The organism is Burkholderia cepacia complex sp. TUM26381, from assembly GCF_057439935.1.
In genome coordinates, this window is the sequence record NZ_CM172006.1 from 565879 (window position 1) to 623049 (window position 57171).

At 67.3% G+C, this 57171-nt stretch carries 54 protein-coding genes (2 of these 54 cut by a window edge); 35 read left to right on the forward strand and 19 right to left on the reverse strand.

Annotated features, from left to right (window positions below):
• From ACWMMN_RS02730 to ACWMMN_RS02745, 4 genes are all read left to right on the forward strand, one after another.
• Positions 1-2685 carry the 3' portion of a ribonucleoside-diphosphate reductase subunit alpha gene (locus tag ACWMMN_RS02730; RefSeq protein WP_059236265.1) on the forward strand. Its footprint begins 309 nt before the window's first position, so the window shows 2685 of its 2994 coding nt (coding positions 310-2994); the start codon falls outside the window, past its left edge; it ends in the stop codon at positions 2683-2685.
• 365 nt (positions 2686-3050) lie between these two features.
• Positions 3051-4262: a ribonucleotide-diphosphate reductase subunit beta gene (locus ACWMMN_RS02735; protein ID WP_059236263.1), complete on the forward strand. Its 1212-nt coding sequence runs from the start codon at positions 3051-3053 to the stop codon at positions 4260-4262.
• 83 nt (positions 4263-4345) lie between these two features.
• Positions 4346-4672, forward strand: coding sequence for a hypothetical protein (locus tag ACWMMN_RS02740; protein ID WP_081051883.1), 327 nt, complete (start codon positions 4346-4348; stop codon positions 4670-4672).
• A gap of 28 nt (positions 4673-4700) precedes the next feature.
• A complete protein-coding gene (locus tag ACWMMN_RS02745) occupies positions 4701-5387 on the forward strand; it encodes a histone H1-like DNA-binding protein (protein ID WP_059236261.1) in 687 nt (228 codons plus the stop codon).
• 219 nt (positions 5388-5606) lie between these two features.
• On the opposite strand, the gene ACWMMN_RS02750 is transcribed toward ACWMMN_RS02745, so the two are convergent.
• The 10 genes from ACWMMN_RS02750 to ACWMMN_RS02795 form a co-directional block, all read right to left on the reverse strand.
• A complete protein-coding gene (locus tag ACWMMN_RS02750) occupies positions 5607-6080 on the reverse strand; it encodes an outer membrane lipoprotein (RefSeq protein WP_006476977.1) in 474 nt (157 codons plus the stop codon).
• Between the two features lie 19 nt (positions 6081-6099).
• Positions 6100-7038, reverse strand: a complete 939-nt coding sequence (locus ACWMMN_RS02755) for a carbohydrate kinase family protein (protein ID WP_059236259.1) — start codon at positions 7036-7038, stop codon at positions 6100-6102.
• Between the two features lie 85 nt (positions 7039-7123).
• Complete coding sequence (gene tpx, locus ACWMMN_RS02760; protein ID WP_059236257.1) at positions 7124-7627, reverse strand: thiol peroxidase; 504 nt, start codon at positions 7625-7627, stop codon at positions 7124-7126.
• Positions 7628-7701: 74 nt separating this feature from the next.
• Complete coding sequence (locus tag ACWMMN_RS02765) at positions 7702-9066, reverse strand: zinc-ribbon and DUF3426 domain-containing protein (protein ID WP_486422959.1); 1365 nt, start codon at positions 9064-9066, stop codon at positions 7702-7704.
• A 45-nt stretch (positions 9067-9111) separates the two neighbouring features.
• Entirely contained in the window at positions 9112-10014 is a 903-nt protein-coding gene (gene prmA, locus ACWMMN_RS02770) for a 50S ribosomal protein L11 methyltransferase (protein WP_059236252.1), read from the reverse strand.
• A 2-nt stretch (positions 10015-10016) separates the two neighbouring features.
• Positions 10017-11384: an acetyl-CoA carboxylase biotin carboxylase subunit gene (accC, locus tag ACWMMN_RS02775; RefSeq protein ID WP_059236250.1), complete on the reverse strand. Its 1368-nt coding sequence runs from the start codon at positions 11382-11384 to the stop codon at positions 10017-10019.
• Positions 11385-11469: 85 nt separating this feature from the next.
• Entirely contained in the window at positions 11470-11943 is a 474-nt protein-coding gene (accB, locus tag ACWMMN_RS02780; protein WP_046544894.1) for an acetyl-CoA carboxylase biotin carboxyl carrier protein, read from the reverse strand.
• 66 nt (positions 11944-12009) lie between these two features.
• Positions 12010-12462, reverse strand: a complete 453-nt coding sequence (aroQ, locus tag ACWMMN_RS02785) for a type II 3-dehydroquinate dehydratase (RefSeq protein WP_011350880.1) — start codon at positions 12460-12462, stop codon at positions 12010-12012.
• A 194-nt stretch (positions 12463-12656) separates the two neighbouring features.
• On the reverse strand, positions 12657-13208 hold the full coding sequence (locus ACWMMN_RS02790; protein ID WP_059236246.1) for a TlpA family protein disulfide reductase: 552 nt from the start codon (positions 13206-13208) through the stop codon (positions 12657-12659).
• A 7-nt stretch (positions 13209-13215) separates the two neighbouring features.
• Positions 13216-13860 carry a hypothetical protein gene (locus ACWMMN_RS02795; RefSeq protein WP_059236917.1) on the reverse strand — a complete coding sequence of 215 codons (645 nt, stop codon included), beginning with the start codon at positions 13858-13860 and terminating at the stop codon, positions 13216-13218.
• Between the two features lie 246 nt (positions 13861-14106).
• On the opposite strand from ACWMMN_RS02795, the gene mpl reads away from it, so the two are divergent.
• The 18 genes from mpl (at position 14107) to ACWMMN_RS02885 (ending at position 33957) form a co-directional block, all read left to right on the forward strand.
• Positions 14107-15492 (forward strand): UDP-N-acetylmuramate:L-alanyl-gamma-D-glutamyl-meso-diaminopimelate ligase, encoded by a 1386-nt coding sequence (mpl, locus tag ACWMMN_RS02800; protein WP_256085546.1) that lies wholly within the window; start codon positions 14107-14109, stop codon positions 15490-15492.
• Positions 15489-16058, forward strand: coding sequence for a YqiA/YcfP family alpha/beta fold hydrolase (locus ACWMMN_RS02805; RefSeq protein WP_256085547.1), 570 nt, complete (start codon positions 15489-15491; stop codon positions 16056-16058). The genes mpl and ACWMMN_RS02805 overlap by 4 nt, the downstream gene beginning before the upstream one ends.
• Before the next feature lie 80 nt (positions 16059-16138).
• Positions 16139-18226 (forward strand): RNB domain-containing ribonuclease, encoded by a 2088-nt coding sequence (locus ACWMMN_RS02810; protein ID WP_059236240.1) that lies wholly within the window; start codon positions 16139-16141, stop codon positions 18224-18226.
• Positions 18223-19089, forward strand: a complete 867-nt coding sequence (aroE, locus tag ACWMMN_RS02815; RefSeq protein ID WP_059236238.1) for a shikimate dehydrogenase — start codon at positions 18223-18225, stop codon at positions 19087-19089. Before ACWMMN_RS02810 ends, aroE begins: the two co-directional genes overlap by 4 nt.
• A 14-nt stretch (positions 19090-19103) precedes the next feature.
• The gene (gene mtgA, locus ACWMMN_RS02820) at positions 19104-19844 is read left to right on the forward strand and encodes a monofunctional biosynthetic peptidoglycan transglycosylase (protein WP_059236236.1); all 741 of its coding nucleotides are present in this window, start codon (positions 19104-19106) and stop codon (positions 19842-19844) included.
• Between the two features lie 427 nt (positions 19845-20271).
• Positions 20272-21882, forward strand: coding sequence for a S10 family peptidase (locus ACWMMN_RS02825; RefSeq protein WP_059236234.1), 1611 nt, complete (start codon positions 20272-20274; stop codon positions 21880-21882).
• Positions 21883-21961: 79 nt separating this feature from the next.
• Positions 21962-22363, forward strand: a complete 402-nt coding sequence (locus ACWMMN_RS02830) for an EF-hand domain-containing protein (protein ID WP_059236232.1) — start codon at positions 21962-21964, stop codon at positions 22361-22363.
• Positions 22364-22712: 349 nt separating this feature from the next.
• Positions 22713-23612, forward strand: coding sequence for an IclR family transcriptional regulator (locus ACWMMN_RS02835; protein ID WP_059236230.1), 900 nt, complete (start codon positions 22713-22715; stop codon positions 23610-23612).
• Complete coding sequence (locus tag ACWMMN_RS02840) at positions 23609-24634, forward strand: 2-dehydro-3-deoxygalactonokinase (RefSeq protein ID WP_256085548.1); 1026 nt, start codon at positions 23609-23611, stop codon at positions 24632-24634. Before ACWMMN_RS02835 ends, ACWMMN_RS02840 begins: the two co-directional genes overlap by 4 nt.
• Positions 24635-24656: 22 nt before the next feature.
• Entirely contained in the window at positions 24657-25334 is a 678-nt protein-coding gene (locus tag ACWMMN_RS02845) for a 2-dehydro-3-deoxy-6-phosphogalactonate aldolase (protein ID WP_256085549.1), read from the forward strand.
• Positions 25334-26113 carry an SDR family oxidoreductase gene (locus ACWMMN_RS02850; protein ID WP_174993303.1) on the forward strand — a complete coding sequence of 260 codons (780 nt, stop codon included), beginning with the start codon at positions 25334-25336 and terminating at the stop codon, positions 26111-26113. The genes ACWMMN_RS02845 and ACWMMN_RS02850 overlap by 1 nt, the downstream gene beginning before the upstream one ends.
• 102 nt (positions 26114-26215) lie before the next feature.
• The gene (locus tag ACWMMN_RS02855) at positions 26216-27211 is read left to right on the forward strand and encodes an arabinose ABC transporter substrate-binding protein (RefSeq protein WP_059236223.1); all 996 of its coding nucleotides are present in this window, start codon (positions 26216-26218) and stop codon (positions 27209-27211) included.
• A gap of 67 nt (positions 27212-27278) precedes the next feature.
• Positions 27279-28790: an L-arabinose ABC transporter ATP-binding protein AraG gene (gene araG / locus ACWMMN_RS02860; protein ID WP_059236221.1), complete on the forward strand. Its 1512-nt coding sequence runs from the start codon at positions 27279-27281 to the stop codon at positions 28788-28790.
• A gap of 70 nt (positions 28791-28860) precedes the next feature.
• Positions 28861-29877, forward strand: coding sequence for an L-arabinose ABC transporter permease AraH (gene araH / locus ACWMMN_RS02865; RefSeq protein WP_174993284.1), 1017 nt, complete (start codon positions 28861-28863; stop codon positions 29875-29877).
• Positions 29878-29906: 29 nt separating this feature from the next.
• Positions 29907-30713, forward strand: a complete 807-nt coding sequence (locus ACWMMN_RS02870; protein WP_174993283.1) for an SDR family NAD(P)-dependent oxidoreductase — start codon at positions 29907-29909, stop codon at positions 30711-30713.
• A 50-nt stretch (positions 30714-30763) separates the two neighbouring features.
• Complete coding sequence (locus ACWMMN_RS02875) at positions 30764-31825, forward strand: aldose 1-epimerase (protein WP_256085550.1); 1062 nt, start codon at positions 30764-30766, stop codon at positions 31823-31825.
• Between the two features lie 39 nt (positions 31826-31864).
• Positions 31865-32692: an orotidine-5'-phosphate decarboxylase gene (gene pyrF, locus ACWMMN_RS02880; RefSeq protein ID WP_256085551.1), complete on the forward strand. Its 828-nt coding sequence runs from the start codon at positions 31865-31867 to the stop codon at positions 32690-32692.
• Between the two features lie 206 nt (positions 32693-32898).
• A complete protein-coding gene (locus tag ACWMMN_RS02885; RefSeq protein WP_174993282.1) occupies positions 32899-33957 on the forward strand; it encodes a haloacid dehalogenase-like hydrolase in 1059 nt (352 codons plus the stop codon).
• A gap of 36 nt (positions 33958-33993) precedes the next feature.
• Here the strand turns inward: ACWMMN_RS02885 and ACWMMN_RS02890 are convergent, their stop codons facing one another.
• From ACWMMN_RS02890 to thiL, 3 genes are read right to left on the reverse strand one after another with little or no spacing between them, the layout of a single operon-like run.
• On the reverse strand, positions 33994-34494 hold the full coding sequence (locus tag ACWMMN_RS02890) for a CinA family protein (protein WP_256085552.1): 501 nt from the start codon (positions 34492-34494) through the stop codon (positions 33994-33996).
• Positions 34495-34525: 31 nt separating this feature from the next.
• Entirely contained in the window at positions 34526-35071 is a 546-nt protein-coding gene (locus ACWMMN_RS02895; protein WP_059236208.1) for a phosphatidylglycerophosphatase A family protein, read from the reverse strand.
• Complete coding sequence (thiL, locus tag ACWMMN_RS02900) at positions 35061-36059, reverse strand: thiamine-phosphate kinase (RefSeq protein WP_174993281.1); 999 nt, start codon at positions 36057-36059, stop codon at positions 35061-35063. The genes ACWMMN_RS02895 and thiL overlap by 11 nt, the downstream gene beginning before the upstream one ends.
• 176 nt (positions 36060-36235) lie before the next feature.
• Here thiL and ACWMMN_RS02905 point away from each other — a divergent pair, with 176 nt between their 5' ends.
• The 4 genes from ACWMMN_RS02905 to ACWMMN_RS02920 all read left to right on the forward strand — a co-directional run bounded on the left by ACWMMN_RS02905 (position 36236) and on the right by ACWMMN_RS02920 (position 40845).
• Positions 36236-38536 (forward strand): NADP-dependent malic enzyme, encoded by a 2301-nt coding sequence (locus ACWMMN_RS02905; RefSeq protein WP_256085553.1) that lies wholly within the window; start codon positions 36236-36238, stop codon positions 38534-38536.
• Positions 38537-38913: 377 nt separating this feature from the next.
• Positions 38914-39345: a guanyl-specific ribonuclease gene (locus ACWMMN_RS02910; RefSeq protein ID WP_174993280.1), complete on the forward strand. Its 432-nt coding sequence runs from the start codon at positions 38914-38916 to the stop codon at positions 39343-39345.
• 16 nt (positions 39346-39361) lie between these two features.
• A complete protein-coding gene (locus ACWMMN_RS02915) occupies positions 39362-39925 on the forward strand; it encodes a barstar family protein (protein WP_059236200.1) in 564 nt (187 codons plus the stop codon).
• Between the two features lie 212 nt (positions 39926-40137).
• Positions 40138-40845, forward strand: coding sequence for a hypothetical protein (locus tag ACWMMN_RS02920; RefSeq protein ID WP_174993279.1), 708 nt, complete (start codon positions 40138-40140; stop codon positions 40843-40845).
• Between the two features lie 78 nt (positions 40846-40923).
• Here the strand turns inward: ACWMMN_RS02920 and ACWMMN_RS02925 are convergent, their stop codons facing one another.
• From ACWMMN_RS02925 to speE, 3 genes are all read right to left on the reverse strand, one after another.
• Positions 40924-41691, reverse strand: coding sequence for a 16S rRNA (uracil(1498)-N(3))-methyltransferase (locus ACWMMN_RS02925; RefSeq protein WP_174993278.1), 768 nt, complete (start codon positions 41689-41691; stop codon positions 40924-40926).
• A 17-nt stretch (positions 41692-41708) separates the two neighbouring features.
• The gene (locus ACWMMN_RS02930; RefSeq protein ID WP_059236196.1) at positions 41709-42125 is read right to left on the reverse strand and encodes a VOC family protein; all 417 of its coding nucleotides are present in this window, start codon (positions 42123-42125) and stop codon (positions 41709-41711) included.
• A gap of 118 nt (positions 42126-42243) precedes the next feature.
• Positions 42244-43101 (reverse strand): polyamine aminopropyltransferase, encoded by an 858-nt coding sequence (gene speE / locus ACWMMN_RS02935; protein WP_059236194.1) that lies wholly within the window; start codon positions 43099-43101, stop codon positions 42244-42246.
• Between the two features lie 215 nt (positions 43102-43316).
• On the opposite strand from speE, the gene tkt reads away from it, so the two are divergent.
• The gene (gene tkt / locus ACWMMN_RS02940) at positions 43317-45389 is read left to right on the forward strand and encodes a transketolase (protein ID WP_059236192.1); all 2073 of its coding nucleotides are present in this window, start codon (positions 43317-43319) and stop codon (positions 45387-45389) included.
• Positions 45390-45476: 87 nt separating this feature from the next.
• A complete protein-coding gene (gene gap, locus ACWMMN_RS02945) occupies positions 45477-46487 on the forward strand; it encodes a type I glyceraldehyde-3-phosphate dehydrogenase (RefSeq protein ID WP_014898111.1) in 1011 nt (336 codons plus the stop codon).
• Positions 46488-46565: 78 nt separating this feature from the next.
• Here the strand turns inward: gap and ACWMMN_RS02950 are convergent, their stop codons facing one another.
• Complete coding sequence (locus tag ACWMMN_RS02950) at positions 46566-47456, reverse strand: LysR family transcriptional regulator (RefSeq protein WP_059236188.1); 891 nt, start codon at positions 47454-47456, stop codon at positions 46566-46568.
• A gap of 151 nt (positions 47457-47607) precedes the next feature.
• Here ACWMMN_RS02950 and ACWMMN_RS02955 point away from each other — a divergent pair, with 151 nt between their 5' ends.
• The 4 genes from ACWMMN_RS02955 (at position 47608) to ACWMMN_RS02970 (ending at position 52064) form a co-directional block, all read left to right on the forward strand.
• Positions 47608-48381 (forward strand): SDR family NAD(P)-dependent oxidoreductase, encoded by a 774-nt coding sequence (locus ACWMMN_RS02955; protein ID WP_059236186.1) that lies wholly within the window; start codon positions 47608-47610, stop codon positions 48379-48381.
• A gap of 148 nt (positions 48382-48529) precedes the next feature.
• On the forward strand, positions 48530-49978 hold the full coding sequence (locus ACWMMN_RS02960; RefSeq protein WP_059236185.1) for an MFS transporter: 1449 nt from the start codon (positions 48530-48532) through the stop codon (positions 49976-49978).
• Between the two features lie 69 nt (positions 49979-50047).
• Positions 50048-51001, forward strand: a complete 954-nt coding sequence (locus ACWMMN_RS02965) for a 2-hydroxyacid dehydrogenase (RefSeq protein WP_059236183.1) — start codon at positions 50048-50050, stop codon at positions 50999-51001.
• Positions 51002-51011: 10 nt separating this feature from the next.
• The gene (locus tag ACWMMN_RS02970) at positions 51012-52064 is read left to right on the forward strand and encodes an L-idonate 5-dehydrogenase (RefSeq protein WP_486422960.1); all 1053 of its coding nucleotides are present in this window, start codon (positions 51012-51014) and stop codon (positions 52062-52064) included.
• Positions 52065-52168: 104 nt separating this feature from the next.
• Here ACWMMN_RS02970 and ACWMMN_RS02975 read toward each other — a convergent pair whose 3' ends face one another.
• Complete coding sequence (locus ACWMMN_RS02975; protein WP_486422961.1) at positions 52169-53368, reverse strand: MFS transporter; 1200 nt, start codon at positions 53366-53368, stop codon at positions 52169-52171.
• Positions 53369-53681: 313 nt separating this feature from the next.
• Between ACWMMN_RS02975 and cynR the strand changes: the two genes are divergently transcribed.
• Positions 53682-54572: a transcriptional regulator CynR gene (cynR, locus tag ACWMMN_RS02980; RefSeq protein ID WP_486422962.1), complete on the forward strand. Its 891-nt coding sequence runs from the start codon at positions 53682-53684 to the stop codon at positions 54570-54572.
• A gap of 36 nt (positions 54573-54608) precedes the next feature.
• Here the strand turns inward: cynR and ACWMMN_RS02985 are convergent, their stop codons facing one another.
• Complete coding sequence (locus ACWMMN_RS02985) at positions 54609-55331, reverse strand: FadR/GntR family transcriptional regulator (protein ID WP_174993275.1); 723 nt, start codon at positions 55329-55331, stop codon at positions 54609-54611.
• A gap of 213 nt (positions 55332-55544) precedes the next feature.
• On the opposite strand from ACWMMN_RS02985, the gene ACWMMN_RS02990 reads away from it, so the two are divergent.
• Positions 55545-56867 (forward strand): C4-dicarboxylate transporter DctA, encoded by a 1323-nt coding sequence (locus ACWMMN_RS02990; RefSeq protein ID WP_486422963.1) that lies wholly within the window; start codon positions 55545-55547, stop codon positions 56865-56867.
• A gap of 103 nt (positions 56868-56970) precedes the next feature.
• Positions 56971-57171, forward strand: the 5' end (the start) of a protein-coding gene (gene alc, locus ACWMMN_RS02995; RefSeq protein ID WP_059236172.1) for an allantoicase. Its footprint extends 807 nt past the window's final position; only the first 201 of its 1008 coding nucleotides appear in the window; its start codon is at positions 56971-56973; the stop codon falls past the right edge of the window.

Below are 57171 nucleotides of genomic sequence, written 5' to 3' on the forward strand. Positions count from 1 at the left end.
ATCGAAGACATCCAGGACCAGGTCGAACTCGCGCTGATGCGCGGCGGCGAGCACAACGTCGCGCGTGCGTACGTGCTGTATCGCGAGAAGCGTCACCTCGAGCGCCAGAATGCGGGCGAGGACGCAGCGGCAGCGGGCGCCGAGTCGAGCACCGGCATCAATGTCGTCGACAACGGCGTGACGCGCCCGCTCGATCTGAACGCGCTGCGCGCGCTGATCGTGTCGTCGTGCGACGGCCTCGGCGCTGCGGTTAACCCTGACCCGATCGTCGCGGAGACGGTGAAGAACCTGTACGACGGCGTGCCGATGAGCCAGGTCTACGACTCGGCGATCCTCGCAGCGCGCACGATGATCGAAAAGGATCCGGCATACAGCCAGGTCACGGCCCGCATCCTGCTGCACACGATCCGTCGCGAGATCCTCGGCGAGGAAGTCGTGCAGGCCGAGATGTCGGCCCGCTACACGGAATACTTCCCGCAGTTCCTGAAGCGCGGCGTCGACGCCGGCCTGCTCGACGACAAGCTGCTGCAGTTCGACCTGAAGCGCCTCGGTGAAGCGCTCGACGCGAACCGTGACCTGCAGTTCGGCTACCTCGGCCTGCAGACGCTGTACGACCGCTACTTCCTGCACGTCGAAGGCACCCGCATCGAAATGCCGCAGGCATTCTTCATGCGCGTCGCGATGGGCCTGTCGCTGAACGAGATCGACCGCGAAACGCGCGCGATCGAGTTCTACAACGTGCTGTCGAGCTTCGACTTCATGAGCTCGACGCCGACGCTGTTCAACTCGGGCACGCACCGCTCGCAGCTGTCGTCGTGCTACCTGACGACGGTCGCGGACGATCTCGACGGCATCTATGAAGCGCTGAAGGAAAACGCGCTGCTGTCGAAGTTCGCCGGCGGTCTCGGCAACGACTGGACGCGCGTGCGTGCACTCGGCTCGCATATCAAGGGCACGAACGGCAAGTCGCAAGGCGTGGTCCCGTTCCTGAAGGTCGTGAACGACACGGCCGTCGCGGTGAACCAGGGCGGCAAGCGCAAGGGCGCGGTCTGCGCGTACCTCGAATCGTGGCACCTCGACATCGAGGAGTTCCTCGAGCTGCGCAAGAACACCGGTGACGACCGCCGCCGTACGCACGACATGAACACGGCGAACTGGATTCCCGACCTGTTCATGAAGCGCGTGATGGAAGGCGCCGACTGGACGCTGTTCTCGCCGTCGACCTGCCCGGACCTGCACGACAAGTTCGGCACGGAGTTCGAGGCGGCTTACACGGCTTACGAAGACAAGGTCGCGCGCGGCGAGATCAAGCTGTTCAAGAAGATCCCGGCGGCGCAGCTCTGGCGCAAGATGCTCGGCATGCTGTTCGAGACGGGCCACCCGTGGATCACGTTCAAGGATCCGTGCAACGTCCGCTCGCCGCAGCAGCACGTCGGCGTCGTCCACTCGTCGAACCTGTGCACGGAAATCACGCTGAACACGAGCGACACCGAAATCGCGGTGTGCAACCTCGGCTCGGTGAACCTCGTCGCCCACCTGGTGAAGCAGGCCGACGGCAGCTACGCGCTCGACCACGACAAGCTGAAGCGCACGATCAGCGTCGCGATGCGCATGCTCGACAACGTGATCGACATCAACTACTACGCGGTGGCGAAGGCGCGTAACTCGAACCTGAAGCACCGCCCGGTCGGCATGGGCATCATGGGCTTCCAGGACTGCCTGCACCTGCTGCGCACGCCGTACGCGTCGGAAGCGGCGGTCGAGTTCGCCGACCGTTCGATGGAAGCTGTCTGCTACTACGCGTACTACGCGTCGACCGAGCTGGCCGAAGAGCGCGGCCGCTACTCGAGCTACCGCGGCTCGCTGTGGGATCGCGGCATCCTCCCGCAGGACACGCTGAAGCTGCTGGCTGAAGCGCGCGGCGGCTACGTCGAGGTCGACACGTCCGAGTCGCTCGACTGGACGACGCTGCGTTCGCGGATCGCCGCGCACGGCATGCGCAACTCGAATTGCGTCGCGATCGCGCCGACGGCGACGATCTCGAACATCATCGGCGTGTCGGCCTGTATCGAACCGACCTTCCAGAACCTGTACGTGAAGTCGAACCTGTCGGGCGAATTCACGGTGGTGAACGAGTTCCTGGTTCGCGACCTGAAGGAACGCGGCCTGTGGGACGAGGTGATGGTCTCCGACCTGAAGTACTTCGACGGCATGCTGTCGCGCATCGACCGCATCCCGGCCGACCTGCGCGCGATCTACGCGACCGCGTTCGAAGTCGACCCGACGTGGCTGGTCGAAGCGGCATCGCGCCGCCAGAAGTGGATCGACCAGGCGCAGTCGCTGAACATCTACATGGGCGGCGCGTCGGGCAAGAAGCTCGACGAGGTCTACAAGCTCGCATGGCTGCGCGGCCTGAAGACGACCTACTACCTCCGCACGATGGCGGCGACGCACGTCGAGAAGTCGACGGTCGCACACGGTGCGCTGAACGCAGTGCCGACGGGCGGTTCGAGCGGCGGCGGCGCGCAAGGCGCAGCCGGCGGCTTCGGCGCGGCGGGCGGCGCAGCATCGTCGTCGGGCGCAGTCGACGCAGCACCGGCACTCGCGCCGGTCGAGGCAGACGGTCCGGTGTGCACGATGCGTCCGGGCGATCCGGGCTTCGACGAGTGCGAAGCGTGCCAGTAACGCAGTGCGCCTGACCTGAGAAGCAGGCAAGGGCGGCGCACACGACAACCGATCGAGGTTGAAGTGTGCGCCGCTCTCAACTAAAAAAATGATAAGGAATCTGTAACGCGACACCTGCGTTGCAGGCAGTGACAAGCGATCGAAACATCCCCGACGGCGTCGCGTTTCGATCAGCGTTCGATGCGTCGAGCGCACCTCGCGATACAAGCGCGACTCACATCGCGCGCTGCATGAACGACGATGCGTTGCTCAAAGTGTTGTATCGAGGTCGCAACGCGAATCGAAAAAAGGATTTTTCGTGAGCGAACCCTTTTATCGCTCAGGAAAAGATGGTACAAACCGTTCTAAATTGATGGTGAGAATTTATGCTCAACTGGGATGACGAGAAGACTGCCGTAACCCCCGCGAGCGGAGCGCAGCAAAACGCGATGCGCACCTCCGCCGGGATGGCTGTCGGAATGCAGGCTGCTGCGCCTGCCGCCCATCAGGTCCGTGACATTTTCGAAGGCGATCTTGCGGTGCCGCCGCAAGCATCGGCTGTTCCCGCCGGCGGTTCGGAAGCGCGGGTCAATGTCGCCGACAAGCGCATCATCAACGGCCAGACTGACGTGAATCAGCTGGTGCCGTTCAAGTACAAGTGGGCGTGGGAAAAGTATCTGGCCGGTTGCGCGAACCACTGGATGCCGCAGGAAATCAACATGTCCCGCGACATCGCACTGTGGAAGGACCCGAACGGTCTGACCGAGGACGAGCGCCGCATCGTGAAGCGCAACCTCGGCTTCTTCGTGACGGCCGATTCGCTCGCGGCGAACAACATCGTGCTCGGCACGTACCGCCACATCACGGCGCCCGAGTGCCGGCAGTTCCTGCTGCGCCAGGCGTTCGAGGAAGCGATCCACACGCACGCGTACCAATACATTGTCGAATCGCTCGGTCTCGATGAAGGCGAGATCTTCAACGCGTATCACGAGGTCTCGTCGATCCGCGCGAAGGACGAATTCCTGATCCCGTTCATCCACACGCTGACGGATCCGGCCTTCAAGACCGGCACGCTCGACGCGGATCAGAAGCTGCTGAAGTCGCTGATCGTGTTCGCCTGCATCATGGAAGGCCTGTTCTTCTATGTCGGGTTCACGCAGATCCTCGCACTCGGCCGCCAGAACAAGATGACGGGTGCTGCAGAGCAATATCAGTACATCCTGCGCGACGAGTCGATGCACTGCAACTTCGGCATCGACCTGATCAACCAGATCAAGCTCGAGAATCCGCATCTCTGGACCGCGGAATTCCGCGCCGAGATCCGCGAGCTGTTCAAGCAGGCTGTCGAACTCGAATACCGCTACGCCGAAGACACGATGCCGCGCGGCGTGCTGGGTTTGAACGCGTCGATGTTCAAGAGCTATCTGCGCTTCATCAGCAACCGCCGTTGCCAGCAGATCGGCCTCGATCCGCTGTACCCGAACGAGGAAAACCCGTTCCCGTGGATGAGCGAGATGATCGACCTGAAGAAGGAACGCAACTTCTTCGAGACGCGTGTGATCGAGTATCAGACGGGGGGCGCGCTGTCCTGGGAATAACCCGCAGCAGCGAATCCGTCACATGATGTGAGCAGCCGGTGGCCTCTCGGCCCCGGCCCAAGGTTTAGGAGCAAGAACGCCTGATGCAAAGCATGCCCGGTGCCTTAACGGCCCAACGATACGACAGGCACTTTGCGAACCCTTCAGTGGGATGGGCAAACTTCCCTCCGGATAAAGCGGACGGCCGTGTGGTAGTCCGCTTGATCAAGCGATTAGGGGTAGCGGCGCGAGGTGCGCCGGCTACCGACTTGATTTGGCGCGCGAGGCCGAGTGGTCACGCGCGCCATACCGTATTCATTAGCGTAAGCGCGTGGTATCCGCGTACGCCGATGAATAGCCCGCTTCGAAGCGCACGTCCTGAACAGCGTCCGCGGGAAGCGGGTTTTGACGAAGGGTGTAGTTTGAACTGACTCTCATCTGAACCTGAAGGAGAACAACATGGCACTTGCCAAGAAGAAACCGGCTGCTAAGAAGGTTGCTGCCAAGAAGACCGTTGCGAAGAAGGCTGCTGCTCCGGCGAAGAAGGCCGCTGCAGTGAAGAAGGTCGCAGCGAAGAAGGTCGCCGTGAAGAAGGTTGCTGCGAAGAAGGCAGCACCGGCGAAGAAGGCTGCTGCAAAGAAGGTCGCTGCGAAGAAGGTCGCGGTGAAGAAGGTTGCAGCCAAGAAGGTCGCAGCGAAGAAAGTCGCCGTGAAGAAGGTTGCTGCGAAGAAGGCGGCACCGGCCAAGAAGGCCGCGGCGAAGAAGGTTGCAGCCAAGAAAGTCGCAGTGAAGAAGGTTGCTGCGAAGAAGGCAGCACCGGCGAAGAAGGCTGCAGCGAAGAAGGCCGCGCCTGCCAAGAAGGCTGCAGCGAAGAAGGCTGCGCCTGCCAAGAAGGCCGCTGCGAAGAAGGCTGCGCCTGCTAAGAAGGCCGCCCCTGCGAAGAAGGCTGCCCCTGCGAAGGCGGCTGCTGCTCCGGCGAAGAAGGCCGCTGCACCGAAGAAGGCTGCTGCTCCGAAGAAGGCCGTCGTGAAGAAGGCTGCGCCGGCAACGACCGCGTCGACCGCATCGGTTGCGCCGGCATCGGGCGTGAAGACCGCGCTCAACCCGGCAGCGGCATGGCCGTTCCCGACCGGCAGCCGTCCGTAATCGCGGCTGACCAGCACCACCCGGACACTCACGTGGTGTCCGTGGGTTGAGTAGCGCTACTCAATCAGTCCCGCCATCTGGCTCAGGTGGCGGGATTTTTTTCGTCCGTATTCGCCCTCGAAGCCGAACGCGACGACGCGAGTACGGACGAAAAAAAACGCATGTGCAGCTTCGCACATGCGTTCGACCGCGGCTTGCGCCGCGTGCTGAGGATACCGGTTAGTGCGTGACGCGCGTGACGCCGCCGCTCGACAGCAGCCGCACACGCTCGCCGGCGCGGAACGCTTCACCGCTGGCTGCCTGCGTGATCGAGCGCAGGTCGCCGTTGTCGAGACGCACGGTGATTTCGACACCGTTCGCCGTGCTGAGGTTTTCGCCGACCGCGTTACCCGCGACCGCGCCGACGAGGCCGCCGGCGATCGCCGTCAGGATCGAGCCCTTGCCGCCGCCGATTGCGCTGCCTGCGACAGCGCCGAGTGCGCCGCCGCCGAGCGTGCCGATCGCGCTGCCGCCGCCGTCGGACTGGATACGCACCGCACGGACGCTTTCGACCGTGCCCATGCGGACCGTCTGTTCGCGCTGCGCCTGGCCGACGCTATAGACATCGGCCGAGCCGGGTGCCGTGAAGCAGCCGGCGAGCGTCAGCGTGGCCGTCAGCATGGCCGCGAGCGTGAGGGTTTTTTTCGTCAACATCTTTGCTCTCCCACAATATTCATTTGAGACTGTAACCGAATGCAGTCTCGAAGCGTGCGTCGATTTCGGCGCGCGTCAGTACGTAAGTCTGAGGCCCCTGGTGGGCAATCTTGATCGAGCCCATCAGGCTCGCGAGGCGCCCCGTGGTCGCCCAGTCGAGGCCATGCTCGATGCCGTACAGCAGGCCGCCGCGGAAGGCATCGCCACAGCCGGTCGGATCGGAGATGCGCTCGGCCGGTACCACCGGAATCTGTTCCGTGCCCTGCTTGTGGCGGATGGTCGCGCCGTGCTCGCCACGCGTGATGACGAGGGCGTCGACCCGGCTGGCGATTTCATCTTCGGACCATCCCGTCTTGTCGCTCACCAGCTTGGCCTCGTAGTCGTTGACCGCCACATAGGTCGCAAGTTCAATGCTGCGGCGCAGCGTCGCACCGTCGAACAGCGGCAGACCCTGGCCCGGGTCGAACACGAACGGCACACCGGCCTTGGCGAGCTCTTCCACGTGCTGCACCATCCCGTCGAAGCCGTCCGGGCCGACGATCGCCAGCTTGATGTCCGGTGCGTCGCCCGCGTGGTTCAGGTGCGACTGCATCATCGCGCCCGGGTGGAACGCCGCGATCTGGTTGTTGTCGAGATCGGTCGTGATCATCGCCTGCGCGGTGTACGTATCGGGCAGTACACGAACGTGGTCGCGGCGCAGGCCGAGCTGGTCGAGCCGGTCGAGATACGGCTGCGCGTCGAGCGCGCCCATCGTCCCCATCATGCGCGCATCGCCGCCGAGCAGGTGCAGCGCGTACGCGATGTTGCCCGCGCAGCCGCCGAATTCGCGGCGCATCGTCGGCACGAGGAAGCTCAGGTTGATGAGGTGCACCTGGTCGGGCAGGATGTGCTCGCGGAACCGCCCTTCGAAGGTCATGATGGAGTCGTAGGCGATCGAGCCGCAAATCAGCGTAGCCAAGGTGTGCGTTCCTGTAGAAATGAGGGGCCCTGCGCGACAACGCCGCGCGAAGGGCGCGGCGCGGCAGGGGAAAGCGGTGGAAAGCTTACTTCAGTGCGGCGAGCGCTGCATCGTAGTTCGGCTCGTCCTTGATTTCGCCGACGAGTTCCGCGTGGATCACCTTGTCCTGCGCGTCGAGCACGACGACGGCACGTGCGGTCAGGCCGTTCAGCGGGCCGCTCGTCACGTCGACGCCGTACGCGTTCGCGAACGCGCGGCCAGTGCGGAACGTCGAAGCCGTCACGACGTTCTCGAGGCCTTCGGTCGTGCAGAAGCGCGTGGCGGCGAACGGCAGGTCGGCGGACACGACGACCACGACCGTGTTGTCGAGCGCCGACGCGGCTTCGTTGAACTTGCGGGTCGACGTCGCGCAGGTCGGCGTGTCGAGGCTCGGCACGATGTTCAGCACCTTGCGCTTGCCGGCGAAGCTGGCGAGCGACAGGTCGGCGAGGTCCTTGCCGACCAGCTTGAAATCGGCGGCTTGGGCGCCGACGGCCGGGAACGTGCCGGCGAGATCGATCGGGTTGCCACCCAGCGTAACTTTGCTCATGTTCGTGCTCCGAAATAGCGCGCCAATGGAGGCGCGCGGGTTGAGACGGGCGCGCATGCGCGCGCCGCGGCGCGTCACGGATAGAAGATCTGGACGCGGAAATTCGAGGCGGGCGTGCCGTTCGTTTCGAGGCGGACGACCATCGTCTGCGTCGTGCCGGGCGGCAGCCCGGCGTCGATCGGCGTGCCCGGGCGCACGTAGTCGCGCGGCGCGAGCACGCGGCGCACGGTGACGTGATTGGTATCGTCGAGCAGCGTGAGTTCGAGCGACGGGTACGCGAGCGGGACGCGGTAGCGGTTCGTCAGCGGGACCTTCAGTTCGAGCTCGCGCGGGCCGTCGAGCTGGCGCAGGTCGGTTGCGTCGAGCCGCAGCCCGTCGATCGCGCGCGGCGGCGCGACCGTGCAGCCGAGCGGCGCGCAAGCCTGCCGGAACCAGCCTTGCGTGACGGGCCAGCCGATCATCAGCGCTTCGCGTTGCCACCACGCGAGTTGCGCGACCAGCAGCACGGCCAGCACGGCGGCGACGAGGCCGCCGAAAAAGCCGCCGAGCATCCCGCGCGGCTGCGGCGCGCGCGTCTCGCGCGTGACGGCGAAGTGAGGGCGGTCGTCGTCGGTCAGGGCGGCAGGGAACGGTGCGGCCGGTTCGGTTGCTGCCGCGGCCGGCGTCTTGTCGTGCCGGACGAAGGCATCGGGTTCGGATCCGCTTTCGGCTTCGGCGACGGCCGGTGCCGGCGTGAAAGCGAAACGCGGTTCGCGCGGTGTGCTTTCGTCGTCCGGCACGGCGAAGTGCGCGCGGCCGACGGGTTCGGCGGCATCGGGCGTTGCTTCCGATTCCGACGGAATGTGGGCGACGAAGCGGGGCTCGCGCGGGTCGCGCTCGACCGGCGCGTGCGACGCTTCTTCGGTTTCGAGTGATTCGTGTGCTTCGTGCTGCGTTGGCGGCGCAGGCGGTTCGTCCGCATGCGCGACGGCAGCCGACGGCTCCAGCTCGGCCGGGGAGGACGCGAACGACGCGGGCGTACCGGACAGGTGAACGACGCCGGCTTCCACTGACGGGAGCGCGAGCGGTACCAGCGGCTCGGTGCGCACGGTCTCGACGCTGTGCTGCAGCGACGGATCGACGCCGGCGTCGAGCCACGGCGCCCACATGTCCCAGCCTTCCGGCTTGTAATCGGAGTCGGACGGCGACCCGGCCGGTGCGTCGGCGGCGAACAGCCGCGCTGGCGGTGCCTGATGGTGTGCGTCGTGGCCGTCCGCCGCGGCAGCCGTCCCGGTCAGGGCCGGTTCGGGCTGCTGCGCGTGCTCGGGAACGAGCGACTCGGCTGCATTGAAGACTTCGTGGCAATGCCCGCAGCGCACGAGCCCCTGATGCAGCGAGAGCTGTTCCTGCTGCAGCCGGAAGACGGTTTCGCAATGAGGGCAGCGCGTCGCAAGAAGCATGTCGAGCCGGGCGGCCTGCTGGCCAGAGTGAAGGACAGCGCTATTCTAATGGCTTTCCCGCCGGGTTCCGGCGAGGCATACCCAACCTTCGTGTTCGCGCCAGACCGAGATGTCGACGTAGCGCGCGTAGACGGCCGCGACTTCGTCCGCCTGGCGCGCGAGCACGCCCGACAGCGCGATGCGCCCGCCCGGTTTGACCTTCGACGCGAGCATCGACGCCATCAGCTTCAGCGGGTTCGACAGGATGTTCGCGACGACGATGTCGAATTCGCCGTCCGGGCATGCATCGGGCAGCCCGTACGTGACTTCCGCACGGTTGCGCTCGCTGTTCTGCCGCGCCGATTCCACCGCCTGCGGATCGATGTCGATGCCGATCACGGGGTTCGCCCCGCATTTCTTCGCGAGGATCGCGAGAATGCCGGAGCCGCAGCCGTAGTCGAGCACCGACTGGCCAGGCTTCACCGACTGTTCGAGCCACTCCATGCACAGACGCGTCGTGGGGTGGCTGCCGGTGCCGAATGCGAGGCCCGGATCGAGTTCGAGGACGAGCGCGCCGGGATCGGGCGCATCGTGCCACGACGGCACGACCCAGATCCGCTCGCCGATCGGGATCGGCTCGAACTGCGACTGCGTGAGCCGCACCCAGTCCTGTTCCTCGACTTCGCGGACGACGAACTTCGGCGTGTCGGCGATACCGATCTCGTTCGCGGCGGCCGCGAGCAGCACGGCCGGCTCATGGTCGGCCGACAGCAGCGCGACCACACGCGAGTGCTGCCACGCGGTACGGTCGGGCACGAGGCCCGGCTCGCCGAAGAGCGGCTGTTCGTCGGGCGTGTCGGCGTCGGCGTCCTCGACGGACACCGACAGCGCGCCGAGATCGAGCAGCGCGTCGGACAGGGCCTCCGCATGCTCGCGGGCCAGCTCGACGACGAGTTCGCGATAGCTCATGCTTACGCTTCTTCCGGTGCGACCTGCTGCTTCTGCGCGAGCCGGTTTTCGAGGTAATGGATGCTGGTGCCGCCTTCGACGAACTTCGAGTCGATCATCAGCTCGCGGTGCAGCGGGATGTTGGTCTGGATGCCTTCGACGACCATTTCCGACAGTGCGATGCGCATCCGGCGGATCGCCTGCTCGCGCGTCGCGCCGTAGGTGATCAGCTTGCCGATCATCGAATCATAGTTCGGCGGCACGAAATAGCCATTGTAGGCGTGCGAATCGACGCGCACGCCGGGGCCGCCCGGCGTATGCCACGACGTGATCCGGCCCGGCGACGGCGTGAACTTGAACGGATCTTCCGCGTTGATCCGGCATTCGATCGCATGTCCGCGGAACTGGATGTCGCGCTGGCGCAGCGTGAGCTTCTCGCCGGCCGCGATGCGGATCTGCTCCTGCACGATGTCGACGCCCGTGATCAGCTCCGATACCGGATGCTCGACCTGCACGCGCGTGTTCATCTCGATGAAGTAGAACTCGTTGTTCTCGTACAGGAATTCGAACGTGCCCGCACCGAGGTAGCCCATCTTCTTGCACGCGTCGGCGCAGCGGTCGCCGATGCGGTCGATCAGGCGGCGCGGAATGCCGGGCGCCGGCGCTTCCTCGATCACCTTCTGGTGGCGGCGCTGCATCGAGCAGTCGCGCTCGCCCAGCCAGATCGCGTTCTTGTACGCGTCCGACAGCACCTGGATTTCGATGTGACGCGGGTTCTCGAGGAACTTCTCCATGTACACCTGCGGGTTGCCGAACGCACGGCCGGCTTCCTCGCGGGTCATGTTGACCGCGTTGACGAGCGCAGCCTCGGTGTGCACGACGCGCATCCCGCGCCCGCCACCGCCGCCCGCCGCCTTGATGATGACCGGATAGCCGATCGCGCGCGCAATCTTGACGATCTCCTTCGGATCGTCCGGCAACGCGCCTTCCGAACCCGGCACGCACGGCACGCCGGTCTTGATCATCGTCTGCTTCGCGGTGACCTTGTCGCCCATCATCCGGATCGTTTCCGGGCGCGGGCCGATGAACGTGAAGCCGGACTGCTCGACGCGTTCCGCGAAATCGGCGTTCTCCGACAGGAAGCCGTAGCCGGGGTGGATCGCCTCGGCATCGGTGACTTCCGCGGCGCTGATCAGCGCCGGCATGTTCAGGTAGCTCAGGTTCGACGGGGCCGGGCCGATACAGACGGCTTCGTCTGCGAGGCGCACGTACTTGGCTTCCTTGTCGGCTTCCGAGTAGACGACCACCGTCTTGACGCCGAGTTCGCGGCACGCGCGCTGGATGCGCAGCGCGATTTCACCGCGGTTGGCAATGAGAATTTTTTCAAACATAGCGAGTATTCGTCTCTTCGAGGGGCGCGCGAACGGCGCCTGGCGAGCATCGGCGGCGCGCGGCCGACAGGGCCGCGCGGCGGGCTTAGCCGATCACGAAAAGCGGCTGGCCGTATTCGACGGCCTGGCCGTTCTCGACGAGGATTTCCTTGATCACGCCGGCCTTGTCCGACTCGATCTCGTTGAGCAGCTTCATCGCTTCGATGATGCAGATCGTCTGGCCTTCCTTGACCGTGTCGCCCACCTGGACGAACGGGTCCGCGCCCGGCGACGGCGCGCGATAGAACGTGCCGACCATCGGCGACGTCACGACGTGGCCCTGCGGGACGGCCGGTGCGGCAGCGCCGCCCGCGGCCGGCGCGGCAGCGCCTTCGGTCGGCAGCGCGGCCGACGGAGCGGGCGCGCTGACTTGCGGGGCATACCCAGCCGTCGGCTGCACGTAGACCGGCGGTGCGTTCTTGACGATGCGCACCTTGCCTTCGCCTTCCGTCACTTCCAGCTCGGAGATGCCGGATTCGGAAACGAGGTCGATCAGAGTTTTCAGCTTACGAAGATCCATCGGGAATTCCCCTTTCAATACGTGAAAGCGCCGGTTAGGGGCCGGCGCTGAATCTAGATCGCGAAATCAGCCGCGCGACGTGCCTTGCAGCTTGTCCAGCGCGTACTCGAGCGCGTACAGATAACCTTTCCAGCCGAGCCCGCAGATCACGCCTTCGGCCTGGTCGGAAAAGTAGGAGTGGTGCCTGAACGCTTCGCGGCGATGCACGTTCGACAAGTGAACCTCGACGAACGGGATGCCAACGCCGGCGATCGCGTCCCGGATCGCAACGCTCGTGTGCGTATATGCGGCCGGATTGATCAGGATGAAATCGGTCTGTTCCTCCCGCGCCGCCTGGATGCGGTCGACCAGTGCGCCTTCATGGTTGCTCTGGAACGACGACAGTTCGGCGCCGGCTTCCCGGGCACGCGCGGCAAGCGCCTGATCGATCTGCGCGAGCGTGACGCGGCCGTACACCTCCGGTTCCCGGGTGCCGAGAAGGTTCAGGTTGGGGCCGTGCAGCACCAGCAATCGTGTCATGGTCGCTTCTATTTCTGCGGAATTGCGCGAACTTTAGCGCTATTTAGAGAAATTTGTCTAGTTTTGCCGAACGGCCAGCGGCGGCGAATCTGCAAGAATTACCGGCGCGCCGGCAAAGTATCGGCGAATTCACGCGAAATTGCGGTGATCGACCCGCAAATCGCCGCCAACGTGCGGGCCGCCGTTCGGGCAGGTTACAGCGCGTCGAGCGTCTTTTTCAGCTCGGCCGGCTGGATTTGTCCCAATTTTGTCTCGCGAATCTTGCCGGTTTCGTCGATGACGACCGTGAACGGCAATGCGCCGGCGGTATTTCCGAAATTACGGGCCAGATCGGCGCCCGCATATCCGCTGACGAAAACCGGATAGTCGACCTTCACCTTCTGCAGAAAGTTCTTCACGTTCTGTTCGGAATCAACGCCGATCCCGACGAAACGGATGCCTTTCTGCTTGTATTGATGCGACAGCGCAACGAGCTCGGGCATTTCTTCGACGCACGGGCCGCACCACGATGCCCAGAAGTTGACGACGACCTTCTGGCCCTTGAAGGCGGCGAGCGTGACGGGCTTGCCGTCGGTGCCCGTCAGCGATGCGGCCCACAGCTGGTCGACCGGGTTGCCCTGCGCGGCGGGCGCGGCGACGGCGACGCCGTCGTCGGCACTGCCACGGAACCAATGGCCGGCGGTGAGCCCGCCGGCAACGGCGGCGGCCGCGACGACCGCGAGCGCCAACATGCGTTTCATCATCATCGTTGAATCATTCCGGTTCGGAAGGGGCCTTGCCTGCTTCGACGAGCGCGCGCAGCGTCGCGGCATCCGCGCGGGCGACACGGCCGCGTGCATCGGCCTTGACCGCGCCGCGCAGGTCGTCGCTCGCATAGAGCGCGAGGTGGATGCCGATTGCGTCCATGTCGCGCCGCGGGCGCCACAGGAAACTGAGCGTCTCGACGTCGGCGCGACCCGCGAAGTGCCGCGTCTCGGACACGTCGTACTGGACGTTCTGGTTCAGCAGGTAGATGGCGACATCCTTCGGGTTGTCGGTGAATGCCTGCAAATGGATATCCGAATGCGCGTTCGCGGTGCCGTTCAGCACGGCGCCCGTCACATAAGGATGGAACTCCGCGAGCCGGCGCATCCAGTCGAGCGCGATTTCGCGCAGGCGGCGCAGTTCGTCCGGCTGCGTATCGCTCTGGAACAGCACGAGGTACTCGCGCAGTTCTTCCTCGATCTGGTCGTTATCCGGCAGCCATTCGCCGGCAATGCGGGAATCGCCCAGCAACTGGCGCGCGGCTTTGCGTTTCGCGCCGGCGTAGTCGAGGCCGTCCTCCGCGATCAGGCGGGCGGCGGACTGGGCGATTTCCTCGCGGACGCGCCGCGGGTCGAGAAGGGATTTGCGAGACATGATCCGGCAATCATACTCGATCGCCGAAGCGCCCGAGCGCGGGTACGGCGGGCTGCCGCCCGGCGCGCGGGTGGCGTTCGCCCGCATCGTTCGGGCCGCCGGGCAGCGCAGGCCGTCAGTTACAATAGCCATCTTTGTGTCGCGGCAAAAGCCGTTGGCCGGGCGCCGGCCGCACGGCCTGTCCGGCGCGACGCACACGCATCCTTTCCGAATCGACGGCGCCCGGCGGCGCGAAAGCATTCATCTATGCACATCCACATTCTTGGCATCTGCGGCACCTTTATGGGCGGTCTCGCCGTACTCGCGCGCGAGGCGGGCCACACGGTGACGGGTTGCGACGCGGGCGTCTATCCGCCGATGAGCACGCAGCTCGAGGCGCAGGGCATCACGCTGATCGAGGGCTACGGCGCCGACCAGATCGACCTGAAACCGGACCTGTTCGTGATCGGCAACGTCGTCACGCGCGGCAACCCGCTGATGGAAGCGATCCTCGATCGCGGCCTGCCGTACGTGTCGGGCCCGCAGTGGCTCGGCGAGCACGTGCTGGCCGGTAAATGGGTGCTCGCGGTCGCGGGCACGCACGGCAAGACGACCACGTCGTCGATGCTCGCCTGGCTGCTGGAAGACGCGGGCCTGAACCCGGGTTTCCTGATCGGCGGCGTGCCGCTGAACTTCGGCGTGTCGGCGCGGCTCACCGATTCGAGCTTCTTCGTGATCGAGGCCGACGAGTACGACACCGCGTTCTTCGACAAGCGCTCGAAGTTCGTCCACTACCGGCCGCGTACCGCGGTGCTGAACAACCTTGAATTCGATCACGCCGACATCTTCCCGGATCTCGCCGCGATCGAGACGCAATTCCATCATCTCGTGCGCACCGTGCCCGGGGTCGGCCGGATCGTCACGAACGGCCGCTCGGACGCGCTCGAGCGCGTGCTGGCGCGCGGCTGCTGGAGCGAGGTCGAACGCTTCGGCGTCGACGGCGGCTGGCAGGCGCTGCCGGCCGAGGACGGCGTACCGGTCGACGAGCGCTTCGCGGTGTACTCGCAGGCCGGGCGCGTCGGAGAAGTCACGTGGCAGGTGCAGGGCGATCACAACCGGATGAACGCGCTCGCGGCGATCGCCGCTGCGCGCCACGTCGGCGTGCCGCCCGCGCAGGCTGCCGAATCGCTCGCGTCGTTCCGCAACGTGAAGCGCCGGATGGAAGTGCGCGGCAGCGTCGACGGCGTGACCGTCTACGACGACTTTGCGCATCATCCGACCGCGATCGAAACCACGATCGCCGGCCTTCGTGCACGCATCGGCAGCCAGAATGCCCGCATCCTCGCCGTACTCGAGCCGCGCTCGAACACGATGAAGCTCGGCGTGATGAAGTCGCAATTGCCGGCGAGCCTCGCCGACGCCGATCTCGTGTTCGGCTACGGCGCGCCGGCGGGGCGCGACGCGCTCGGCTGGAATCTTGCCGAGGCGCTGGCGCCGCTGGGCGACCGTGCCCGCGCGTTCGACGATCTGCATCTGCTGGTGAAGGCGGTGGTCGATGCCGCGCGTCCGGGCGACCACGTGCTCGTGATGAGCAACGGCGGCTTCGGCGGCGTGCACCAGAAGCTGCTCGACGCGCTCGGGAGCCGCACGTGATCCTGTATCTGCACGGCTTCCGGTCGTCGCCGGAATCGCAGAAGTCGCGGCTGCTCGCCGCCCGCATGGCCGAACTCGGCCGCGCCGGCGAGTGGCGGTGCCCGTCGCTGTCGGTGTCGCCGCTCGAAGCGATCGCGGTCGCGGAGGCCGAGGTGGCCGGTGCGCACGACGTGACCGTCGTCGGCAGCTCGCTCGGCGGCTATTACGCGACGTGGCTGGCCGAAAAGCACGGCTGGAAGGCCGTACTGCTGAATCCGGCCATCGTGCCGCAGCGCGATCTCGAGCAGCATCTCGGCGAACAGCCGCTGTGGCACGGCGGCGGCACGATCGTCGTCGAGCGTCATCACCTGCACGAGCTTGACGCGTTGCGCGTGCCGGCGATCTCGCGCGCCGAACGCTACTATCTGTTCGCGGCGACCGGTGACGAAGTGCTCGACTACCGCGAAATGCTGGCCCATTACCCGGGCGCGAAAACGCGCGTGATCGAAGGCAGCGATCACGGGATCAGCGAATTTGCCGACTATGTCGACGACGTTCTCGCCTTTTGCGACGGAAAGACGTCATAAACCGGCCGTGTGCCGATTGAATTCCCATCATCATGCGGTGCCGCCGATGCGGCGCCGGGCAGTCTGAACGAGAGTACTGAGTGAACGTTTTCTTCGAGGAATCGGGCAGTTTCAAGGCGGGCAGCGTGCTGTCGCGCCAGGGCGATGCATTTCAGGTCGAGTTGCCCGGCGGGCGGCGGGCGAAGGTGCGCGCGAAAGACGTGTTGATCGAATTCGAGAAGCCGGCCGCGGGCGAGCTGATGCAGGAGGCCGACACGGCCGCGCAGCAGATCGACCTGGATTTCCTGTGGGAATGCGCGCCGGCCGACGAGTTTGCGTATACGGCGCTGGCCGCCGAGTACTTCGGCGCGACGTACGGCCCGGTCGAGCGCGCGGCGCTGGTGCTGCGGCTGCATGGCTCGCCCGTCTACTTCCGCCGCAAGGGGCGCGGCCAGTACCAGCGCGCGCCGGAAGAGCAGCTCAAGATGGCGCTCGCGTCGCTCGAGCGCAAGCGCCAGCAGGCGCTGGTGCAGGTGCAGTATGAAGAGGAACTGAAGGCCGGCAAGCTGCCGGAGGCGTTCGCGGGCAAGGTGCTCGGGCTGCTGACGCGGCCGGACAAGAACGCGATCGAATACAAGGCGATGGAAGCGGCGGCCGGCGCGCGCGGCGTGTCGCCGGCGCGACTGATGCTCGACTGCGGCGGCATCGCGTCGCCGCGTGCGCTGCACGAAGCGCGCTTCCTCGCGGAATTCTTCCCGCACGGCACGGGCTTTCCGTCCGTCACGGTCGGCGCGCTGCCGGACGATCTGCCGCGCGCGGACGTCGAGGCGTTCTCGATCGACGACATCACGACGACCGAAATCGACGACGCATTCTCGGTCGAGCACCTGTCGGACGGCCGTGTGCGGATCGGCGTGCACATCGCGGCGCCGGCGCTCGGCATCGTGCGCGGCGACGCGGTCGATGCGATCGCGCGCACGCGCCTGTCGACCGTCTACATGCCGGGCGACAAGATCACGATGCTGCCGGACGACGTCGTCGACGTGTTCACGCTGAAAGAGGGCGACTACCGCCCGGCGCTGTCGCTGTACATCATCGTCAACCGCGAGACGCAGGACATCGTCGCGAACGAGACGCGCGCCGAGCTCGTGTTCGTGAAGAACAACCTGCGCCACAACACGCTGGACGAGCTCGTCAACGAAGAGACGCTCGCAGCCGGCACCGGCGACTATCCGCACAAGGACGACATCGCCGTGCTGTGGCCGCTCGCGCAGGCGCTGTTCGAGAAGCGCCAGGTCGCGCGCGCGGGCTACGGCCTGAAGCGCGAGGTGCAGCGCAACACCGACTACAACTTCTACGTCGAAGGCGAGCACGTGTCGATCACGCCGCGCCGCCGCGGGTCGCCGCTCGACCTGATCGTGTCGGAGCTCGCGATTCTCGCGAACTCGACCTGGGGCGCGTTCCTGCACGACCACACGGTGCCGGGCATCTACCGCTCGCAGCGCGGTTTCGGCGCGCCGGGCCCGAAGCGCACGCGGATGCAGACGACGGCCGCGCCGCACGAAGGCCTCGGCGTGCCGCAGTACGCGTGGAGCACGTCGCCGCTGCGCCGCTACGTCGACCTCGTGAACCAGTGGCAGCTGCTCGCGTGCGTGCAGCACGGCGTCACCGCGAAGCTTGCCGCGCCGTTCAAGCCGAAGGACGCCGACTTGTACGCGGTCGTGCAGGGCTTCGACGATACGTACACGGCCTACGCCGACTACCAGCGCCGGATGGAGTACTTCTGGTGCCTGCGCTGGCTCGCGCAGGAGCAGAAGAAGCACGTCGTCGCGAGCGTCGTGAAGGGCGATCTCGTGCGCCTCGAGGAAATTCCGCTGCTGCTGCACGTGCCGGGGCTCGGCGTGCATGCGCGCGGCACGCGCGTGCTGCTCGACGTGATGTCGCTCGACGAGCTGACGATCGAGGCGTCGGTGCGTCTGCTGAACGTGCTCGATGCGCCGACCGTGACGAGCGGCGACGCGGCCGAGGAAGAGGATGACGCCGAAGGCGGCGACGACACGCTGGTCGATGCGGAAGACGCGTCGGCGGAAACCGAGGCGGAAGCACTGGCCGAGGCCGACAGCGCGGACGCAGGTGCGGGCGGCGAAGCCGCGGGCGGTAACGACAGCGAAGAGGGGCGCGCATCATGAACGCGATTGCGTCGACGAGCGGCGCCGACCGCTATGTCGTGTTCGGCAACCCGGTGGCGCACAGCAAGTCGCCGTTCATCCACGCGCAGTTCGCCGCGCAGACGGGCGAGCCGATCGAGTACGCGCACCGGCTCGCGCCGGTCGACGGGTTTGAAGCGGCCGTGCGCGCGTTCGTCGCCGAAGGCGGCCGCGGCGCCAACGTGACGGTGCCGTTCAAGCTCGACGCGCATGCGCTGGCCGACACGCTGTCGCCGCGCGCGGCGGCGGCAGGCGCGGTGAACACGCTGCGCATCGATGCCGACGGCCGCATCCACGGCGACAACACCGATGGCGTCGGCCTCGTGCGCGACATCGAAGCGAATCTCGGCGTGTCGCTCGCGGGCGCACGCATCCTGCTGCTCGGCGCGGGCGGTGCGGCGCGCGGCGTCGTGCTGCCGCTGCTCGACCGCGCGCCGCTGTCGATCGGAATCGTGAACCGCACCGCGAGCAAGGCCGAAGCGCTCGTCGGCCAGTTCATGCAGGCCGCGCACGATGCGGGCTGCACGCTCGCGGGCGGCGGTCCCGACGTGGTGCGCGCGGAGCCGTACGACGTGGTGATCAATGCGACGGCCGGCAGCCTCGACGCTGCGCTGCCGGAATGCGACGCGGCCGCGTTCGGCGCGGGTACGCTCGCGTACGACATGATGTACGGCGCGCAGCCGACGGTGTTCATGCAGCATGCGGCGTCGCTCGGCGCGCGCACGGCCGACGGGCTCGGGATGCTCGTCGAGCAGGCGGCGGAGTCGTTCTTCATCTGGCGCGGCGTGCGTCCGGACGGCGCACCGGTGCTGGCCGCGCTGCGCCAGGCGCTCGCGGCGAGCTGACCGGAGCGCGGCACGTGGTGGCGGTGAGCGGCACGCAGCAGCGCACGCGATCGGTGAGCCTCGCTCGCTGGATCGTCTATGCGGGATCGGTGTTCGCGGGCGCGTGGCTCGCGACGCAGCTGTTCTATCTCGCGCAGATCGCGTTGTGGTCGTTCGTGAACCCGGGCTCGACCGCGTTCATGCGCACCGACGCGTGGTGGCTGTCGCGCGCCACGCCGCCCGCGCAGATCCAGCACCAGTGGGTGCCGTACGACCAGATCTCGCGCAACCTGAAGCGTGCGCTGATCGCGTCCGAGGACTCGACCTTCGCGACCAACAACGGCTACGACGTCGACGCGATCCTGCAGGCGTGGGAGAAGAACAAGGCGCGCGGCAAGATCGTCGCGGGCGGCTCGACGATCACGCAGCAGCTCGCGCGCAACCTGTTCCTGTCGCGCGAGAAGAGCTACATCCGCAAGGGGCAGGAGCTGATCATCACCTGGATGCTCGAAGCGGTGCTCGACAAGGAGCGCATCTTCGAGATCTACCTGAATTCGGTCGAATGGGGCCGCGGCGTGTACGGCGCCGAGGCGGCCGCCCGCTATTACTACAAGATTCCCGCGAGCCGGCTCGGCGCATGGCAGTCGGCGCGTCTCGCGGTGATGCTGCCGAAGCCGCGCTGGTTCGACGCGCATCGCGGCTCGGCCTATCAGGCGCAGCGCGCGGCGGTCATCGCGCGCCGGATGGGCGCGGCCGAACTTCCGCAATCCGAATGAACGGCGCGCCCGCGCCGTCGCATTGTCCGTTGCGCCGCCCGTGCGTCATTGCTGCGCTGCAGCGCATTCGTGTCGAACGCATTTCGGGCTACATCCTTTAGACGAATCCGTCTATTTCGCTTTGCTGAGCAATGCGGGTAGCCGTGCGATTTTCCTGGACGATATGGCGCGAAATCCGCGCATTTTTAGTTTTTCCGGGTAAACGCGAAAGTCGATGAAAGCGACGTGAAATGCAACGTTTCGCGAATCGAAGCATTCCTGAAAGGTGTGCGCCGCACCGTCTGCCCGCCAAATATTTCAAAATTTTTCAAAGCTGACTCGCTCGCGTATATTGGCCAGCGCCTCGGCTTATCGGCCGCAATCGAGGCGGGGGGTGGCTTATCCGGCTGCTCGACACAAAAAAACATCCGAAAGAAGGAACGCAACGATGCCAGCGAGCAAAGCGAAGCTGTTGTTGGGAGTGGTGTTTTCTTCGCTGATTCTGACGGCCTGCAACGACGACGTGACATCGTCCGCCGCTGCGAGCGCCGACAATTCAGCCGATCCCGCCGGTCAGGTGGACAGGGCGTACAACGATCCGAACAGCTATTCGTCGAGCGCGAACGCGTCGCTCGACGCCTCCGCCGCGGTTGAAAAGGCCGCCATCACGCATCACCAGATCACACTGAACGGCAAGACGATCCGCTACACGGCGACGGCCGGCCACCTCGTCGCGCGCAATCCGCAGACGGGCGCACCCGAAGCATCGTTCTTCTACGTCGCCTACACGGCCGACAACCAGCCGGCGGCGAAGCGGCCCGTCACGTTCCTGTACAACGGCGGCCCGGGCTCGGCATCGGTGTGGCTGCACCTCGGCTCGTTCGGCCCGCGACGGATCCAGACGGGCGACCCGAACGCGAACACGTCGACTTTCCCGTTCGTCGACAACCAGGAAAGCCTGCTCGACACGACCGACCTCGTGTTCGTCGATGCGATCGGCACCGGCTTCTCCGAGGCGATCGCACCGAACACGAACCAGACGTTCTGGGGCGTCGACCAGGACGGCGGCGCGTTCCGCGATTTCGTCACGCGCTACCTGACCGTGAACCAGCGCACCGGTTCGCCGAAATACCTGTTCGGCGAATCGTACGGCACGCCGCGCACCGACGTGCTCGCGAACCTGCTCGAGACGGCCGGCGTGAAGCTCGACGGCATCGTGCTGCAATCGTCGATCCTGAACTACAACACGAACTGCGACATGGCGAGCGACTACATCGGCAACTCGAACAACGGATCGAGCCCGGTGAGCTGCGCGGGCTTCGTGCCGTCGTACGGGACCGTCGGCGCCTACTACCAGCTCGACAATCCGAACCCGTCGAACCTGCCGCAGTACGCGGACCAGATGCGCCTGCTGACGGCCGGCAGCTACGCGCCCGCCGTGAACGCGTACCTGGCGAGCCATACGCCGCCGCCGCCGAACCTCGTCACGACGATGGCGAATGCGACCGGCGTGAAGCAGTCGCTGTGGAATGCGAACTTCAACGTGATCCCGACCTTCTTCGACAACAGCTTCCAGCTGTCGCTGGTCCCGGGCACGCTGATCGGCCGCTACGATGCGCGCGTGAACGTGCCGGTGTCGAGCCCGCTTGCATCGGGCGGCGACCCGTCGAGCACGTACATCACGCAACCGTTCACCGACACGATCGGCAAGTACCTGCCGAACGAGCTGAAGTACACCGCGCAGTCGGCCTACTCGTTGAGCAGCAACGCGATCAACACGTGGGACTGGACGCACGACGGCCTCGCGATGCCCGACACGATCCCCGACCTCGCCGCGGCGCTGACGCTGAATCCGCAGCTGAAGGTGCTGTCGCTGAACGGGTATCACGACATCGCGACGCCGTTTTACCAGACCGAGCTCGACCTCGCGCGGCTCGGGACGCAACCGAACCTGACGATCAAGGACTATCAGGGCGGACATATGGTCTATCTCGACGATACGTCGCGTCCGCAGGAGAAAGCCGACCTCGTGACGTTCTACAACACGGCCGCGCACTGATGCGCTGGGCCGGCGACGGGCGCCTTCGGTGGCGCCGCCCGCTGGCCGTCGACGACCTCATTCCAGACTGGAGCCTGATATGAAGAATCGTTTCATCGTCGTTGCCGCGGCGCTCGCATGCGTCGGCGCAGCCGCATCCGTATCCGCGTTCGCGCAGGCGAGCGACACCGCCGCACCGGCGCGTGCGCGCCAGGCGCAGCTCGGCGATCCGTACGTGCCGCCGGCCGCGCGCAAGGCGACCGCCGGCACGCAGACGACCGGCGCCGCGCTGCATGCGCAAGTGGTGCGCAAGCTCGCCCAGCAGTTCGGCGCGGCCGACACGCAGAACACGGGTTCGATCACCGAGTCGCAGGCGCGGGCGGCCGGCCTCGGCTATGTCGCCAACCACTTCCGGCAGATCGACGCGAGCGGCAACGGTCGCGTGTCGTTCGCGGACGTGCAGCGCTACATGCAGGCACGCAGCACGAGCAGCCAGCAGTAAGCGCGACAAGAAGTGCACAAACGGGGGCGGAACCTGCGACACGGCGGGTTCCGCCCCCGTGCACATGGTGCGTCCGCCGAGTCGAGCGCGCGGCGGATCACCCCTGAATTCTCATTATCTGGACAACGCATTCAAATATTGGAGACGAGTGCGTGCGCTCCTACAATCCGAAGCACATCGACAGCTTCGGACCCACGCATCGCGCGGCGCCCGTCGCACACGGAGACACCTTCCATGAAGTTTACCGGGCGCTTTACTCGGTGCATCGACCGCCGCCACGCCGCAGCACCGGACGCAGTTCCGGCGCCGCGCGAGCGGCTTCACCGATTCCGTTGAAGAAGCCCGCCCCATGACCAAGATGCCCGACACCCTTGCTCTCGACGCCCGGCGCGTGACGCCGGACGATGTGTCGCTGACCGACAGCATCGGCGCGACCAGCACGCCGCTCGATCTCGCCGCGCAGCAGGCCGGCACGCAGACGCTGCTGCGCGGCCTCGCGATCCTCGAGGCGATCGCGAACGGCGCGCGCGACATGCGTGCGATCGGCGCCGCGCTCGGCACGACGCGCAGCACGACGCACCGTCTCGTCAGCAGCCTCGTGCAAGCCCGCTATCTGCGCCAGGTGCAGGGCGGCTACCTGCTGGGCCCGAAGCTGATCGAACTCGGCACGATCGCGCTCGAGCAGATGCCGCTCACCGCGGTGGCGCGACCGCATCTCGAAGCGCTCGCGGAAGCGACGCTCGATACGATCCATCTCGGCGTGCGCGACGGCGACGACGTGTTGTACATCGACAAGATTCCCGGCACGCGCGGCCTCGAGATGCGCTCGCGCGTCGGCCACCGGATGCCGCTCGCGTCGACCGGTATCGGCAAGGCGATGATGCTCGACCTCGATCCGGACCTGTGGCGCTCGCTGTTCGAGGCCGCGCGGCGCGCGCTGGCCGGCGTCAATTTCAAGCCCGACAACCGACCCGAGACGAGCGCGTTCCTGCAGCGCATGGCCCATTACGCGGCCGGCGGCTACACGTTCGACCTCGAGGAAAACGAGGCGTCGATCCGCTGCGTGGCCGCACCGATCCGCGATGCGTCGGGCGCGGTCGTCGCGGCGGTGTCGGTCGCAAGCACCATTCCGTACATGCCGCACGACCGGATGGACGAACTGATTCCGCTCGTGCAGCGCGAAGCGCGAGCCATTTCCGCGGAGCTGGGCTGGAGCCCGCCGCAGGGTACCCGCAGGATCAAACGATGACGACTTCGACCCGGCCCGTTCCGGATGCCAGTTCCGCCCCCCCGTCGCTGATCGCGCTCGACTGGGGCACGACGTCGCTGCGCGCGTATCTGTACGACGCGCAGGGTGCGTTGCTCGACACGCGCAGCCGCGCGGCGGGCGTGATGCACGTGCCGGGCGGCGGTGCGCGCGCGTTCGACGCGGTGTTCGAGGAAGCGTGCGGCGACTGGCTCGACCGCACGCCCGGCCTGCCGGTGCTCGCGGCCGGGATGGTCGGCAGCGCGCAGGGCTGGCGCGAGGCGCCGTACGTCGCGGTGCCGGCCGGCGCCGATGCGCTCGTCACGGGCCTGATCACCGTGACGACGTCACGCGGCGCAACGGTCTCGATCGTGCCGGGCGTGATTGCGACGGGCGAACTGCCCGACGTGATGCGCGGCGAAGAAACGCAGATCGTCGGCGCACTCGCAAGCGATCCCACGCTTGGCACCGATCGTTCAGGGGTACTGATCGGATTGCCGGGTACCCATGCGAAATGGGCGTGGGTGAAGGACGGGTTGATCGAACGCTTCCAGACCTTCATGACGGGCGAGCTGTTCGCGGTGCTGCGCGATCACACGATCCTCGGCCGTACGATGCGCACAGGCGCATCGCCCGATCGCGCGGCGTTCGTGCGCGGCGTGTCGGTTGCGCGCGGTGCGCAGCGCACGGGGTTGCTCGCGACGATTTTCAGCACGCGCACGCTCGGCCTGACCGACCGGCTCGCGCCCGATGCGCAGGGCGACTACCTGTCCGGCCTGCTGATCGGCCATGAGCTCAATGCGCTCGACGCGATGCTCGCGGAGCGCGGCATCGCGCTCGCAGACCAGCCGCTGCTGCTGATCGGCGACGACGGCTTGTGCGCGCGCTACGTCGATGCGCTCCAGGAATTCGGCCATGCGCATGCGCGCGTTGCCGCACACGCAACCGAGCGTGGCCTGTGGCGGATCGCGTCGCGTGCCGGGCTCGTGCGCGCGGACGGCGAGCCCGTCTGCGCCGACCAATGAACTGCTTGCAGAGGAATCCTCGATGCCGTCCGACCTGACCTTGCCCGCGCCGTACGTGCCCCACGCCGCGCTGATGCGTGCGTTCGACGCGTGTCCGCTGATTGCGATCATGCGCGGCATCACGCCCGCCGAAGCGGCCGACCACGGCCATGCGCTGTACGAAGCCGGCTTCCGGATCGTCGAGGTGCCGCTCAATTCGCCGGATCCGTTCGACAGCATCGCGGCGCTGCGGCGCGCGCTGCCCGACGACGCGATCGTCGGCGCGGGCACCGTGCTGCGTGCCGAGTACGTCGATCGCGTGCAGGGCGCGGGCGGCGCGCTGATCGTGATGCCGCACAGCGACGCAGCGGTGATTCGCCGCGCACGCGAGCGCGGCCTGGCGAGCGCACCGGGTGTCGCGACGCCGACCGAAGCATTCGCGGCGCTCTCGAACGGCGCCGACGTGCTGAAGATGTTTCCGGCCGAACAGCTCGGCGTGCCGGTCGTGAAGGCGTGGCGCGCGGTGATCGACCGTGCGGTGCCGCTGATCCCGGTGGGCGGGATTGCGCCGGACAACATGGAGCCGTTCCTCAGCGCCGGCGCGAACGGCTTCGGGCTCGGCTCGGCGCTGTACCGGCCCGGCCAGTCGGCCGACACGACGGCGGCGAACGCGCGCGCGTTCCAGGCCGGCTTGCGCGTCGCGCGCGGCGGAGCCGCATGATGGGCCGCCTCGCGGACAAGGTCGCGATGGTGACGGGCGCGGGCCGGGGTATCGGCGCCGCGATCGCCCGCGCGTTCGTTCGCGAAGGCGCGGCCGTCGCGCTCGTCGATCTCGACTTCCCGCAGGCGCAGCACACGGCCGCCGCGATTGCGCATGAATTCGACGGCGCGCGCGTGCTGCCGCTGCAGGCGGACGTCGCGCGGCAGGATGCGGTACGCGATGCGCTCGCGCGGACCGAAGCGGCATTCGGCCCGCTCGACGTGCTCGTGAACAACGCGGGCATCAACGTGTTCGCCGATCCGCTGACGATGACCGACGACGACTGGCGCCGTTGCTTCGCGGTCGACCTCGACGGCGTGTGGCATGGCTGCCGCGCAGCGCTCGAGGGCATGGTCGAACGCGGCCGCGGCAGCATCGTGAACATCGCGTCGACGCACGCCTTCAGGATCATTCCGGGCTGCTTTCCGTACCCGGTCGCGAAGCACGGCGTATTGGGTCTCACGCGTGCGCTCGGCATCGAATACGCAGCGCGCAACGTGCGCGTGAACGCGATCGCGCCGGGCTACATCGAGACGCAGCTCACGCGCGACTGGTGGGACGCGCAACCCGATCCGGCTGCCGCGCGCGCCGGGACGCTCGCGCTGCAGCCGATGAAGCGGATCGGCCGGCCGGAGGAGGTCGCGATGACGGCCGTGTTCCTGGCCTCCGACGAGGCGCCGTTCATCAATGCCGCATGCATCACCGTCGATGGCGGGCGTGCGGCGCTGTATCACGACTGACGCAACGATTCGAAAGACCGCACGTGCGACGGCCGCGCGCACGCTGCGTCGAAACCAACAAGCGGCTGCATCCTGTTCGATGAAGACAAGGAGACACTGGAGATGAAACGCAGAACGTTCGTAACGCTGGCCGCTGCGGCCGCGGTGGTGATGGGCAGCCCGGTCGTGCACGCGGCCGACCCGGTCAAGATCGGCTTCCTGGTGAAGCAGCCGGAAGAGCCGTGGTTCCAGGACGAGTGGAAGTTCGCCGAGATGGCGGCGAAGCAAAAGGGCTTCACGCTCGTGAAGATCGGCGCGCCGTCCGGCGAAAAGGTGATGAGCGCGATCGACAACCTGTCCGCGCAGAAGGCGGAAGGCTTCATCATCTGCACGCCTGACGTGAAGCTCGGGCCGGGCATCGTCGCGAAGGCGAAGTCGCACAACCTGAAGATGATGACGGTCGACGACCGCCTCGTCGACGGCGCGGGCAAGCCGATCGAGGCGGTGCCGCACATGGGGATTTCCGCGTACAACATCGGCAAGCAGGTCGGCGACGGCATCGCGGCCGAGATCAAGAAGCGCGGCTGGGACATGAAGGACGTCGGCGCGATCGACATCACCTTCGAGCAGCTGCCGACCGCGCATGACCGCACGAGCGGCGCGACCGACGCGCTGGTGGCCGCCGGTTTCCCGAAGGCGAACGTGATCGCGGCGCCGCAGGCGAAGACCGACACGGAAAACGCATTCAACGCGGCGAACATCGCGCTCACGAAGAACCCGCAGTTCAAGCACTGGGTCGCCTACGGCCTGAACGACGAGGCCGTGCTCGGCGCGGTGCGGGCGGCCGAAGGGCGCGGCTTCAAGGCCGACAACATGATCGGCATCGGCATCGGCGGTTCCGATTCGGCGCTGAACGAGTTCAAGAAGCCGCAGCCGACGGGCTTCTACGGCACCGTGATCATCAGCCCGAAGCGCCACGGCGAGGAAACCTCGGACCTGATGTACACGTGGATCACGCAGGGCAAGGCGCCGCCGCCGCTGACGCTGACGACGGGCATGCTCGCGACGCGCGACAACGTGTCGAAGGTGCGCGAGGAGATGGGGCTCGCGTCGAAGTAAGCGGCCCGCCGGCTGCCGCGGCGATGCGGCGGCCGGCGGTCGATCGATTCGGAAGTGGGGAGACGACGTGTCAGCGGCACTGCGTTTTGACAATATCGGCAAGGTATTTCCCGGCGTGCGCGCACTCGACGGCATTTCGTTCGACGTGCATGCGGGCGAGGTGCATGGCCTGATGGGCGAGAACGGCGCGGGCAAGTCGACGCTGCTGAAGATTCTCGGTGGCGAATACCAGCCCGATGCGGGCAGCGTGCTGGTCGACGGCCAGCCCGTGCAGTTCGCGAATGCGGCCGCGTCGATCGCGGCCGGCATCGCGGTGATTCACCAGGAGTTGCAGTACGTGCCCGACCTGACGGTCGCGGAAAACCTGCTGCTCGGCCGCCTGCCGAACGCGTTCGGCTGGGTGAGGAAGCGCGAGGCGAAGCGCTACGTGCGCGAGCGGCTCGCGGCGATGGGAGTCGATCTGGATCCCGACGCGAAGCTCGGGCGGCTGTCGATCGCGCAGCGGCAGATGGTCGAGATCTGCAAGGCGCTGATGCGCAATGCACGCGTGATCGCGCTCGACGAACCGACCAGTTCGCTGTCGCATCGCGAGACCGAGGTGCTGTTCAAGCTCGTCGACGACCTGCGCGCGCAGGGCCGTGCGCTGATCTACATCTCGCACCGGATGGACGAGATCTACCGGCTCTGCAATGCGTGCACGATTTTCCGCGACGGGCGCAAGATCGCGTCGCACGAATCGCTCGGCGACGTGCCGCGCGAACGGCTCGTCGCCGAGATGGTCGGGCGCGAGATTTCGGATATCTACCATTACGCGCCGCGCGCGCTCGGCGACGTGCGGTTCTCCGCCGAAGGCGTCGATGGCCATGCCCTGCGCGAACCGGCGAGTTTCTCGGTGCGCGCGGGCGAGATCGTCGGCTTCTTCGGGCTGGTGGGCGCGGGCCGCAGCGAACTGATGCGGCTCGTGTACGGCGCCGACCGCCGGCGCGCGGGCGTGCTGACGCTCGACGGCGCGCGCATCGACGTGAAGCGCACCGGTGACGCGATCCGCCACGGCATCGTGCTGTGTCCCGAGGACCGCAAGGAAGAAGGGATCATCGCGATCGCGTCGGTGGCGGAGAACATCAACATCAGCTGCCGCCGTCATTCGCTGCGGGCGGGGCTGTTCATCAACCGCAAGGCCGAAAGCGAAACGGCCGACCGCTTCATCCAGCGGCTGAAGATCAAGACGCCGAACCGGCGCCAGAAGATCCGCTTCCTGTCGGGAGGCAACCAGCAGAAGGCGATCCTGTCGCGCTGGCTGGCGGAGCCCGACCTGAAGGTCGTGATCCTCGACGAGCCGACGCGCGGGATCGACGTCGGCGCGAAGCACGAGATCTACGACGTGATCTACCGGCTCGCGGAGCGCGGCTGCGCGATCGTGATGGTGTCGTCGGAGCTGCCGGAAGTGCTCGGCGTGTCCGACCGCATCGTCGTGATGCGTGAAGGCCGGATCGCCGGCGAGCTGCCGCGCGAACAGGCGAACGAACACGCGGTGCTGAACCTCGCGCTGCCGCAGACGAGCGCGGTCGAGGCGGCCTGACGCGATACACGACATTCGAATCGAACACGCGCGGCGCGGGCCGCGCGATGCAGGAGCAGGAGACACCATCATGCAAGTCAACGAAAACCTTGCCAGCGCCGCCGTGAAGCCCACGGCCGACACGCTGGTTCCGCAGCAAAGCGACCGCCAGAAGTGGTGGCAGCATCTGACCGAATACAGCCTGATCGCGATCTTCGCGGTGATGTTCATCACGATGTCGCTGACCGTCGATCACTTCTTCTCGATCGACAACATGCTCGGCCTCGCGCTGTCGATCTCGCAGATCGGCATGGTCGCGTGCACGATGATGTTCTGTCTCGCATCGCGCGACTTCGACCTGTCGATCGGCTCGACCGTTGCGTTCTCCGGCGTGTTGTGCGCGATGGTGCTGAACGCGACCGACAACACGTTCGTCGCGATCATCGCGGCGGTCGCGGCCGGCGCGGCGATCGGCTTCGTGAACGGCGCGGTGATCGCGTACCTGCGCATCAACGCGCTGATCACGACGCTCGCGACGATGGAGATCGTGCGCGGGCTCGGCTTCATCGTGTCGAAAGGGCAGGCGGTCGGGGTGTCGTCGGATACCTTCATCGCGCTCGGCGGATTGTCGCTGTTCGGCGTGTCGCTGCCGATCTGGGTCACGCTGCTGTGCTTCATCGCGTTCGGCGTGCTGCTGAACCAGACCGTGTACGGCCGCAACACGCTCGCGATCGGCGGCAACCCGGAAGCATCGCGGCTCGCGGGGATCAACGTCGAACGCACGCGCGTGTACATCTTCCTGATCCAGGGCGCAGTGACGGCACTGGCGGGCGTGATTCTCGCGTCGCGCATCACGTCGGGCCAGCCGAATGCCGCGCAGGGCTTCGAGCTGAACGTGATCTCCGCGTGCGTGCTCGGCGGCGTGTCGCTGATGGGCGGCCGCGCGACGATCTCGGGCGTCGTGATCGGCGTGCTGATCATGGGCACCGTCGAGAACGTGATGAACCTGCTGAACATCGACGCGTTCTACCAGTACCTCGTGCGCGGTGCGATCCTGCTCGCGGCCGTGCTGCTCGACCAGTTGAAGAACCGCGGCGTACGCGACTGACCCGACCTGTTCCCACGGAGACGAACCGCATGACCATCGATACTTCCGCGTCCGGCCCGCACGCAACGAGCCTCGAGCGCTACGCACGCTACCCGAGCCTCGAGGATCGCGCGGTGCTGATCACGGGCGGCGCGACCGGCATCGGCGCGGCGTTCGTCGAACACTTCGCCGCGCAGGGCGCGCGCGTCGCGTTCGTCGACCTCGACGCGGCCGCCGGCGCCGCGCTGGCGGACAGCCTCGCACACGTGCGCCACGCACCGCTGTTCCTCCAGTGCGACCTGACCGACGTCGACGCGCTGCGCCATGCGATCGACGCGATCCGGGCACGGATCGGCGCGATCGCGGTGCTCGTGAACAACGCGGCGAACGACGCGCGCCATGCGATCGGCGACGTGACGCCCGCATCGTTCGACGCGGGCATCGCGGTGAACCTGCGCCACCAGTTCTTCGCCGCGCAAGCGGTGATCGACGACATGAAGCAGCAGGGCGGCGGCGCGATCGTCAATCTCGGCTCGATCAGCTGGATGCTGAAGAACGGCGGCTATCCCGTCTACGTGATGGCGAAGGCGGCCGTGCAGGGGCTGACGCGCGGCCTCGCGCGCGACCTCGGCCCGTTCGGCATCCGCGTGAATTCGCTGGTGCCCGGCTGGGTGATGACCGACAAGCAGCGCCGGCTGTGGCTCGACGACGCGGGCCGTGCGTCGATCAAGGCCGGCCAGTGCATCGACGCCGAACTGCTGCCGGCCGACCTCGCGCGGATGGCGCTGTTTCTCGCGGCCGACGACAGCCGGATGATCACCGCGCAGGACGTGATCGTCGACGGCGGCTGGGCCTGACCGTTCGCACCGACCTGCATCGTTTCTTCGACGAAGGAAAGGAGCTCACCATGACCGCCACGTCCTCGCGCGCATCGTCGTCCACCAGCCAGTCGCGCCGCGCGCGCCTGGCCGCTGCCGCGCAGCCGGTCAGCCCCGGCCCGCAGACGGCCGCGTTCGCGCAGGGTGTCGGCGCCGCGCATGCGGCAGCCGTCACGCTGTCGAACGCGTCGTTGCGGCTCGACGTGCTGCCGCACCTCGGCGGCGGCATCGCGCGCTTCGACTGGCGCGGCGACAACGGCGCGCTGGTGCCGGTGTTCCGCCGCTGCGAGCACCCGGAGACGGCGACGGACCCGAACGAACTCGCGTGCTATCCGCTGCTGCCTTATTCGAACCGGATCGGCGACGGACGCTTCGAATGCGACGGGCGCAAGGTCGCGGTCCCGCGCAATCGCCGCGACGAGCCGCTGCCGATCCACGGCGACGGCTGGCTCGCACCGTGGCAGGTGGACGATGCGACCCGCACGTCGCTGCAACTGTCGCTCGACCGGGCCGCCGGCGCGCCGTATGCGTTCCGCGCGATCCAGTCGTTCGAACTCGACGACGCGACGCTGTCGATCGCGCTGACGATCGAGAACGCGGGGCGGGCGCGGCTGCCGTTCGGGCTCGGCGTGCATCCGTTCCTCGTGCGCGATCCGGTGACCGAGCTGGCCGCGGCGGCCGGCGGGCTGTGGCTGTCGGGCGCCGACTTCCTGCCGGTGCGGCACGTGAGCGTGCCGCCGGCCTGGCAGTTCGGCGTCGCGTATCCGCTGCCGGCCGCGCTCGTCAATCATGCGTTCACCGGCTGGGGCGGCCACGCGACGGTGAGCTGGCCGCGCCGCGGGCTGTCGCTGACCGTCGCGGCGGACGCCGATTCGTACGTGCTCTACACGCCGCCGGGCGAGGATTTCTTCTGCTTCGAGCCGGTCGATCATCCGATCAATGCGGTGAACCTGCCGGGCGGCGCGACCGCGCACGGGATGACGCTGCTCGCGCCCGGCGAGCGCCTCACGCGGCGTTTCGCGTTCACCGTCGAACGCGCCGATGCGCGCAGCAATGCCGCGACCCGCGAGGGACGCCGGCGACGCGGGTAAAATACGCGGTCTATCAACGGTTTGCCGCGAGTACCCGCCATGTCTTCCCCGCTTACTTTCATTGAATCGCTGCGCGCCGCGTGGCAGCGCACGAATTCGCTGCTGTGCGTCGGCCTCGATCCCGAGCCGTCGCGTTTCCCGGTGCAGTTCGACGGCCAGCCCGACGCGATCTTCGAATTCTGCCGGCAGATCGTCGACGCGACCGCGCAGTACGCGAGCGCGTTCAAGCCGCAGATCGCCTACTTCGCCGCGCATCGCGCGGAAGACCAGCTCGAACGCCTGATCGCGCACATCCACCTCCAGCATCCGGGCCTGCCCGTGATCCTCGACGCGAAGCGCGGCGACATCGGCAGCACGGCCGAGCAGTACGCGCGCGAAGCGTTCGAGCGCTATCGCGCGGACGCCGTCACGGTGAACCCGTACATGGGCTACGACTCGGTCGAGCCGTACTTCGAGCACGAAGGCAAGGGCGTGATCGTGCTGTGCCGCACGTCGAACCCGGGCGGTTCCGACCTGCAGTTCCTGGAAACCGGCGGCCGCCCGCTGTACCAGGTCGTCGCGGATCTCGCGGCGAACAAGTGGAACGCGAGGAACGGCCAGCTCGGCCTCGTGGTCGGCGCGACGTTCCCGAAGGAAATCGAGATCGTGCGCGGGATCGTCGGCGACATGCCGCTCTTGATCCCCGGCATCGGCGCGCAGGGCGGCGATGTGCAGGCGACCGTCAACGCGGGCCGCACGGCCGACGCGACCGGCATGATGATCAATTCGTCGCGCGCGATCCTGTATGCGAGCAAGGGCGAGGATTTCGCCGAAGCCGCGGCGCTCGCCGCGCAGAAGACGCGCGACACGATCAACGCGCATCGCTGAAATGGCGGCCGCCCGCCCGGGCGGCCTTGCCTTGCCTCGCCGGGCCCGCGCTCGCGGGCCGCGCACCGGCCTTCCCCGGCGTGCGCCGCATTGACGCGCGCGGACAACTTCCCGTCGCTTCCGTATCGCATGCTTGCAATTTAGTCGCGCGATGCTCCCGCTTGTCATCGATCCGTCATCACAATGTCAAGAAAGGGAGCGACGCCATGCCCAAGCTGTCCCGCCATCTTCTGAGCGCACTTGCCGCGTCGTTGTGCATGACGTTCGCCCATGCGGCGGACCTGTCGCACTGGCCGGCCGACAGCGCGAAGGCGCTGAACGCGATGATCGCCGCGCACGCGAACCGCGGCGACTACGCGGTGTTCGACGCCGACAACACGACCTACCGGTACGACCTCGAGGAATCGCTGCTGCCGTACCTCGAGAACCACGGCGTGCTGACGCGCGACACGCTCGACCCGTCGCTGAAGCTGATCCCGTTCAAGGATTCCGCCGACTACAAGGAATCGCTGACGAGCTATTACTACCGGCTGTGCGAGATCGACGATCTGGTCTGCTATCCGTGGATCGCGCAGGCGTTCGCCGGGCAGTCGCTCGCCGACCTGAAGCGCCACATCGATGCGATGCTCGCCGACGGCAAGCCGATCCCGATCCGCTACTGGCAGGGCGACAAGGTGGTCGACGGCACGGTGAATCCGCCGCGTTTCTTCCGCGGGATGCAGGAGCTGTACAACGCGCTGCGCGAGAACGGCATCGACGTCTACGTGATGACGGCCGCGCACGAGGAGCTCGCGCGGCTCGTGCTGTCCGACCCGAAGTACGGCTACAACGTGAAGCCGCAGAACGTGATCGGCGTGACGACGCTGCTGCGCAACCCGGCAACCGGCGCGCTGACGACGTCGCGGCTGCAGATCAAGGCCGGCAAGTACGACGAGGCCGCGAACCGCAGCCTGGTGATCACGCCGTTCCTGATGAACCCGATGACGTGGTACGAAGGCAAGCTCGGCTCGATCGTCGGCTGGATCGACCAGTGGAAGAAGCCGGTGCTCGTCGCGGGCGACACGCCGACGTCCGACGGCTACATGCTGCTGAACGCGACCGACGTCGCGCGCGGCGGCGTGCGCGTGTGGGTGAACAAGAAGGACAAGCAGATGGCGCAGATCCGCGCGTGGTCGGACGAATCGGCCGCGCAGCAGAAATCGCTCGGCCTGCCGGTGACGGCAGACAAGAACTGGATCGTCGTGAAACCCGACGCGATCCAGTAAGCGGGTGAGCGGGGCGTGTCATGCGCCCCGGCCCGATCAGCCTTCGCGTTCGTCGAGCAGCTTCAGCAGCCCGCGCAGCGCATGCGCGGCCGCCTGCGTGCGGATCTGCTCGCGGTCGCCCTTGAACACGAGCGTCTCGACGTCGGTATGCAGCCGGTTGCTCCAGCCGAACGACACGGTGCCGACCGGCTTCTTCTCGCTGCCGCCGGCCGGGCCCGCGATGCCGGTGACGGACAGCGCGACCTGCGCGCGGCTGTTGCGCAGCGCGCCTTCGGCCATCGCGCGCGCGACGGGCTCGCTGACGGCGCCGTGCTTGTCGATCAGGTCGAGCGGCACGCCGATCATCTCGATCTTGGCCTGGTTCGAATACGTGACGAAGCCGCGCTCGAACCACTGGCTGCTGCCGGAGATGTCGGTGATCGCGGCGGCGATCATGCCGCCGGTGCAGGATTCGGCGGTGGCGAGCGTGAGGTGCTCGTCACGCAGCTTGTTGCCTGCGCGGATCGCAAGCTGATGGACGACGGAATCGGTTGGCATGCGCGTCGGGAAACGGGAGTCGGGAAATCGGTCAGCCGATGACGGAGCGCCACAGGGCGATCACGAGCAGCGTCATGAACGCGGCGACCAGGTCGTCGACCATGATGCCGGGCCCGCCTGTCAGGCGGCGGTCGAAGTAGCGGATCGGCGGCGGCTTGAGCATGTCGAAGAAGCGGAACGCGACGAACGCCCACAGCTGGCCGATGAAGGTCGCGGGCGTGACGAACAGCATCACGAGCCAGATCGCGACGATCTCGTCCCAGACGATGGCGCCCGGATCGGACGTACCCATCTTCCTCGCGGTGAAACCGGTGATCCACGTGCCCGCCACGAGGCCGGCCGCGATCAGCGCCCACCATTCGGGCACCGTCAGGTAGCGGTTGAGCACGACGAACGAGAGCCAGCCGAACAGCGAGCCGAATGTGCCGGGCATGATCGGCGCAAGCCCGCTGCCGAAGCCGAGCGACACGATGTGCGCCGGGTGCGACAGCATGAAGCGCGCGGTCGCGCGCTTCGGCGCATGGGATGCGGCGCCGGTCTCGGCCGCGGCGTGCGCGGGCGTCGGGTCAGTCTGCATGGAAATGGTCGAAGCCGTGCAACGTGAGAGCGAGGGGCGCGCCGGTGGCGTCGCGCCACGAGATGGCGGGTTGTGCCGACGGTGCGGACAACCCGCGTATTGTACCGATTCGCGTGACCGGCACGCCGGCCGTTGCGCCGGCCGCTTCGACCGCCGTGCGGGCTGCGACCGGCGCGGTGAAGCACAGTTCGTAGTCGTCGCCGCCCGCCAGCGTGCAGCGGCGCTGCACGTCGGGCGGCAGCGTTGCGAGTGCCGCCGAACGCGGCACCGCGTCGGCGTCGATCTCGGCGCGCACGTTCGAGCGCGTCAGGATGTGCTGCAGGTCGCCGGCGAGCCCGTCGGAGAGGTCGAGCGCCGCGTGCGCGACGCCCGCGAGCGCCAGGCCGAGCGCGACGCGCGGTTCGGGCCGCTCGAGCGCGCGCCGGAACGCGGCCGCTTCGTCCGCGCCCGCCGTCCATTCGCCGCGGGCGACGCCGAGGCCGGCTCGCGCATCGCCGAGCGTGCCGGACACCCACACGTCGTCGCCGTCGCGCGCGGCGTCGCGCCGCAGCGCCGCGTCGGGCGCGACTTCACCGAACACGGTCACGCACAGGTTCAGCGGCCCGCTCGTCGTGTCGCCGCCGATCAGCTCGCAGCCGTAGCGCTCGGCGAGCGCGAACAGCCCGTTGCTGAAGGCCTCGAGCCATGCCGCGTCGGCGCGCGGCAGCGCGCACGCCAGTGTGAACGCGCGCGGCTCGGCGCCCATCGCCGCGAGATCGGATAGATTGACTGCGAGCGTTTTGTGGCCGAGCGCGTCGGGCGCGACGTCGGGGAAGAAGTGGCGGCCTTCCACCAGCATATCCGTCGAAATGGCCAGCAACTTCCCGGATCGCGGCGCGATCAGCGCGCAATCGTCGCCGATGCCGAGCGTCGACGCGCGGGCGCCCAGCGCGGCACGGCGCGTGAAGAAGCGTTCGATCAGCGAAAACTCGGAAAGGGCGGCTGGCACGGCGGGTAATCCGAAACGATTGAAGGAACGGCATTGTACGAGGCGAGCGGCAACGTTCCTGCATCGTTCGGCCCATTTTTGTCGCGGCTGTTGCACCCGAATCGCCGGTCTGGCGGCCGATGATTGGCGCTACAATGCCGTCGAACAGTTATTCTAATCCGCCCGCCAAGAGACACATGTCTACTCAAGCCTCTTCCAAAGCCAAGCTCCGCGAAGCCGCACTCGACTATCACGAATTCCCGACCCCCGGGAAGATCGCGATCGCCCCGACCAAGCAGATGATCAACCAGCGCGACCTCGCGCTCGCGTACTCGCCGGGTGTGGCGTATGCGTGCGAAGAGATCGTCGAGAATCCGCTCAACGCGGCGCGCTTCACCGCGCGCAGCAACCTGGTCGGCGTCGTCACGAACGGTACGGCGGTGCTCGGTCTCGGCAACATCGGCCCGCTCGCGTCGAAGCCGGTGATGGAAGGCAAGGCCGTGCTGTTCAAGAAGTTCGCGGGCATCGACGTGTTCGACATCGAGCTGAACGAGTCGGACCCGCACAAGCTCGTCGACGTGATCGCCGCGCTGGAGCCGACCTTCGGCGGGATCAACCTGGAAGACATCAAGGCGCCGGACTGCTTCATCGTCGAGCGCGAAGCGCGCAAGCGGATGAAGATTCCGGTGTTCCACGACGACCAGCACGGCACCGCGATCGTCGTGGCCGCGGCCGTCACGAACGGCCTGAAGGTCGTCAACAAGGACATCAAGAAGGTCAAGCTCGTCGCCTCCGGCGCGGGCGCGGCCGCGCTCGCGTGTCTCGACTTGCTGGTCGACATCGGCCTGCCGCTCGAGAACATTATCGTGACCGACCTGGCTGGTGTGGTCTACAAGGGCCGTGCCGAGCTGATGGATCCGGACAAGGAGCGTTTCGCGCGCGAAACGGAAGCCCGGACGCTGGCCGAAGTGATCGACGGCGCGGACATCTTCCTCGGCCTGTCGGCCGCGGGCGTGCTGAAGCAGGAGATGGTGAAGGGCATGGCCGAGCGCCCGCTGATCCTCGCGCTTGCGAACCCGACGCCGGAAATCCTGCCGGAACTCGCACTCGAAGTGCGTCCGGACGCGGTGCTCGCCACCGGCCGTACCGACTACCCGAACCAGGTCAACAACGTCCTGTGCTTCCCGTTCATCTTCCGCGGCGCGCTCGACGTCGGTGCGACGACGATCACGCGTGAAATGGAGATCGCGGCCGTGAACGCGATCGCCGAGCTCGCACAGCACGAGCAGAGCGACATCGTCGCGACCGCGTACGGGATCCAGGACCTGTCGTTCGGGCCCGAATACCTGATTCCGAAGCCGTTCGATCCGCGCCTGATCGTGAAGATCGCGCCGGCCGTTGCGCAGGCCGCGATGGACGGCGGCGTCGCGACGCGCCCGATCGAGGACATGGAGGCGTACCGCGTCCACCTGCAGCAGTTCGTGTATCACAGCGGCACGACGATGAAGCCGATCTTCCAGATCGCGCGCGCCGCGCCGGAAGAGAAGAAGCGCGTGGTGTTCGCGGAAGGCGAAGAAGAGCGCGTGTTGCGTGCCGTTCAGATCATCGTCGACGAGAAGCTGGCCAAGCCGATCCTGATCGGCCGCCCGTCGGTGATCGAGCACCGTATCCAGCGCTACGGCCTGCGCCTGACGCCGGGCACCGATTTCACGGTCGTCAACACCGAGCACGACGAGCGCTACCGCGACTTCTGGCAGACGTACTACAAGATGATGGCGCGCAAGGGCATCAGCGAGCAGCTCGCGCGTGTCGAAATGCGCCGCCGCACGACGCTGATCGGCTCGATGCTGGTGAAGAAGGGCGAAGCGGACGGGATGATCTGCGGCACGATCAGCACCACGCACCGCCACCTGCACTTCATCGACCAGGTGATCGGCAAGCGCCCGGGCTGCAGCGTGTACGCGGCGATGAACGGCCTCGTGCTGCCGGGCCGCCAGATTTTCCTCGTCGATACGCACGTGAACGTCGATCCGACCCCGGAGCAATTGGCCGAGATCACGATCATGGCGGCGGAAGAAGTGCGCCGCTTCGGCATCGAACCGAAGGTCGCGCTGCTGTCGCACTCGAACTTCGGCACGAGCAATGCACCTTCGGCGAAGAAGATGCGCGATACGCTCGCGATCCTGCAGGAACGCGCGCCGGAGCTGAAGGTCGACGGCGAGATGCACGGCGACGTCGCGCTCGACGCGGCGCTGCGCAAGGAAATCCTGCCGGAATCGACGCTGGAAGGCGAAGCGAACCTGCTGATCCTGCCGAACATCGACGCCGCGAATATCGCGTACAACCTGCTGAAGACGGCCGCCGGCAACAACATCGCGATCGGGCCGATCCTGCTCGGCGCCGCGCAGCCGGTGCACGTGCTGACCGAATCGGCGACCGTTCGCCGCATCGTCAACATGGCGGCGCTGCTGGTCGCCGACGTGAACGCGACGCGCTGAGCCCAAACGAACGCGCCAGGCCGGTCGAACCGGCGTGGCGCGTCGGGAAAAATTGTAAACAAAAGCAAAAAGAGGCGTGCCCGCAATGGGCACGCCGCCGGGCAGGACGCAAACGCGCTTCCCGCAAGCAACAAGCAGCATCTCTCCACTCCAGACGGCGAGCGAGGCAGGGAGGCAGTTCCTGCCATCAGCGAGATGCCGGCTCCATTTTAGCCTATGTAAGATAAATGTAGTGTAATTTCGGTAAGAAATGCGCCATTCCGGGTATCACGGCGCTTTCGATTCCCAAACGGACATTGATTCGCGCGGCCAATAACGCTACGCTAACGCCTTTGTTGGTCGTCAACTACTTGATTTAACAGCGGGAACCCTGGTTCATGGCACGCAAGTGGCTCCGCAACGGCGCGCTCGCGTCCGTCTTCGCGATGTTCGCGATGGGTATCGTCGGCACGCCGACGGGCAGTCTGGTTTCCGCCGCTTACGCACGGGAGGCCGTTCCGGCCGACGTGGCCGCCAGCGGGCTCGATACGATTCCGGCTGCCAGTCTTCCGCGCGAGGCCGTGACCACGCTGGGCCTGATCGGCGCGGGCGGTCCCTATCCGTACGAGAAAGACGGCGTCGTATTCGGCAACCGAGAGCGGATCCTGCCGAAGGCGAAGCGCGGCTACTACCACGAGTACACGGTGCCGACGCCGCGTGCCCGCAATCGCGGGGCGCGCCGGATCGTCTGTGGCGGGCCCTTGCGCCGGATCGACAACTGTTATTACACGGGCGACCACTACAACAGTTTTAAACGTATTGTTGAATGACTTCGGGACGAATGGCATGAGCGACTCCATCTACGCGCACGATACGGCGGCGGCGGAACTGTTCGCGGCCGGCGACGGCAATCTGTTTCAGCGCGTGATTCAACTTCACGCGGCGGCGCAGGCTGGCGGTACGCTGGAGCAACAGGAAGCCGAACCCGGGCTTTCATCGAACGAGGAGCCTATGAGCCTTTTCACGACCGTGCGACCCAATCTCGTGCAGTCGATCCGCGCGTTCCGCGTGCAGGATCTCGCCGACGAAGCCACCCGGCTCGGCCAGCACTTCCTGTTCGCGTATTGCGGCGCCGCGCAGTCGAAGCAGGAAGTGATGGAAACGATCGCGACGTCGTTCCTGTTTCCGAAGCATTTCGGGAAGAACTACGACGCGCTGTACGACTGCCTGACCGACCTCGTCGCGAAGGCCGGCGCGCAGCCCGGCTTCGTGATCGTCCTCGAAGGGCTGCCGATCGCGCAGAAATTCGACAAGGAAGGGCGCGAGACGCTGCTCGACGTGTTCCGCGAGGCGGCCGAGTTCTGGGCCGAGCGCAAGGTCGCGTTCCGCGTGTTCTACTCGTTCGCGTAAGCACGCATCGGCTAGCGGCCGATTCGGCAAGAAGCCCGCCTCGAGCGGGCTTTTTTGCGCCTGCGCGATGCGCAGGCACCGCCGCCGCATGGCACTTGCTGACATTGGCCTTTCATCTGGCGCCATTTTTCGAGACAATCTCGGTCGGCCCGGCTGCGGCAGCCGCCGTATCGGGTGCGTACAACAAACCATCGAGAGAGGGCTGTCTTCCCATGAGCATTTCCCGTTCCGCGCGCGCCGTCGTGCTGCCCCTGCTGGTCGCGGCCGGCGCCGCGCATGCCGCGCCGCTGACGCCCGAACAGACCGTCGATCTTTATATCGGCGCACTCGTCAACGGCGACGTGTCGAAAGCCCGCGAATTCAACGACGCGGTACGCACGAGTTACAGCGGCAAGGACGCGCTCGATATCGACGTGCTGTCGAACATGGGCGAGTCGATGCGCAAGGACATGGCCGACGGGATGCTGGCGTCGATGCCGCCGAAGGCGAGTGCCGCGTTGCGTCCGTCGGTCGAGAGCATGGCCGCCGCGTATCAGCGCGCGCTCAATCGCTCGGAATGCAAGACGACCGGGTCGTCGTTGCGACCGAATTCGGCCATCGAGGGCGAGACGATCGCGACGGTCGAATTCGCTTGCCGTGTGCCGGATGCGGGGCCCGGCGGGAAGGCGCTGGAGGCGAAGCTGGGGCCGAATCGGCGCCTGAAGAACGAGGCGGCACGCATTGCCGCGTTCAAGACGGTCTTCTCGGGCATCGCGCAGGTGCTGGACGACGCGCCGGTGACGCGCCCGGTGACGGGCAAGATCGACGTCTACAGCCTGAAGGACGGCGGCTGGACGACCGGTAGCCCGCAAGACGTGCTGACGCCGGTGCTCGATACGTTGTCCGATGCGATGCCGCAAGGTTCGTCGAGCGACAAGTAACGCGCGATCAAGCGCGGCGTCAGCGTCGCGTGCGGGCGGGGCAGTGCCGTGCCACCGCGCGGTGGCATGCCCCGCTCGTCACCACCCGCCCCAGCGTGCGGCGAGCGCCGCGAGCACGGCCGCGCCGGCCGTCTCGGTGCGCAGCACGCGCGGCCCGAGCGACAGCGCGGTGAAGCCGCGGGCGCGCGCCGCGTTTTCCTCGTCGGGCGACAGCCCGCCTTCAGGGCCGATCAGCAGGGTGACGGTTGCGGCGGGCGGCACGTCGGGCAGCGACGCGAACGGGATGCTCGCACGCGGCGACAGCAGCAGCCGCAGCTCGCCGTCGGCCGGTGCGGCCGGCAGCGTATCGAGCCACGCGTGGAAACCGGCGACCGGCGCCACGTCGGGCACACGGTTGCGTCCGCACTGTTCGCACGATGCACGCACGACACCGCGCCAGTGCGCGACGCGTTTGTCGGCGCGTTCGCCGGACAGCTTCACGACGCCGCGCGCGGTCGACAGCGGCACGACCGCCGCGACGCCGAGCTCGACGGCCTTCTCGATTACCCAGTCCATCTTGTCGCCGCCGGCGATCCCTTGCGCGAGCGTCACGCGATAGGGCGGCTCGGCTTCGGCGGGCTCGAACGTTTCAATCTGCGCGATCGCGCTGCGCTTGTCGATCTCGACGAGCCGGGCGCGGTACTGGCCGCCGGTGCCGTCGAACAGCGCGAGCACGTCGCCGGGCTGCAGGCGGAGCACCTGGGCGTGGCGTGCGACGTCGGCGGGCAATGCGAGCGTGGTGTCGACGCGCAAAGCGGCGTCGACGAAAAAGCGCGGCACGGCCGCGGTGGTGGTGGCTTCGTTCATGCGTGTTGCGGTGTCGGTCATGCGTCGAGACGGTGTCCAAGCGCCCATCGGTAGCCGTCGAGATCCTCGATCTGCGCGAAGCGGTCGCCCCAGAACTGGTCCTGCGGCGCACTCAGCGATTTCGCGCCCGCGTCGAGCGCGCGCTGCCAGGTGGCGTCGACGTCGTCGACATACAGATAGAACGATTGCGGCGCGGTCGTGTTCGCGCTTTTCGGCGTGAGCGCGGTCGAGCCGAACGCGCCTTCGGGCGCGAACATCACGATCAGCTGGCCGCGATAGGTCATCTCGACATGCATGATCGCGCCGTCCTCGTCGTGCACGTCGCGCAGCTCGAAGCCGAACGCGGCCTTGAAGAAATCGATGGCCGCGCGTGCGTTGCGAACAGCCAGGTAGGGCGTCAACCAAGGCACGTTGGCCGGACGTGGATCGGTCATGAAAATCTCCTGTGAAACCAGGGTGGCACGGCATCCGGGGCGTTCCGATTCCGTGTTTCGCACGGCGAACCATGCGGAACCTCGGTGGGAAAACGGAACGATGCGGCCGCCCGGACGCTCAGCGGCGAACGCCCAGTGTATCGCGCAGCGCGCACGGCAGGGCAAACAGGGACGCATGCAGCCGCGCATCGTAGTAGCGCAGTCCGTGGACGCGGCGGGCCGCGAGCCGATCGTCGATGTCGTGCGCGAACAGCGCGGCCGCGTCGAGCGTGTCGCTCGCAATCGCCATCAGCCACTGCGAGCCGTACAGCGGGACGTGCGCGGACAACGGATCGACGACCGCGAAGCTGGCGCGCAGGTCGTCGAGCAGCGCGGCGATGCGCGCTGCGTGGAACACCGGCGAGCCGAGATGCATCGAGATCGCGCCGCACGGCGTGAGAATGCGCTTGAGCCGCGCGTAGAACGCCCGCGTATAGAGGCCGGCCGCCGGCGAATCGGGCGGCGTGAGATCGAACACGACGAGATCGAAATGCTCGACGGTCGACTCGACGAAATGTGCGGCATCGCCGATCACGACCTCGACGCGCGGGTCGTCGAGCGCGCCCTGGTGCACGTCGTCGAGATAGCGGCGCGCCATCCCGACCACCTCGTCGTCGAGTTCCGCGATCACGATCCGCTCGATGCACGCGTGCTTGAGCAACTGGCGTGCCGCGCCGCCGTCGCCGCCGCCGAGCACGAGGGCCTTCTTCGGCGACGGGTGCGCGAGCGCGGCCGGGTGCGTCATGCACTCGTGATAGACGTACTCGTCGCCGACCGACGTCATCGGCCGGCCGTCCAGCGTGAACAGGCGGCCGAGCTGCGGGGTTTCCCAGACTTCGATCTGCTGGTGCGCGGACGCGACGTGCGCGAGCCGCCGGGCATTCGGGAAGCCGTAGGTGGCGTGGGGCGTAGGGTGAAAGAGAAGCGTGGTGCTCACGGGCGGGCCATTGGGGCAGGCAGTTCCGACGTCTGAATTATAGGAGGCGGGCGGTTTGACGGAAAACCGTGCCTGAACACTACGCGCCGACAAGGGAAATGTCAGCCCATCTGTTAAAATGACGAGCTTTGCAGCCCCGTCCGTAGGCTCCGTCCGCTTCGCGTCCGTCAGGCGCCGCACCGCGCGCCGGGAACGATTGACGCTCGAGCTTCCGGATGCCGCCGTGCCCCCGTTTCCTCGACTCGTTCTCCGGACTCGACATGACGACTTCGTCTCCCGCCTCCACCACTCTGATGGCCAACGCGATCCGTGCGCTCGCAATGGACGCCGTCCAGCAAGCGAACTCCGGCCACCCCGGCATGCCGATGGGCATGGCCGAAATCGGCGTCGCGCTCTGGTCGCGCCATCTGAAGCACAACCCGACGAACCCGCACTGGGCCGACCGTGACCGCTTCGTGCTGTCGAACGGCCATGGCTCGATGCTGCTGTACTCGCTGCTGCACCTGACCGGCTACGACTTGCCGATCGAGGAGCTGAAGAACTTCCGCCAACTGCACTCGAAGACGCCGGGCCACCCGGAATACGGGATCACGCCGGGTGTCGAGACGACCACCGGCCCGCTCGGCCAGGGCCTCGCGAACGCGGTCGGCATGGCACTCGGCGAAGCGCTGATGGCCGACGAATTCAACCGTGACGGCGCGAAGATCGTCGATCACCACACGTACGTGTTCCTCGGCGACGGCTGCCTGATGGAAGGCATCTCGCACGAAGCCTGCTCGCTCGCGGGCACGCTGAAGCTGAACAAGCTGATCGCGCTGTACGACGACAACGGCATCTCGATCGACGGCGACGTCGTGAACTGGTTCCACGACGACACGCCGAAGCGCTTCGAAGCGTACGGCTGGAACGTGATCCCGCACGTGAACGGCCATGACGTCGACGCGGTCGACGCAGCCATCGCGAAGGCGAAGCTGTCGGACAAGCCGACGCTGATCTGCTGCAAGACGGTGATCGGCCAGGGCGCAGCCACGAAGGCCGGCGGCCACGACGTGCACGGCGCGGCGCTCGGCGCGGAAGAAATCGCGAAGACGCGCGAAGCGCTCGGCTGGAAGTGGGAGCCGTTCGTGATTCCGCAGGAAGTCTACGCGGCCTGGGATGCAAAGGAAGCCGGCAAGCGCGCTGAAACCGAATGGGACGCGACGTTCGCTGCATATCGCGCCAAGTTCCCGGCAGAAGCCGCCGAATTCGAGCGCCGGATGGCCAACCAGCTGCCGGCCGACTGGGCCGAGAAGGCTGCGGCGATCATCGCCGGCGCGAACGAGCGCGGCGAGACGGTGGCGACCCGCAAGGCGTCGCAGCAGGCGATCGAAGGCCTGGCTGCCGCACTGCCCGAACTGCTCGGCGGCTCGGCCGACCTGACCGGCTCGAACCTGACCAACTGGAAGGCGTCGAAGGCGGTTCGCGCGAATCCGGAAGGCCCGGGCGTCGCGCTGGGCAACCACATCAACTACGGCGTGCGCGAATTCGGCATGAGCGCCGCGATCAACGGCCTCGCGCTGCACGGCGGCCACAAGCCGTTCGGCGGCACGTTCCTGACGTTCTCCGACTACAGCCGCAACGCACTGCGCGTCGCCGCGCTGATGAAAGTGCCGTCGATCTTCGTGTTCACGCACGATTCGATCGGCCTCGGCGAAGACGGCCCGACGCACCAGTCGATCGAGCACGTGTCGAGCCTGCGCCTGATCCCGAACCACGACGTATGGCGTCCGGCCGACACGGTCGAGACGGCCGTTGCCTGGACCCACGCGATCGCCGCAGACCGTCCGTCGAGCCTGATCTTCAGCCGCCAGAACCTCGCGTTCAACCCGCGTACCGATGCGCAGATCGCGAACATCGCGAAGGGCGGCTACGTGCTGAAGGACTGGGACGAAGAGATCGTCGCGCGCAAGATCATCCTGATCGCGACGGGCTCGGAAGTCGAACTCGCGATGAAGGCCGTCGAGCCGCTCGCGCAGCAGGGCATCGCGGCCCGCGTCGTGTCGATGCCGTCGACCAACGTGTTCGACCGCCAGGACGCCGAATACCGCGAACGCGTGCTGCCGCACGGCGTGCGCCGCGTCGCGATCGAAGCGGGCGTGACGAGCTTCTGGCACAAGTACGTCGGCCTCGAAGGCGGCGTCGTCGGGATCGACACGTTCGGCGAATCGGCGCCGGCCGGCGTGCTGTTCAAGTACTTCGGCTTCACCGTCGAGCACGTCGTCGAGACCGCGAAGGCCGTACTGGCCTAAAAGCATTCGCGACGCGCGCCACCCCTCGCGCGCGTCGCACCGTGAAGCTGCACGAAACGAATTTTTTCAGCCATCAGGAGATAGACCATGACGATTCGCGTCGCAATCAACGGCTACGGCCGTATCGGCCGCAACACGCTGCGCGCGTTCTATGAAAACGGCAAGAAGCACGATCTCGAGATCGTCGCGATCAACGACCTGGGCGATGCGAAGACCAACGCGCACCTGACCCAGTACGACACCGCGCACGGCAAGTTCCCGGGCGAAGTGTCGGTCGACGGCGACTACCTCGTCGTGAACGGCGACAAGATCCGCGTGCTGGCGAACCGCAACCCGGCCGAACTGCCGTGGGGCGAGCTCGGCGTCGACGTCGTGATGGAATGCACGGGCTTCTTCACGACGAAGGAAAAGGCGAGCGCGCACCTGAAGGGCGGCGCGAAGAAGGTGATCATCTCGGCACCGGGCGGCAAGGACGTCGACGCGACGATCGTCTACGGCGTGAACCACAACGTGCTGAAGGCCGAGCACACCGTCATCTCGAACGCATCGTGCACGACGAACTGCCTCGCGCCGCTCGTCAAGCCGCTGAACGACAAGATCGGCCTCGAAACCGGCCTGATGACGACGATCCACGCGTACACGAACGACCAGGTGCTGACGGACGTCTATCACGAAGACCTGCGCCGCGCGCGTTCGGCTACGCACAGCCAGATCCCGACGAAGACGGGCGCGGCTTCGGCCGTCGGCCTCGTGCTGCCGGAACTGAACGGCAAGCTCGACGGTTACGCGATCCGCGTTCCGACGATCAACGTGTCGGTTGTCGACCTGTCGTTCATCGCGAAGCGCGACACGACGGTCGAGGAAGTCAACGCGATCATGAAGGAAGCATCGGAAGGCGCGCTGAAGGGCATCCTCGGCTACAACGACGCACCGCTGGTGTCGATCGACTTCAACCACAACCCGGCTTCGTCGACGTTCGACGCGACGCTGACCAAGGTGTCGGGCCGCCTCGTCAAGGTGTCGAGCTGGTACGACAACGAGTGGGGTTTCTCGAACCGCATGCTGGATACGGCTGTCGCATTCGCGAACGCGAAGTAATCCCGAACGTTGCGCGGCCGCCGCGAGGCGGTGCGCGCAGCGTACGAGCCCGGCCGGGTTTTCCGGCCGGGCTTTTTTTTATGGCCCCGATGCCGCCGTCACCTGCTCGAGCGCGGCGACGAACGCCCGCTTCAGCGGGCTGTCGAGGTCGGTCCACGCAAGGCCGATGCCGGTACGATGCCCGGCCAGGTCGAGCGGCCGCGCGAGCACGTTCGGCGGCAGCGCGCTGGCCGCTTCCGCCGGGATCAGCCCGATCCCCATCCCCGCCGCGACGAGCGCGAGCATCGTCGTGAATTCCCCGAACTCCTGCGCAATCTCGAGCGTCGTGCCCGCGCGGCTCAGCGCGAGCAGCATGTCGTCGTGAAAGCCCGGCGCGTAACGGCGCGCGAGCACGAACGCCGGCTGGCCGCGCAGCGCGGCCGGTGAAATCGCGTCGTGCGCGGCCAGCGGATGGTCGAGCGGCAGCGCGACGACGAACCCTTCCTCGAGCACCACGCGCGTGTCGATGCCCGCATACGCGGCCGGCAGCCGGATCATCCCGAAATCGATCCGCCGGTCGCGCAGCGCGGCGATCTGGTCGGGCGTCGGCATGTCCTTCAGTTCGAGCGTGATCAGCGGATAGCGCTCGCGCATCGTGCGCAGCACGGCCGGCAGCAGCGTGGGCAGCACCGACGACACGAACGCGATCCGCAGCGTGCCGATTTCGCCGCGGCTCGACAGCCGCGCCATCTGCTCCGCGCGCGCGGCCTGCTGCAGCGTGGCGCGTGCCTCGGGCAGGAACACGCGCCCCGTGTCGCTCAGTTCGACCTTGTGCCGGTCGCGCTCGAACAGGCGCGCACCCAGTTCTTCCTCGAGTGCCTTGATCTGCATGCTCAGCGCAGGCTGCACGATGAACAGGCGCTGCGCGGCGCGCCCGAAATGCAGTTCCTCCGCGAGCGTGACGAAGGCGCGCAATTGCTTGAGTTCCATGGTCGGCGGGCACCCGTGGGCGGTAATCAGATTTCATGATAACCGGATCAAAAACAACCATTGGCGCGATGCCCGGCGGCGAGCCGAAGATAGCGTCAACGCGAGACCGGCCGCGACGGGCCGCCGGCTCGACTGGCACGAGGAGACCTCCATGACCCACGCGCTTGACCGGTTCCGCCTCGACGGCCGCCGCGCACTGATTACCGGTTCCGGACGCGGGATCGGGCTGACGCTCGCCCGCGGGCTCGCCGAAGCCGGCGCCGCGATCGTCATCAACGATCGCAATGAGGAGAAGGCCGCGACGCTCGCGCGCCACTTTCGCGAGGAAGGTTTTGCTGCCGACCATGCCGTGTTCGACGTCACCGAGCATGCGCAGGTGCGCGCGGCGATCGACGATGTCGAGACGCGCATCGGCGCGATCGACATCCTCGTGAACAACGCCGGCATCCAGCGCCGCGCGCCGCTCGATACCTTCGAACCGGACGACTGGCAGGCACTGATGCGCGTGAACCTCGACGGCGTGTTCAACGTCGCGCAGGCCGTCGCGCGGCACATGATCGCGCGCGGCCGCGGGAAGATCATCAACATCTGCTCGGTGCAGAGCGAGCTCGCACGGCCGACGATCGCGCCGTATGCGGCGACCAAGGGCGCGGTGCGGATGCTGACGAAAGGGATGTGCGCCGACTGGGCGCGCCACGGCATCCAGGCGAACGGCCTCGCGCCCGGCTATTTCGAAACCGAACTGAATCGGGCGCTGGTCGATGACGCGGCGTTCTCGGACTGGCTGTGCAAGCGTACGCCGGCCGGCCGCTGGGGGCGCGTCGACGAGCTGTGCGGCGCGGCGATCTTCCTCGCGTCGGCCGCATCCGATTTCGTGAACGGCCAGACGCTGTTCGTCGACGGCGGCCTGACCAGCGCCGTCTGAGCGGCGGCGCTTGCGCCGTGTGCGCAGCGCCGTTGCGCCGGCTCGCGCCGGCATCCGAATTCCCAAAAGAGCCCGCCATACGAGCGGGCCGATGTCCCGGCGCATCGCGCCGGGTTCCGGAACGGAAGGCAGGAGACAGGAGACAACGATGGATCGCATTTCCCCGCCGCCCGCGCGGCACGATGCAGGGTCCGGCACGCCGGCCGACACCGTCGAGCGCCGCGGCGTCGACACGAAGCAGCTCAACCGCGCGGCATGGACGTGCTCGCTTGGCAGCGCGCTCGAATACTACGATTTCGCGCTGTACACGCTTGCGTCGGCGCTGGTGTTCGGGCCGCTGTTCTTTCCCGCGCAGACCGCCGAGATGCGGCTGATCGCGAGCTTCGGCACCTATTTCGTCGGCTTCGCGGTGCGCCCGCTCGGCGGCGTCGTGTTCGGCGTGCTCGGCGACCGGATCGGCCGTAAGTTCGTGTTGACCGCGACGGTGCTGCTGATGGGCATCGCGAGCACGCTGATCGGCGTGCTGCCGACCTTCGCGACGGCCGGCTACTGGGCGCCCGCGCTGCTGATCCTGCTGCGCATCCTGCAGGGGCTCGGTGCCGGCGCGGAGCAGGCCGGCGCCGCGGTGCTGATGACCGAATACGCGCCGCCGGGCAAGCGCGGCTTCTATGCGTCGCTGCCGTTTCTCGGCATCCAGCTCGGCACGGTGCTCGCGGCCGCCGTCTATTTCCTGTTGCTCGCGAACATCGACCGCGTGACCGACGGCTGGGGCTGGCGCGTGCCGTTCCTGTTCAGCGCGGCGATCGTCGCAGTCGGGATCTACATGCGCGTGCGGCTGCACGAGTCGCCGACCTTCGTGCGGCTCGAGAAGCGTGCGCAGGTCTCCGCGAATCCGCTGAAGAGCGCCGTCCGGCATTCGAAACGCTCGCTCCTGATCGGCATCGGCCTGCGGATGGCCGAGAACGGCGGCTCGTCGATCTACCAGGCGCTCGCGGTCAGCTATCTCGCCGGCGTGATCGGGATGAAAGGGCCGATCGGCGCGCTCGCGCTGGTGTGCGCGGCAACCGTCGGCGCGGGCACGGTGCCGCTGGCCGGCTGGCTGAGCGACCGCTTCGGCCGCGTGCGCGTGTATCGCACGTTCGCATGGCTGCAGCTCGCGCTCGCGTTCCCGGTGTGGTGGATCTTCAGCCACGGCAACGTGGTCGCGAGCGTGATCGCGATCTCGGTCGCGCAAGGCTTTGCGAACTGGGGGATGCTCGGCGCGCAGGCCGCGCTGCTGCCCGAACTGTTCGGCGCGCGCCATCGCTACATGGGCGTGTCGTTCTCGCGTGAAGTGTCGGCCGTGCTGGCGGGCGGGATCGCGCCGCTCGTCGGCGCCACGATCATCGCGACCGTGATCGCGCTGCACGGCGGCGACCACGCGGCCGGCGTGCGCGCCTGGGTGCCGATCGCCGCGTACCTGGTGCTGCTGACGCTGATCACGCTGTTCACGACGTCGCGGATGCCCGAAACGCTGAACCGCGATCTCGACGATCCGCTCGACGCGGCGCAGGCCGCACCGGCGCCGGACGCCGATGCGCTCGCCCGGCACGCATGAACGCGCCGGGCGGCTGATGCGGCCCGGCATGCATTCGCATTCCACTCATTTCGACAGGAGCAAGCGCAGATGGCGCACGAATCGACCCAGCGGCCCGACCTGCTGATGACGGGCCCTTACCAGCCGTGGGACGACGCATGGCTGGCCGGCTATGACGTCCACCGGTTGTGGGAAGCCGCCGACCGCGCGGCGTTCCTCTCGGAACACAGCGCCGGCGTGCGCGCGATCGCGACCCGCGGCGATCTCGGCGCGAATGCCGAACTGATCGCCGCGCTGCCGAAGCTCGAGATCATTGCATGCTATGGCGTCGGCACCGACGCGATCGATCTCGCCGCTGCGCGCGAGCGCGGCATTCGCGTGACGAACACGCCCGACGTGCTGACCGGCGACGTTGCCGACCTCGGCGTCGGGCTCGCGCTCGCGATGCTGCGCCGGATCGGCGCCGGCGATGCGTACGTGCGTTCCGGCGCGTGGCGCGACGGCGACATGCCGCTCGTCACGCGGCTCTACGGCAAACGGGTCGGCGTGGTCGGGTTCGGCCGGATCGGCACGACCATCGCGCGCCGGCTGTCCGGTTTCGACGTCGAACTCGGCTACTTCGACGTCGCACCGCGCGCGGACAGCCCGCACCGTTTCTTCGGCGATCTCGCCGGGCTGGCCGGCTGGTGCGACCTGCTGATCGTCACGCTCGCGGGCGGGCCGGCGACGCGTCACCTCGTCGGCGCGGCCGTGCTCGACGCACTCGGGCCGCAAGGCTATCTCGTGAACGTGTCGCGCGGCACGACCGTCGACGAACCGGCGCTGCTCGACGCGCTCGAACGCAACGCGATCGCCGGCGCCGCGCTCGACGTGTTCTGGAACGAACCGCGCATCGACCCGCGTTTCCTCGCGTTGCCGAACGTGCTGCTGCAGCCGCACCATGCGAGCGGGACGATCGAGACGCGCCAGGCGATGGGCTGGCTCGTGCGCGACAACCTCGCCGCGCACTTCGCCGGCGAGCCGCTGCTCACGCCGGTCGTTTGAGGAGGCTGTCATGCGTATGCGTTGCATGTGTGTCGTGATCCACGGGCCGAACGACCTGCGGGTCGAGGAACAGGACGCGGGCGAGATCGGTCCGGGCCAGGTGCGCGTCGCCGTCGCGATGGGCGGCATCTGCGGCTCCGACCTGCATTACTTCCGGCATGGCGGCTTCGGCGCGATACGGTTGCAGCAGCCGATGGTGCTCGGCCACGAGGTGGCCGGCACGGTCGCGGAAGTCGCGCCGGACGTGACGTCGGTGAAGGTCGGCGACCGCGTCGCGGTCAATCCGAGCCGCCCGTGCGGTGCGTGCCGCTATTGCCTCGAAGGCTTGCCGAACCAGTGTCTCGACATGCGCTTCTACGGCAGCGCGATGCGGATGCCGCACGTGCAGGGCGCGTTCCGCAACGCGCTCGTGTGCGACGCGGTGCAGTGCGTGAAGGTCGCCGAGCACGTGCCGCTGTCGCTCGCGGCGCTCGCCGAGCCGTTCGCGGTCGGGCTGCATGCGGTGTCGCGCGCGGGCCCGCTGATCGGCAAGCGCGTGCTCGTGTCCGGCTGCGGGCCGATCGGCGTGCTCGCGGTCGCGGCGGCGCGTGTGCACGGGGCGGCGGAGATCGTCGCGACCGACGTCGTCGAGGCGCCGCTGGCAGTCGCGAGCGCGCTCGGCGCCGACCGCACGGTCAATGCGGCGGCCGATGCCGGCTGGGTCGAGCGTTACGCCGCCGACAAGGGCACGTTCGACGTGATGATCGAGTGTTCGGGCAATGCGCGTGCGCTGCGCGACGGGCTGGACGTGATGCGGCCGCGCGGCGTCGTCGTGCAGCTTGGGCTCGGTGGCGACGTCAGCCTGCCGCAGAATGTCGTGGTCGCGAAGGAGTTGTCGATCTGCGGATCGTTCCGCTTTCACGCGGAATTCGCGCTTGCGGTGCAGTTGATCAATGCGGGGCGCGTCGACCTGCGGCCGGCCGTCACGCGCGTGTTCCCGGTGCGCGACGCGAATCTCGCATTCGAGCTGGCCGGCGACCGGCAGCGCGCGATGAAGGTGCTGATCGATTTCGCGGCCGCGTGACGGTCCGGCGCTAGCGCGCGACGGGATCGACGTCGTCAAAAAGGCACGCCCGCGATTCGCGCGGCGTGCCTTTTTTCGTCGTGCTGCGGAACCGGACTACCGCATCACTGAGTGACCTGCCGCGTGCCGACGCGCTGCGATGCGAGCCACAGCGCGATCAGCACGCCCGACAGCGCCGCACCGGCGATGCATACGCAGCGCCAGCCGTCGACACCGTACGCGACGCTTGCCGCGAACGACCCGAGCGCGCCGCCGATGAAATAGCTCGTCAGGTAGATCGTCGTCACGCGGCTGCGCGCGTTGCCGGCGAGCGCATAGATCACGCTCTGGTTCGAGATGTGCATGCCTTGCACGCCGACGTCGAGCAGCAGGATGCCCGCGATCAGCGCGGCGAGCGAGTGCGCGCCGGTCGCGATCAGCGCGAACGACGCGAGCACGGCCGCCGCGAACAGCCCCGTCGCCGCATTGCCGTGGCCGCGATCGACGAGCCGGCCGGCCGACGTTGCCGCGAGCGCACCCACTGCGCCGACGACGCCGAACAGGCCGATCTGCCCTTCGGAATAGCTGTAAGGCGGCTGGCTCAGCAGGAACGTGAGGCCCGTCCACAGCAGGCTGAAGCACGCGAACACGAGCGCGCCGTAGGTCGAGCGCAGCGCGATCAGCGGTTGCGCACGCACCAGCGCGACGAGCGACCTCATCAGTGCCGCATAGTCGAGGCGTGCGTCGCGGCGATCCTTCGGCAGCTTCACGGCGAGCACGGCGGTCAGTGCGAGCACCATCACCGCGGCGATGCCGTACACCGCGCGCCAGCCGAACCCGTCGGCGATCGCGCCGGCCGCGACGCGCGCGAGCAGGATGCCGAGCAACAGGCCGCTCATCACGGTGCCGACCGCGCGGCCGCGCGAGCGTGCATCGGCGAGCGATGCCGCGAACGGCACGAGCAGCTGCGTCGAGCAGGTGACGAAGCCGACCGCGATGTTCGCGACGACGAACATCGTGAAGTTCGTGCTGAAGGTGACCGCGACCAGCGCGACGACGTTGAGCATCAGCAGCCGCACGATCAGCGTATGGCGGTTGACCGCGTCGCCGAGCGGGACGATCAGCAGCAGGCTCGCCGCATAACCGAGCTGCGTCAGCGTGACGAGATAGCCGAGTTCGGTCGGCGCGCGGCCGAAGCTGCGCGCGATCGCGGCGAGCAGCGGCTGCGCATAGTAGATGTTGCCGATGACGATGCCGCACGCGCAGGCGAACAGCAGCGTCATGCCGCGGGTCAGGGGAGGGTGGTTGTCGTGATGCGGTTCCATGGTCGCGAAAAACAGCGGCGCCGGCCGGCGGCACGGGGCCGTCGGTTGCGCGGGGTGACGGAAATCGGGGCCGGCGTCAACGGATCGGCGGTGAACCGATGCGCGCCGGGCGGATCGCGGCCGGGCCCCGTTCGGGCGGGCGGCGGATCGCCGTGCGGCGGGCGGAGGCAGGGCGGGCCCGGGCGGGCCGCTCCGGTGCGGGAGGCAGGTGCGATACACCGGAGCGGATGTGCGTATGATGCGGGAATCGTCCCATAGCGTCCAAGACTGGATCGTTATGGTATCCATTGGTGAAACCAATACATCGGCCGCGATGCTTCTCCGCCACATCCGCTATTTCCTGGCCGTCGCCGAGCAGCGCAGTTTCACGCGCGCGGCCGACGCGCTGCACGTGTCGCAGCCGACGCTGTCGCAGCAGGTGCGCCAGCTCGAGGAAACGCTCGGCGTGCAGTTGTTCGACCGCTCGGGCCGCACGGTGCAGCTCACCGAATTCGGCGAGGTCTATGCGCGCCATGCACGCGCCGCGCTGCACGAGCTCGAGACGGGGCAGCGCGCGCTGCACGACGTCGCCGATCTCGGCAGCGGGTCGCTGCGGCTCGCGATGATGCCGACCTTCGCGGCCTACCTGAGCGGCTCGCTGATCGATGCGTTCCATGCCGATTACCCGAACGTCGCGCTGACGATCGACGCGATGCCGCAGGCGCGCATCGAAGCGCTGCTCGCCGACGACCGGCTCGACGCGGGTTTCGCATTCATGCCGCCGCGCGCGCCGGACATCGACGCGCTGCCGCTGTGGGACGAGCCGCTTGCGCTCGTGACGGGCCGCACGCACCGGCTCGCGCGGCGCCGCCGCGCACTGAGCCCGGCGGAGCTGGGTGGCGAGCGGCTGGTGCTGCTGAGCCGCGCATTCGCGACGCGCGAGAGCATCGACCGGTATTTCATCGAGCATGGCGCACAGCCGGAGATCGCGATCGAGACGAATACGATCAGCGCGGTGCTGGCGCTCGTGCGATGCGGCCGGCTCGCGACGGTGCTGCCCGACGCGATCGCACGCGAGAGCGGCGACCTGTGCGCGCTGGAGATCGATCCGCCGCTGCCGACGCGCACGGCCGCGCTGCTCACGCGCAAGGGCGCTTACCGCAGCGTCGCGGCGCGCGCGTTCATCGAGCGCGCGCTGGCGTATCGCGATCCGTCGGGCGGGTGACCGGTACGACCGGGTGGCGGCCGGGCGCCGGGCGCGTTATGCGCGCGGCGTCGGGAAGAAGATGCCCGCGCGCTGCGCGGCGTTCGCGATGTGCGTTTCGATCGCGGTGCCTGCGGCGGCCGCGTCGCGCGCGATCAGCGCATCGACGATCGCGCGATGCTCGTGCCACGTCGACAGCAGCAGCTCGCGCCGGTAGAACGGCATGCGCTGGCTTTCCTTCATGATGTCCGCGCTGCTGCGCAGCACCGATTCGATCGCCGCGTTGCCGGCCAGATGGATGATCCGCATGTGGAAGTCGAAGTCGAGCTGCGACGCTTCGTCGATTGCGTTTTCGGTCAGGGCGACGTGCAGGGCGGCGAGGTTGTCCTCGAACCACGCGATGTCCGTGTCGCTGACGACATGCGCGGCCATCCGCGCGGCGAACCCCTCGAGCGCATAACGCATCTGGTACGTATCGGGCGGCGACGACTGCTCGGCGAATTGCCACGGATGCGCGGCCGACGCCTGCGCGCTTTCGACGTACACGCCCTTGCCCGCCCGGATGCGCAGCATCCCGAGCGCTTCGAGCGTCGACAGCGCCTCGCGCAGCGACGCGCGGCTGATCTCCAGCTCCTCGGAGAGCTGGCGCTGGGCCGGCAGCAGGCTGCCGACCGGATAGACGCCTGCCTCGATCCGGTCTCGGATCGTCGCGATGGCGGCGTCGGTCACGGTATGCGGAACGCTTTTCATGATGTGAACTTTGGCCGGTCTGACCGGCATTGTAATCCGCACGCAGGCGGTGCATGACTGCCCTACGGGAAAGCCACGATTCGCCCCTTTCCAGTGCACCGGAACCGGGCGCGCAGGGGGCGGGAAATCCCTATTTCGTCCGTCCTTGACGCCACTATATCGGCTTCCTACTATCCACCATAACATCACTGGTCTTACCAGTATGAACAGACGAAACTGCAACCGTTGGATCGGGAGAGCGCCGTGTCGAAATTCCTCAATTCGCTGTTTGGCCGGGTAGTCGTCGCATTGATCCTGGGGGTCGCGCTCGGCGCGTTCTTCCCGCATTTCGCCGAGTCGTTGCGACCGCTTGGCGACGGCTTCCTGAAGCTCATCAAGATGGTCATCGGCCCGATCGTGTTCTGCGTCGTGGTCAGCGGGATGGCCAATGCGGGCGACCTGAAGAAGGTCGGCCGGGTCGGCCTGAAAGCCGTCATCTACTTCGAGGTCATGACGACGCTCGCGCTCGGCATCGGGCTCGTGCTCGCGTGGCTCACGCGCCCGGGCGTCGGGATGAACATCGACCTGCGCTCGCTCGACGCAGCGTCGCTCGCGTCGTACGCGAAGAACGCCGAAAGCCTGAAGGACACGGCCGGCTACCTGATGAAGATCATCCCCGAGACCGCGATCGACGCGTTCGCGAAGGGCGACATCCTGCAGATCCTCGTGTTCGCGGTGCTGTTCGGCTCGGCGCTGTCGCTGCTCGGCGACAAGGCGCAGCGCGTCAACTCGCTGGTCGAGGAACTGTCGCACGTGTTCTTCCGGATCATCGGCTTCATCATCAAGCTCGCGCCGCTCGGCGTGCTCGGCGCGATCGCGTTCACGACCGGCAAGTACGGCGTCGCGTCGCTCAAGCAGCTCGGCTACCTCGTCGCGGTGTTCTACCTGAGCTGTTTCGTGTTCGTCACGGTCGTGCTCGGCACGGTGATGCGGCTCGCGGGCTTCTCGGTGTTCAAGCTGATCCGCTACCTGCGCGAGGAACTGTCGATCGTGCTCGGCACGGCGTCGTCGGACGCGGTGCTGCCGCAGGTGATGAGCAAGCTCGAATACATGGGCATCAAGGATTCGACGGTCGGCCTCGTGATCCCGACCGGCTATTCGTTCAATCTCGACGGCTTCTCGATCTACCTGACGCTCGCGGTGCTGTTCATCGCGCAGGCCACCAACACGCCGCTGTCGACGCACGACCTGATCGTCGTGCTGCTCGTGTCGCTCGTCACGTCGAAGGGCGCGCACGGCATTCCGGGTTCGGCGATCGTGATCCTCGCGGCGACGCTGTCGGCGATCCCCGCGATTCCGGTGCTCGGCCTCGTGCTGATCCTGCCGGTCGACTGGTTCGTCGGCATCGCCCGCGCGCTGACCAACCTGATCGGCAACTGCGTCGCGACGGTCGTCGTCGCGGTGTGGGAGAACGACATCGACCGCGCCCGTGCGAAGCGCGTGCTGAACCGCGAGCTGCGCTACGTGCCGGCCGACGAGGCAGGCAATGCGGCGCCGGTCGCCGGCGACCAGGCCCACGCGCTCTGAGCGCGGCCCCGCGCGTATCGGCTTCCCCGGCCGTGTCGCGCGATCGAATTTCCTGCGGCCGGCCCGACGATGCGCCGGCCCCTCACAAGATAGTGGAGACGACATGGCAGCCCCCATCCTCGATCCGAACGCGCCGGCCTTCACGCGGCGTTACATGAACCTCGCCGACCCGCGCCTCGGTGCGCAGGCGCTCTTTGCCAGCGACGAATTCTTCGCGCCGAAGGAGCGCATGCTGAATCCCGAGCCGGCCGTGTTCATCCCCGGCAAGTACGACGACCACGGCAAGTGGATGGACGGCTGGGAA

Coding starts and splice junctions, on each gene's coding strand:
- ACWMMN_RS02735 (WP_059236263.1), top strand. CDS start 3,051: ATGCTCAACTGGGATGACGAGAAGACTGCCGTAACCCCCGCGAGCGGA.
- ACWMMN_RS02740 (WP_081051883.1), top strand. CDS start 4,346: ATGCAAAGCATGCCCGGTGCCTTAACGGCCCAACGATACGACAGGCAC.
- ACWMMN_RS02745 (WP_059236261.1), top strand. CDS start 4,701: ATGGCACTTGCCAAGAAGAAACCGGCTGCTAAGAAGGTTGCTGCCAAG.
- ACWMMN_RS02750 (WP_006476977.1), bottom strand. CDS start 6,080: ATGTTGACGAAAAAAACCCTCACGCTCGCGGCCATGCTGACGGCCACG.
- tpx (WP_059236257.1), bottom strand. CDS start 7,627: ATGAGCAAAGTTACGCTGGGTGGCAACCCGATCGATCTCGCCGGCACG.
- ACWMMN_RS02765 (WP_486422959.1), bottom strand. CDS start 9,066: ATGCTTCTTGCGACGCGCTGCCCTCATTGCGAAACCGTCTTCCGGCTG.
- prmA (WP_059236252.1), bottom strand. CDS start 10,014: ATGAGCTATCGCGAACTCGTCGTCGAGCTGGCCCGCGAGCATGCGGAG.
- accC (WP_059236250.1), bottom strand. CDS start 11,384: ATGTTTGAAAAAATTCTCATTGCCAACCGCGGTGAAATCGCGCTGCGC.
- accB (WP_046544894.1), bottom strand. CDS start 11,943: ATGGATCTTCGTAAGCTGAAAACTCTGATCGACCTCGTTTCCGAATCC.
- aroQ (WP_011350880.1), bottom strand. CDS start 12,462: ATGACACGATTGCTGGTGCTGCACGGCCCCAACCTGAACCTTCTCGGC.
- ACWMMN_RS02790 (WP_059236246.1), bottom strand. CDS start 13,208: ATGATGATGAAACGCATGTTGGCGCTCGCGGTCGTCGCGGCCGCCGCC.
- ACWMMN_RS02795 (WP_059236917.1), bottom strand. CDS start 13,860: ATGTCTCGCAAATCCCTTCTCGACCCGCGGCGCGTCCGCGAGGAAATC.
- mpl (WP_256085546.1), top strand. CDS start 14,107: ATGCACATCCACATTCTTGGCATCTGCGGCACCTTTATGGGCGGTCTC.
- aroE (WP_059236238.1), top strand. CDS start 18,223: ATGAACGCGATTGCGTCGACGAGCGGCGCCGACCGCTATGTCGTGTTC.
- ACWMMN_RS02825 (WP_059236234.1), top strand. CDS start 20,272: ATGCCAGCGAGCAAAGCGAAGCTGTTGTTGGGAGTGGTGTTTTCTTCG.
- ACWMMN_RS02830 (WP_059236232.1), top strand. CDS start 21,962: ATGAAGAATCGTTTCATCGTCGTTGCCGCGGCGCTCGCATGCGTCGGC.
- ACWMMN_RS02835 (WP_059236230.1), top strand. CDS start 22,713: ATGACCAAGATGCCCGACACCCTTGCTCTCGACGCCCGGCGCGTGACG.
- ACWMMN_RS02840 (WP_256085548.1), top strand. CDS start 23,609: ATGACGACTTCGACCCGGCCCGTTCCGGATGCCAGTTCCGCCCCCCCG.
- ACWMMN_RS02845 (WP_256085549.1), top strand. CDS start 24,657: ATGCCGTCCGACCTGACCTTGCCCGCGCCGTACGTGCCCCACGCCGCG.
- ACWMMN_RS02850 (WP_174993303.1), top strand. CDS start 25,334: ATGGGCCGCCTCGCGGACAAGGTCGCGATGGTGACGGGCGCGGGCCGG.
- ACWMMN_RS02855 (WP_059236223.1), top strand. CDS start 26,216: ATGAAACGCAGAACGTTCGTAACGCTGGCCGCTGCGGCCGCGGTGGTG.
- araH (WP_174993284.1), top strand. CDS start 28,861: ATGCAAGTCAACGAAAACCTTGCCAGCGCCGCCGTGAAGCCCACGGCC.
- ACWMMN_RS02870 (WP_174993283.1), top strand. CDS start 29,907: ATGACCATCGATACTTCCGCGTCCGGCCCGCACGCAACGAGCCTCGAG.
- ACWMMN_RS02875 (WP_256085550.1), top strand. CDS start 30,764: ATGACCGCCACGTCCTCGCGCGCATCGTCGTCCACCAGCCAGTCGCGC.
- pyrF (WP_256085551.1), top strand. CDS start 31,865: ATGTCTTCCCCGCTTACTTTCATTGAATCGCTGCGCGCCGCGTGGCAG.
- ACWMMN_RS02885 (WP_174993282.1), top strand. CDS start 32,899: ATGCCCAAGCTGTCCCGCCATCTTCTGAGCGCACTTGCCGCGTCGTTG.
- ACWMMN_RS02890 (WP_256085552.1), bottom strand. CDS start 34,494: ATGCCAACCGATTCCGTCGTCCATCAGCTTGCGATCCGCGCAGGCAAC.
- ACWMMN_RS02895 (WP_059236208.1), bottom strand. CDS start 35,071: ATGCAGACTGACCCGACGCCCGCGCACGCCGCGGCCGAGACCGGCGCC.
- ACWMMN_RS02905 (WP_256085553.1), top strand. CDS start 36,236: ATGTCTACTCAAGCCTCTTCCAAAGCCAAGCTCCGCGAAGCCGCACTC.
- ACWMMN_RS02910 (WP_174993280.1), top strand. CDS start 38,914: ATGGCACGCAAGTGGCTCCGCAACGGCGCGCTCGCGTCCGTCTTCGCG.
- ACWMMN_RS02915 (WP_059236200.1), top strand. CDS start 39,362: ATGAGCGACTCCATCTACGCGCACGATACGGCGGCGGCGGAACTGTTC.
- ACWMMN_RS02920 (WP_174993279.1), top strand. CDS start 40,138: ATGAGCATTTCCCGTTCCGCGCGCGCCGTCGTGCTGCCCCTGCTGGTC.
- ACWMMN_RS02925 (WP_174993278.1), bottom strand. CDS start 41,691: ATGAACGAAGCCACCACCACCGCGGCCGTGCCGCGCTTTTTCGTCGAC.
- ACWMMN_RS02930 (WP_059236196.1), bottom strand. CDS start 42,125: ATGACCGATCCACGTCCGGCCAACGTGCCTTGGTTGACGCCCTACCTG.
- tkt (WP_059236192.1), top strand. CDS start 43,317: ATGCCGCCGTGCCCCCGTTTCCTCGACTCGTTCTCCGGACTCGACATG.
- gap (WP_014898111.1), top strand. CDS start 45,477: ATGACGATTCGCGTCGCAATCAACGGCTACGGCCGTATCGGCCGCAAC.
- ACWMMN_RS02950 (WP_059236188.1), bottom strand. CDS start 47,456: ATGGAACTCAAGCAATTGCGCGCCTTCGTCACGCTCGCGGAGGAACTG.
- ACWMMN_RS02955 (WP_059236186.1), top strand. CDS start 47,608: ATGACCCACGCGCTTGACCGGTTCCGCCTCGACGGCCGCCGCGCACTG.
- ACWMMN_RS02960 (WP_059236185.1), top strand. CDS start 48,530: ATGGATCGCATTTCCCCGCCGCCCGCGCGGCACGATGCAGGGTCCGGC.
- ACWMMN_RS02965 (WP_059236183.1), top strand. CDS start 50,048: ATGGCGCACGAATCGACCCAGCGGCCCGACCTGCTGATGACGGGCCCT.
- ACWMMN_RS02970 (WP_486422960.1), top strand. CDS start 51,012: ATGCGTATGCGTTGCATGTGTGTCGTGATCCACGGGCCGAACGACCTG.
- ACWMMN_RS02975 (WP_486422961.1), bottom strand. CDS start 53,368: ATGGAACCGCATCACGACAACCACCCTCCCCTGACCCGCGGCATGACG.
- cynR (WP_486422962.1), top strand. CDS start 53,682: ATGCTTCTCCGCCACATCCGCTATTTCCTGGCCGTCGCCGAGCAGCGC.
- ACWMMN_RS02985 (WP_174993275.1), bottom strand. CDS start 55,331: ATGCCGGTCAGACCGGCCAAAGTTCACATCATGAAAAGCGTTCCGCAT.